Below are 55,783 nucleotides of genomic sequence, written 5' to 3'. Positions count from 1 at the left end.
ATGCAGCGAGCCGGCAGAAATACTGGCACGCAGCGATGGACGAGAGCCGCCGCTTGGGCGATGAATTTCTTGAACTGACTGCCAATGGTCGCCTCGCCGAGCGCTTGCTGACCCTTTAGTCAGCACGGTCAAACACAAGCTGATAAACTCGCCGCCTGCCCGAATCGCTGCGGCGAACGCCATCTGAACAGAGCCGAAAATACTGTGGAAATCTTCAAGGAATTTACTTTCGAATCCGCCCACCGCCTGCCGCACGTCCCGGACGGCCACAAGTGCGGGCGTCTGCACGGTCACTCGTTCAAAGTGGCGCTTCACCTCAGCGGCGACCTCGATCCGCACACCGGCTGGATCCGCGACTTCTCTGAAATCAAGGCGATCTTCAAGCCGCTGTACGAGCGTCTCGATCACAACTACCTGAACGACATTCCCGGTCTGGAAAACCCGACCAGCGAAGTACTGGCCAAATTCATCTGGAATGAAATGAAGCCGTTGCTGCCGGAACTGAGCGCGATCCGTATTCACGAGACCTGCACCAGCGGTTGCATCTATCGCGGTGAGTAACTTCTGAAACCCAGATACTCCTGTGGGAGCGAGCCTGCTTGCGAAAGCGGTGTGTCAGCCGACATTGATATCGACTGACACACCGCTTTCGCGAGCAGGCTCGCTCCCACAAGGAAACAGTGATTTGCCAGAGAACAGCCTTCACGGCTGTTTTTTTACGCCTATGCTTTTTGGCTCCCACCCGCCAAGAGGACAGGCCCATGACAGACTGGCTGCTGGATCAGGTCTTTGACTTCAACGGCCGACAGGTCCGCTATGCCGTGCGCGGCGATGGCCCGCCGCTGGTGTTCGTGCATGGCACGCCGTTTTCGTCATACGTGTGGCATCGGATCGCACCGCACTTTTTCGCCACGCATCGGGTGCATTACTTCGATCTGCTGGGCTACGGGCGCTCCGAGCAACCGGACGCCGATGTCTCCCTCGGTGTGCAAAATCACCTGCTGACGCAACTGCTCGATCACTGGAATCTGCAACGCCCTGACGTCGTCGCCCACGACTTCGGCGGCGCCACCGTGCTGCGCGCACATCTGCTCAACGGCAGGGATTACCGCAGCCTGACCCTGATTGATCCGGTCGCGCTGACACCATGGGGTTCGCCATTCGTGCAGCATGTGCGTCAGCATGAAGCGGCGTTTAGTGGCATCCCCGACTACATTCAGCGCGCCATCGTGCCGACCTATATTCGCGGGGCGATTCACCGGGATATCCCCGACGACGAACTCGCACCCTATGTGCAGCCGTGGCTTGGCGATCCGGGGCAAGCGGCGTTCTATCGGCAGATTGCGCAGATGGATGAGCGCTATACCCGAGAAGCAGAAAGCCTGTATCCAACGATCCGCTGCCCGGTACAGATTCTCTGGGGCGAGCAGGATCAGTGGATTCCCATCGAGCGTGGCCGCGCGTTACATCAAATGATCCCGGGGTCACGATTCCACCCGATTGCCAACGCCGGACACCTCGTCCAGGAAGACGCCCCCGAAGCCATCGTCGCCGCCCTGCTGCGCTTCCTCTGACCTTGATCGTTCCCACGCTCTGCGTGGGAATGCCTCAACGGACGCTCCGCGTTCGGCTTTGAAGTGGGGCGCGGAGCGTCCCGGGCAGCATTCCCACGCAGAGCTTGGGAACGATCAAAAACAAGATCAAAAGATCGCAGCCTTCGGCAGCTCCTACATTGGGGCTCCGGTGTATTCAGGTGCACTGTTTTCGCGCTTGCCGACGCGACTCGTCTATACATAACCCGCGCCATCCGGCATTTGGCACGACCACTGCAACCCTCCCCCGCGTCTCCTCCACTCCAGCAAGGACCGCCCCATGACGCAGAACGATCCCGGCAACGATTACCCCCTCAGCGAAGTCCCCATGCATGCACGCAAAGGCCTGGCCTCGACGGCGATGGTGCTGCTCGGTTTCACATTTTTCACCGCGACCATGTTTGCCGGCGGTAAGCTCGGCGTGGCGTTCAGTTTCGCCGAGATGATGGCGGTGATCGTCGTCGGCAATTTGTTACTCGGTTTGTATGCGGCGGGCCTGGGTTACATCGCCTTCAAAAGCGGCCTCAACTCAGTGCTGATGGGGCGCTTCTGCTTCGGCGAAGTTGGCAGCAAGCTCAGCGACCTGATCCTCGGTTTCACCCAGATCGGCTGGTACGCCTGGGGCACGGCGACGGCTGCCGTGGTGATCGGTAAATATTTCAATCTCGACGAAAGTACGGTGCTCGGCCTGATGGTGCTGTTCGGTCTGCTGTTCTGCGCCACGGCCTACGTCGGTTATCGCGGACTGGAGATTCTGTCTTACATCGCGGTGCCGGCGATGATGTTGCTACTGATGCTGTCGATGTGGGTGGCGACGGTGAAAGTCGGCGGTTTCGAAGGTTTGCTCAGCGTCGTCCCGACAGGTTCGCTGGACTGGTCGACGGCGATTACTCTGGTGTTCGGCACCTTCGTCAGCGGCGCCACGCAGGCGACCAACTGGACACGCTTCTCGCGCTCGGCGCGGGTGGCGGTGCTGGCCAGCCTGATCGGTTTCTTCATCGGCAATGGCCTGATGGTGCTGATCGGTGCGTATGGCGCCATCGTCTACCAACAACCCGACGTGGTTGAAGTGCTGCTGTTACAAGGTTTCGCCATGGCCGCGATGGCCATGTTGTTGCTGAACATCTGGAGCACCCAGGACAATACCATCTACAACTTCGCCGTCGCTGGTTGCAATCTGCTGCGCACCGGCCGACGTAAAACCGTGACCCTCGCCGGTGCGGTGATCGGCACTCTGCTCGCACTGCTGGGCATGTACGACATGCTGGTGCCTTACCTGATTCTGCTCGGCACGGTGATTCCACCGATTGGCGGGGTGATCATGGCGGACTTCTTCTTCCGTTGGCGCGGGTGTTATCCGCGCCTGGCCGACGCACGGTTACCGGCGTTCAACTGGCCGGGACTCGGGGCCTATGCGGTCGGCACCGTCGCCGCGTTCAGCTCGCCGTGGGTCGCGCCGCTGGTAGGGATCGCTGCTGCCGCGCTAACGTATGTCATCGTCACCGGCGTACTCGGCGCTCGCAGCGCGACCGCGCCACTACAAGACTTATAAAAAGGACTCGCCTGATGCACATCATCAACGCCCGTTTGCGCAACCAGGAAGGTTTGCACGAATTGCACCTTGAAGACGGTCTGATCCGCAGCATCGCCCGGCAGACCGAAGCGCCGACCCTTGGCCCGGATGACCTCGATGCCGGCGGCAATCTGGTGGTGCCGCCCTTCGTCGAACCGCACATTCACCTCGACGCCACGCTGACCGCTGGCGAGCCGCGCTGGAACATGAGCGGCACATTGTTCGAAGGCATCGAGTGCTGGGGCGAGCGCAAGGTCACCATCACCGAAGAAGACACCAAGACCCGCGCGAAGAAAACCATTCAGGCCCTGGCCGCCCACGGCATCCAGCACGTGCGCACCCACGTCGACGTCACCGACCCGCAACTCACCGCGCTCAAAGCCATGCTCGAAGTGCGCGAGGAGAGCCGTCACCTTATCGACCTGCAAATCGTCGCGTTCCCGCAGGAAGGCATCGAGTCGTTCCGCAATGGCCGCGAGCTGATGGAAGAGGCGATTCGCATGGGCGCCGACGTGGTCGGCGGGATTCCGCATTTCGAATACACCCGCGATCAGGGCGTGAGTTCGGTGAAGTTCCTGATGGACCTGGCCGAGCGCACCGGTTGCCTGGTCGACGTGCATTGCGACGAGACCGACGACCCGCATTCGCGCTTCCTCGAAGTGCTCGCCGAAGAAGCGCGCAGCCGCGACATGGGCGCGCTGGTCACCGCTAGCCACACCACGGCGATGGGTTCCTACGACAACGCCTACTGCGCCAAACTGTTCCGTTTACTCGGCCACTCCGGGATCAGTTTTGTCTCCTGCCCGACCGAGAGCATTCACCTGCAAGGGCGCTTCGACAACTTTCCCAAACGCCGTGGCGTGACCCGCGTGAATGAGCTGCTCGAAGCCGGCATGAACGTGTGTTTCGGTCAGGATTCCATCGTCGACCCGTGGTATCCGCTGGGCAACGGCAACATTCTGCGAGTGCTTGAGGCGGGGCTGCATATTTGCCACATGCTCGGTTACCGCAACCTGCAAAGTGCGCTGGATCTGGTCACCGACAACAGCGCCAAAGCCATGCACTTGGGTGAGCGTTACGGCCTGGAACAGGGGCGTCCGGCGAATCTGCTGATTCTGTCGGCGGACAGCGATTACGAGGTAATTCGTAGTCAGGGGCTGCCGTTGTATTCGATTCGTGGCGGCAAGGTGTTGATGAAGCGGCAGATGCCGGTGGTGGAATTCAGTACCGCGCTGAGCTGAGACTTGTGTTGAGGCCGATGGCCCCATCGCTGGCAAGCCAGACTCCCACAGGGTTTGATGCTGAACACAAAACTGAGTACAGCCACTATCCACTGTAGGAGTGAGCCTGCTCGCGATAGCGGTGTATCAGGCGATATTATGTTGAATGTATTTCCGCTATCGCGAGCAGGCTCACTCCTACAGGGTTATGTGTTTGAACATACTATTTGTGTTCACCACAAAACCCTGTGGGAGTCTGGCTTGCCAGCGATGGCGGTTTTGAATTCAGCCCATCAGCCGCGCCGTACCAAACAATCTGACCCGCACTAATTCTCCGTCCGCCTCTTCCAGCAAAATCGGCGCCGTGCCACCGGGCATGACCACTTGCACTTCTCCCGCCGCGACCCAACCCACTCGCCACGCCGCGCAAGCCACCGCACTGGCGCTGGTCCCGGATGAAGCCGTCGGCCCTTCGCCACGCTCGAACACCCGGGCGAGGATTCGCTGCGGCGACTCCAGCACCGCCCATTGCAGATTGACGCCCGCCGGGCACGGATCACCGCCACCGGTGGGCATGGCGTAGGCGATTGCAGTCAACCCTTCGCTCAGGGGGGATTCACGCATCGGCTCGTTGCTCGGCAACGCCGCTTCGTCGGCGAGCAGGGTTACGCAATGCGGGTTGCCGATGCGCACGAACTGGCTGTGCGCCCACTCGCAATCAAGTTGTGCCAAGGGCGCGACGTGGCTCACGTCCCGACCGTTGAACTGAAGGCTCTCAACCACCTGCGCGCCCACGGCATCCGGCCCGAATCGCGGTTGGCCGAGATCAAGCCAGAAACCTTCAACGCCTTCGACTTCGGCCGGTTTCACCGAGGTCTCCACGGCGTCACCCTTGTCGTGATGCACGCGCAACAACGCGCCCTCCTCCGGCATCAAGCCTCGCTCGGTCAGCGCCTGCGAGAAAATCGTCAGGCCGTTGCCACTGCGCTCGGCGAGGGTGCCGTCGGTGTTGACGATCAGCACGTCGAATGGCGGCGACGTCTGGAACGGTCCGATCAGCAGGCCGTCACTGCGGTGGGATTTGCTGTTTGCCGGGCGCTGGCCTTCGGGCCAGTCACAGCAGAGTTTGATTGCTGCTTCGCTCCAGGACTGACGCGACGAGGCGCATCCGGACGCGCTGGCAGGTAAATCAACGCCCGCCTCGCGTAATTCGGTGGGCGAGATCACGCCATAGATATTGCCGCGTGCATCGTAGAATTGCGTCATCAGTGTTTGCCCCTGTCGCCGAAGAAGGCCACTGTAAAACGCAATCCCTTGTGGGAGCGAGCCTGCTCGCGAATGCAGTGTGTCAGTCGATATATTTTTCAGCTGACACTGCGCCTGCGCGAGCAGGCTCGCTCCCACAGGGGGATGTCCATGACCGCTTATTGGTGAGTCTCTGTTCCCACAGGGTAGGATGTTGTCTGTACTTCCCCGAATGGCCGGCGATCGAACCTCGTCGCTGAATCAATGTCCTTCGGGGACGCGATGTTTTTTGCCAAGGATCGATATGACCAGCCTCAACCCCCAAGACACCTTCGTCCCCGGACGCCTGCAACAGATGTCCACGCGCATCGCCTTTTTCATCGCTGGGCTCGGCATCGCCGCGTGGGCGCCCTTGGTGCCGTACGCCAAGGCCCGCGCCGGACTGGATGAAGGCACGTTGGGGTTGTTGCTGTTGTGCCTCGGCGTCGGTTCGATTCTGGCGATGCCGCTGGCGGGGATTCTGGCCACACGGTTTGGCTGTCGGCGCGTCGCTACCGGCGGCACCTTGTTGATCTGCGCGGCGCTGCCGTTGCTGGCTACGGTGTCGTCGATACCGGCGTTGATCGCCACGCTGTTCATGTTCGGCGCCGGCCTGGGCACGGTGGATTCGACGGTGAACCTGCAAGCGGTGATCGTCGAGCGCGCCAGCGGCAAGAACATGATGTCGGGTTTCCACGGCTTGTTCAGTCTCGGCGGGATTGTCGGCGCGGCGGGTGTCAGTGCCTTGCTCGGCCTGGGTTTGACGCCACTGGCCGCCATGCTGGTGGTGGTTGTCATGCTGATCGCGGCATTGTTCAAATGCGTGCCGCACATGCTGCCCTACGGCAGTGAAAGCTCCGGACCGGCATTCGCCATCCCTCACGGCATCGTGCTGTTTATCGGCGGGATGTGCTTCATCGTGTTCCTGACTGAAGGCGCGGCGCTGGACTGGAGTGCGGTGTTTCTGGCGCAGGAACGCGGGATCGACACGGCGTACGCAGGGCTGGGTTATGCGGCGTTTGCATTGACCATGACGGCCGGACGTTTGCTGGGTGACCGGATTGTGCGGATGGTCGGTGCAACACGGATCATTTTGTTTGGTGGTCTGTTGGCAGCGGCCGGCCTGTTTCTGGCGACATTCGCGCCAAGCTGGGAAGCGGCGCTGGTCGGTTACGCGTTGGTCGGCGCTGGTTGCTCGAACATCGTGCCAGTGCTGTACACGGCAGTGGGCAAGCAAACGGTGATGCCGGAGAGCATCGCGGTGCCGGCCATTACCACGCTGGGTTATGCAGGGATTCTGGCCGGGCCGGCGGTGATCGGCTTTGTAGCGCATGCCAGCAGTTTGAGCTTTGCCTTTGGCTTGATGGCGGTGCTGTTGGTGGCAGTGGCCATCGGCGGCAAAGTCCTGAAAGTCTGAAGCAAAAGATCGCAGCCTGCGGCAGCTCCTACAGGAACGCATTCCAATGTAGGAGCTGCCGCAGGCTGCGATCTTTTGATCTTATGCTTTAGAAGCCGACACTGGCCTGCACAAAGAACGTGCGCGGCGCGCCGACATACATCCCCGAGTTGTTGTCGCTGGAACGGGTGAAGTACTGCTTGTCGAAGACGTTCTTCACCCCGGCGCCCAGTTTCAAATTCGACACCTGCGGCCCGAAGTCATAACCCCCACGCACGTTCCAGGTCACGTAACCCGGGATGTCGCCATATTGCCCATCTGCCGTGCCATCGGTGATGTAGTTGCCGTTGAAACTGCCGTCGGCGTTGACACCGGTGCCCGGCGAGCGCTGTTTCGACTGAGCGAAACCGTCGATGTTGTAGGTCCAGCGGTTGATGTCGTAACGCAACCCGACGGTCGCCACCTGCCGCGAATAGAACGGCAGATCACGGCCCTTGAAGCCCGGAATCTCACCTTCGTAGGTCGCACGGGTGTAGGTGAAACCAGCGTTGGCGGTCAAACCGTCTAGACGTGGATCGAGCGCCGCCATGTCGTAATGCACCGACGCTTCAAGGCCCTGGTGCTTGGTCGCGCCGAGATTCGTCCAGCCGACATCGTTGCTGATGTATTGCAGCTCGTCATCGAAGTCGATGTAGAACAGCGTCACTTCCCCGCCCCACACATCGTCGTTGTAGCGCGTGCCGATTTCGTAGGTCTTGGCCTTTTCCGGCTCCAGACCGTTGGCGGTCTGATCCCCCGAACCACCCTGGCCGAGCTGGAAATACTGCAGGCTGCCGAACGAAGTTTCGTAGTTGGCGAACAGTTTCCAGGCGTCCGACAGGTGATACATCACGCTCAGCGCCGGCAACGGTTCGTTGCTCTCGATGCTGCGGTTTTTCGCCTGCACCGGTTTACCGGCCGTGTCGAGCACGGCGCGGTCATGCCAGTCGGTGCTGATGTGTTCGAAGCGAATGCCCGGGGTGATGGTCCAGTTGCCGACGTCGATCTTGTTGTCGAGGTAGACCGAATTGGCCTCGGTGCCGCCCGTGCGGTCCTGGAACACATGGCCGTCGGAGGTCGGCGTGAGCACCGGCTGGTTGTTGACCAGCGCCACACGGCTCGACGATTCGTGCATCGCCTCTTTCAGGTAGCGATAACCGACGCTGACTTCCTGCGTGGTCGGGCCGACATCGAAGACCCGCGACACCCGTGGCTCGATACCCAGGGTGTAGTAGGAGCGCGGATAGGAGCTGAGGGTTTTCTGGTCGCGGGCGGCGATGGTGCTGCCACGGAAACTGTCGGTGTAATAGGTGAGGATTTCCGCTTGGGTGCGTTCGTCGATCTGGCGGATCCACTTGAACGACACGTCTTTGCGCCGACCGGTGAACTGGTCGTAATCACGCACCGAGTCGTACGGTTTGGCGTCGTACTGCTTCTGCGTCAGACCGCCGGGCATGTCGGCCGTGGCGTCGTAGTAGTGGAAGTTGAGGCTGAAATCGTCCTGATCGGTCGGCGCCCAGTGCGTCTTGAGCAACACGTCGTCGATGTCGTTGCCGTTGTTGCGCTCGCGGTAACCGTTACCGTTGACGCCGGAATACAGCAACGCCACGCCCATGCCATTGTCGGCGGTGCCGCCGAGGAACGCGGTGTCGATGTGTTTCCAGCCACCGTACTGGGTGGTTTCCAGGGTGGTGCCGATTTCGCCGGTGGCTTTTTCCGGGATCGCCCGGGTGACGAAGTTGATCACGCCGCCGACGTTTTGCGGCCCATAACGCACCGAGCCGGCGCCGCGTACCACGTCGATGCTGTCAAGATTGCCCGAGGAAATCGGCGCCATAGACAGTTGCGGCTGGCCGTATGGGGCAAACGCCGCCGGCACGCCATCGATCAGCACGGTGGAGCGCGGCGACAGACGCGAAGTCAGACCGCGCACGCCGACATTGAGGGAAATGTCACTGCCGCCGGTGCCGTTGGAGTCCTGCACCTGCACGCCCGGCACACGCTTGAGCACGTCACTGACGTTCATTGCGCCCTGTTCAACCATCGCTTCGCGGCGGATCACCGTGCGCGCGCCGGGGTGGTTCTGCACCACGGCGGCGTTGGCATCGCCTAGCCAGTCACCGACCACTTTGATGTCGGTCACGCCCAGTTCCAACGGGCCGTTGCTGGCGGTGGAGGTTGCGGCAGGCGACAGCGTCACCGAACCTTCGTTGATCTGATAATCCAGACCACTGCCCTGCAGCAATTGGCGCAGCGCCTGCTCCGGGGAGATATCACCATCGACCGCCGGGGCCTGTTTGCCGGCGACCAGATCCGGGCTGAAAAACACTTGCAGCGATGTCTGCTGGCCCAGTTCGCTCAGGGCCTGGCCCAGTGGCTGCGCACGGATATGAATGGCTTCACCGGCGAACGCCAGCGGCATGCCAGCGTTGACCGCCAGCGCAAGAGCCAGCGGCAGCCAAGGGGATTTTTTGTTGTTGGCAGGGGTGTTCTTCACGTCGTACGTAGTCCTGTGAATCGCAAGAGTGTGCGGCTGTTAATGCAAACCAGTTGCAGTTGTACAGGAAGACGCTGAACTCGAAAAAAACCTGAATTTTATTTTGAGATTATTTCCTGACTGCCATCGGCAAGGGTGCGAACGGCCACCGGCAGGATGCTCGGCAAGGCTTTGAGCAAGGCATCGGTGTTGTCGGATTTGAACACGCTGGTCAGACGCAGACTGGCCACTGCCGGGTTGGCAACAGTCAGCGGCTTCTCACGATAACGCGACACTTCGGCGGCGACTTCGCTGAGGCTGGCGTTGTTGAACACCAGTTTGCCACCGCGCCACGCCGTCAGCTCTGCCGGGTTGACCGCATAGGCGGCGGCGACCTGGCCTTGTGCATCGACATGGGTGCCGAGGCCGGCAGTCAGGCTGATGAATTGATTATCCGGCGCATCGCGCCCCTGCACTTTCACCGTGCCCTGCTCCACCGCCACGCGGGTCTGCGTAACATCGCGGCGCACATCGAAACGCGTGCCGGTGACCGTGACCTTGCCGCTGCCGGCCTCGACCACGAACGGTCGCGAGGTGTCGTGCGCGACGCTGAACATCGCCTCACCTTCGGCCAACTCGATGACGCGACGATTCTTTTCGTAACGCACCTGCAAGCGGCTGCGGCTGTTCAGATCGATCAACGAGCCGTCCGGCAGCGCCACGTGTTTGCGTTCGCCTAGCGCCGTGGCGAACTCGGCGCTGTAGCCGCCCGGATGATTCAAACCACTGAACAGTCCCAGCCCGAGCGCAACAGCCAGCACACTGGCGGCCACCGCATAACGCAACAACGGACGGCGTTGACGACGGTTCGGCGGGGTTTCAGCAAGGGTTTTTAGCCGTGGCGACGGGAGCAGATCGGCTGCCGACCACAAGCCTTGCAGCAACTGAAATTCGTCACGGTGCTGCGAATGTTGATTCAGCCAGGCATCAAAGCGCTGCTGCTCGTCAGCACTGACGGCCGGCTCCTGTAAACGCACAAACCAGCGAGCCGCATCATCGCGCACCGTTGTTTGCCCGCACGCGCAAGCACGCGTCTCCATCATGGAATGTCCTGTTGGGCTGAAGATGAAAGGGGGCAGCGGCTCATGACTGCAACCCGTCCAGTCGATCACGCAGATGGCGCAGGGTGCGGATCATATACTTTTCCACCATGTTCTTGGACAGCCCCAGGCGTTCGGCGATTTCCGCCTGAGTCAGGCCTTCGATCTTCTGCCAGACGAAAATTTTGCGGCAGTTGATCGGCAATTCAGCGAGCGCCCGTTCGATGGAATCGGCCAACTGGATCGCACGCATGTAATGCTCAGGGTCGCCGATTGACGACTCACTGTGATCGATGTCCTGCGACTCCATAGCGCCGCGCCGATCCTCACGCCGATAACCGTCGACCGCAATATTGCGCGCGGTCTGGTGCAAATACGCCCGTGGCTGCTGCACCGCCGCCGAATCGGACTCAAGCACCCGCACAAAGGTGTCGTGCGCCAGATCCTCGGCCTGCGCGCGATTGCGCAGGCGACGAGTCCAGGTGCCGATCAACTCTTCGTAGTGCTCGAAAAAGCCGGGTCTGCGGGGACGCATGGGGGTTTTGGCGGCGTGCTGAGGAAAGGGGCATGAATAGTAATGCTTCCTATTAAGGCGAAGCAATGGATTCCTCGACCGACCGTCCGGGTCACCTGTGCAGCTCAGCGTTTTATCGAAATCACCCCACTCATGTATTCATGGAGATCACGCAGATCCTTAACACTCCAGGCGTGCGGCGGTATTTTTACCCCGTTTTCCTTTAGCGTTTTCGGTATCAGGTTGCCGTTTGGGCGAAGGATGATCGACGACACAATCACGCCCGGGTATTCATTCAGGCGTTTTTTGAACGCGGAGGTTGTCAGGTCAGGTGTGGGCGGATTGCTTTTGTGCGCCAGCGGCCCGGTGCCCTTTATATCGGCGCCGTGGCACACAGCGCAGCGCTGCGAATAGAGATTTTTGCCGTTGCTGTTATCCGCGAAGGACACGGATGTTTGAGTGATCAGCAAAGTCCCGAGTAAAACGGCGGATGCTATTTTCATTGTTTGCCTCCATGGCATTTAAGAGGCGCAAGATAGTCGAGTTTTAACGCCCGGCGCAAAACCAAAGTGGGAGCGAGTCTGCTCGCGAAGGCGGTACATAAGTCACTCATTGCATTGACTGGATGGACGCTTTCGCGAGCAGGCTCGCTCCCACAGGGTTTGGTGGTGGATGCGGGTTCAAGTGCATCCATCACTGGCCAGTGAGTCAGCCTTTTTCGTCGATCCCGGCTTGCAGGGTCTGGGTGTCCAGATGCCCGCTAAGGGTAACCGGCCCGACTTTCAGGTTGCCGTTTTCCAGGGAAACCTTCGGTGCGTTTTCCTCAGCTTTATGCGGCAGATCCAGGCCTGCCTTCACGTCATAATCGCGGTTGCTCAGATCAGCACTGCTGACCTTCGAACCACCCAGATCGACCTTCCCTTGCGTCGCCGAAATCCGCGCGCCGGTCAGTTGTGTCGCGCCGCCAACTGCGAGGTTCACGCCTTGGCTGGCACTGATCCCGGACGCCTGCGCCACGCTGTTCTTGTGCGCATATTCCCCCTGCGCGTTCAGCGTCGGCTTGTAGTCGGTGCCGGCGAGCTTCTCTTTTTCGCTCGGTGGATTTTTCTTCGCGGTCAGGCCCAGATCGACATCGACCTTGGCGTGGTTGCTCGAGTCTTGACGGCTCTCGACGGTCAAATCACCCGCGACCTTGCCGCTGACAGTTTTCGCGTCGATCCGCGCACCCGCCAGCTGTGCATCAGCGGCGCTGTTCAACACCACGCGGTCAGCCTTGATCTGGCTGTTCTGCTGGGTGCTGCCTTGCAAGTAATCCACACCGACTTTCGCCCCAGCATTGAAACCGTGATCGCTGCTGGCCTTCTCATCTGCGGCGGTCGGGGTTTTGCTGCTCAGGTTGCCGCCGGCGTTGAGCGCGACATTCCAGTTATTGCGGTGGTCGGTGGACTGCGCCGATTCCTGCACATAGCCGCCCTTCTGCGCGTCGATGCTGACGGTCGGTGCGCTGACTTGCGTGCCTTGCAGGTGAATCGAATCACCGCTCAAGACGATGCCGTTCTGGCTGTTGAGTTGGCCACCGGTGAGGGTCTGCGACTGCTCGTGGACCCGACCGATATTGAAATTGCCGCTCAGATTGCCGCCCTGATCACGACTCTTCTCGCTGCTGGTTTTGCTGCCGCCGCCCTTCAAACCACCGCCGAGATTACTGCCGCTGGCGGTGTGGGTGTCGGTGGCTGCTTGCAGATCAAGTTTGCCGTCGGCGTGCAGATCGATGGCGCCAGCGCTGTCGATTTTCGTGCCTTGCTGCAGCTGATTGCCGCCGCTGCTCAACTGCACCGGACCGTTGCCGCTGATGCTCGCAACGTGAGCCTGGGTATCAGTGCTTTGCTTGCCGGTGTGATCGAGCTGGAAACCGGCGCCGAGGTCGACGTTGGTGCCATCGGTGCCCGGCAAGGTGCCGACCGTCAGCGAGCCATTGCCGCGCAGGCTGCTGTCATTGTTGCTCTGGCGGTCGTTGGCCTGATTCAGCGCCAGATCACCGCCGGTGTTGATGCTCACACCGCCCTGCCCGCCGTCGAAACGGCTGCCTTCGAACTGCGCATCACCGCCGATCTTGATGTTCACACCCTGGCTGCCGGCATAAGCGCCGACGACGGCGGTGGAACTGTCCTTGCTCGACGCACTGCTGCCACCCGCGCCGCTGCCAGCGACGTTCACGTCTTCACCGGTCTTGGTGTAGACGCGCACGTCGACCTTGGCATCCACCGCGTTAGCGCTGCTGTTGTGCGTGTTGCTCGCAGCGTCGGCAAGCAGTTTGTCAGCGCTGATGTTCACTTGGCCGGCGCTGGCGTTGTACTGGGTGCCTTGGTCGTGCAGCGTGCCGGTGGTTTTCACATCAACAGTGCCGCCGTCAAATCGGCTGACCACAGCGTTGCTGCTTTGCTCGGTTTTGCTGGCGCTGCCGTGACCCACCGCAACGTCGATACCGACGTTCGGCTGACCGAGATTGGCCAGCGAGTCCTTGTCCGGCACCTTGCCGTTGAGCACGTCTTTGACCGCGCCCGCGATCGGCCGGGCGATGTCCTTGTACTCGACGTTGGCGCCGATGTCCGCCGACCAGTTGCTCTCGCTATGCGTGCTGCTGTCAGTGTTGCTGGCCGCACGGTTGTCGATCTCGTTGGCGGCGACGTTCAGACCGTTGCCGGCCTTGAGTTGTGCACCTTCGGTAGCGAGTTTGTCGGCATTGATCGTCAGGCCGCCGCTGCTCTGCACACTGGTGGATCGCGCGGTGGTTTTGCTGGTGGAATCCTGAGCCGTGCTGTGGGCGAAATCGACGCCGCTGCCAGCACGGTCGAGGCCGCCGGTGTAGTAGAAACCACCGCCGGTGCTGGAGGTATCGGTCGAAGTTTTATGGCTGTCTGCTTCCGCGAGCAACGAGACGTTTTTGCCGCTCAGCGTGGTATCGCCAGCAGTGGATTTCACTTGCGCGCCTTTGAGCGTCACGTCACCGCCCGCCTTCACCTGCACACTGCCGCCGCTGAGGCTGGAGCCCTGATGGGTGACGTCGTTGCTAGTGACGGTTTGCTGTTTGTCTTCGTAGTGAATCCCGGCGCGATACTGCTCTGGCGTTTGCTCTTTGGCGTACGCATCGAAGCCACGGGTTTGCGTGGTGTCAGTGCTGTCGTGAGTGTTCTGTGCAGAGTGCACATTGACGTCGCCTGCCGCGTCGGCTGTCAGCGCACCGTCAGCCTTGACCGTCGAGCCAGCCACCTCGATGTCCTTGGCGCTCTTGAGCTCGAGGTTGCTGTCGGACACCAGTTCACTGCGCACGGTGCTGCTGTCCTGGCTGTTCTGCCGCGACTCGTCCTTGGTGATGCCGAAGAACTTGCTGTCCTTGTCGTGGTTGTTGCTGTGCGAGGAGTCCTGCACGCCGTCGATGATCAGCGAACCTTTATCGCTGATCACGCTGGCGTCGGTGCCGCCACGCACCTGGCTGCCGCTGATGCGCACATCGTCAGCCTTGACGATCAGTTTGCCGCTGGCGTTGATTTTGCTGCCCTGATGCTGGGTCTTGCCCTTGTCGGCATCGCCGGTCTTGCCGAAGAAACCACCGCCGACCAAATCACCCGAATAGCGATTGTCGCTGCTGCGATTAGTCCGTGTGGCGGTGGCGATTTCCACTTGTTTGCCGGCCAGTTGCAGGTCGCCGGCGCTGCTCAACTCAGCGCCTTCGGAGCGCAACAGCGCGGCGGTTTGCAGGGCGATATTGCCAGCCTTCAACTGGCTGGTGACGCTGCGCTGTTCTTCGCTGCTGCTGTTCCAGTCGGCTTTCCACAGGTGTTTGCGGTGGTTGCCTTGATCGGTCTGCGTATGGCTTTCGGTAGCGGCAGTCAGGCGCAGATCACCAGCGCTTTGCACGCTCAGATTATTCGCGGCTTCGACTTTCGCGGCTTTCAGTTCGGTGTCTTTGCCGGACGACAACTTGGCGTCGCGGCTGGCAATAATCTGGCTGCCGTGCTGACGCGATTCGCTGTCGGTCTGGGTGCGATCGTAAGTTTCCCAGGTAATGCCGATGGTGCTGTTGTTCCAATTTTCGCGTTTTTCCTGAAGCTTGCGGCTTTCGACGGTGGACAAAGTCAGGTTGCGTTTGGCGTCGAGCGTGACGTCACGACCAGCGACGTCGGTGGCGGCCAACGTCAGATCCTTGCCGCTGTGCAAGCCGACGTCGCCCTGACTACTGCGGATACCGGCGCGGGTCACGTCGAGGCTGTTGGCCACGGCCTCACCGCTGACACTGAGGTCACCGGCCGAACGAATCTGCACGCCGTCACGCCCGGCGACTTGTACCGCGCCCACCCGCACGCCCGCGCCTTCGGCGGTGCTGACAATATTGATGCGACCGGCCTGCATCGCGCCGAACAGGCTGGCGTCGATGCGTTGATCAGACGTGTTGCCCGCCGGATCCACGGTTTTCACCTGACCGCTGGCGTAATCCACCTGATTGCGTCCCACCGTGAGGTTCAATTGATCACGCGCAGTGATCGCGCCCTGACTGTCGATACGCGGCGCGATGAGGTTGATCGAGCCCTCGCCGTTGCGCAGGCCACCGCCCTGAATCTGCAACTGACCGCTGGCATCGCGGCTGTTCAGACTTTGCAGTTTGCCGTCATTCAATTCCGGGCGACCGACCACCAGATTGGCATTCGGCGTATTGATGAAACTACCGCCATTGACCGAGATGCCGTTGGGGTTGGCCAGCACATAATCGGCTGCGCGGCCGAAGATTTCCTGCGCACCGTTGATCGCGGACGGGTTGCGACTGATCACTTCGTTGAGGATCACGCTCGCCGCCTGCCCTTGCAATTGCGGGTTAGCCGCCAGTTGCCCGGCCAGTTGCGATTGCCCGGCCTGCAAGGCGTTGTTCAGCACCAGGCCTTGGCGGTCGACGTTGTAGTCGAGGAACTGGTTGTGCGACAGGCCCGAACCGTTGGGCGCGACGATGTTGACGATGGGCACACCGCCCTGGGTCTGCAATTGCGCGGTGCCGCCGGGTCCCGGTGCGACCACGACACCGCCGGCGAGCGCGCTCGGCAGGTGCACGGCGAAGAACAGGCTGGCAATCGCCCAGCGCAATTTACCCCGAGGGGAAAGATGAAATGCAAAGGTGTGTGCTGGCATAAAAACGTCTCCATGTGAGTACGGCATCACGTCGCGCGTTTAGTCTTTGGCCGTGGCTGACGCGCTCAGATCCGACGGCTGTTTATTCACTGCGTTGTTCAGATTTGCAGGCCCACCCGCATCAGCCAGGTTTCAGGCTCGTGCTGCAGACCGTTCGGGGTGTTGAGGGCGCGCTGGTAATCGACGTCCACTTGCAGGTTCTTCCAGCCCAGATTCAGGCCGACACTGGCACCACTCAGGCGTTGCCCCTGCGCGCCGTGATCGGCCTTGATCCAGCCGTGGTCGAGGCCCACACGCGGGGTGATCTGCAGCGACCATTCACTGCGCAGTGGCAGGCGCAAGGTGTTGCGCCAGATCGCGCCGCTGGCGCCGGAGGCACTGCTGACCCGATAGCCGCGCACCGCCGAGTCGTCGGTGCCGAGCAATTGTTCGATGGCTGGCAACGGGTCCGGGCTGTATTGCACGTTGAACTGGCTCTGCCACTGCCAGGCCTGCGCGCCAAGCTGACCATTGCGCCACTGACTGAGGCCGGCGCGGTATTTGCGAAACTGCGCCTTGGGCAGGTTGTTGATCTGATGTTGTGAGTCATCGTCGGCGCCAAACCAGTGCAGGCCTTGGGCGTAATTGACGTCAAGGTTCCACACCGCGCGGTCGAGCCAGAACAGATTGAGCCCGGCTTCGGCGACGGTCAGGGTCGGGCTTTGAATACCGAGGCGAACGTCTTGCAAGTAGCTGTCGACATCCTTGTGCGCCAGTTGCAGGTTGGCGCTGAGCTGACGACTCTGGTCGCGCCACAACACACGGTCGGCGCGCAGGCTGACCTGATCGGTGATGCCAGTGCTGTGAAAGGTCACGCTCGGCAGTTTGAACGGCGCACGATATTCGGCGTGGCTCGCGAACACGCTGTAGGTCCAGTAGCCGTAGGGGATCGCGTAATACAGGCTGGCATTGCGGCTGTAGCGGTCACCCTGATTGAGGGTGTCGCTGGCGCTGAGACTTAACAAGTCGTTGAGTTGCAGTGGGCTGTCGAGGCTCAGGCTGACGGTGTCGCGATCACGTCCAGTGCTGGCGCTGCCGAGGTTGTCGAACCCCGCGTTCAAGGCCCAGCGCGAATGCGCGGCGGTGCGCGACCGCAGGATGATCCGCGAGGCGCCGGGCTGGCTGCCGGGGGCGATGTCGGCGGTGAGATCGATCGAGCGCAGGCGATTGAGTTGATCGAGGCCCTGCTCCAGATCGCGCAGATTCAGCGGCTCGCCGAGCATGTTTGGAAACGCGCCCCCGAGCGACACCGGCTGGCTCTGATCGGCCAGTTCGATGGACTCGATGTAACCTTCGTCAATGCGGATATCCAGCGACTGCCCCGCTGCCGGTGCACTGACCAAATACGGGCGGCTGGCGATATAGCCCTTGTCGACGTAGATCGCGGTGATGGTCGCCAGCAGATGATTGATCTGGCCGACGCCCATGCACGGCGCCAGCAGCGGTTTGATCTGCGCGTTGAGTTTGTCGCTGTCGATCAGCGTGACGCCGCCGATGCGCGCACCGCTCAACGGCCAGCAACGTTCATCGGCGGTGACGGTTGGCGGGATGGCCGGGGTGACCGGCGCCGGGCCGAACGCGCCGCGTTCCAGTTGCCGCTTTCTTTGCTCAAGTTGCAGTTGTTGCAGATCGCGCTGCTGCTGTTGCTGCTGGCGCAGCACTTCCTGGCCCGGCGCGACAGGTTCGGCAGCTTCAATCGAGGAGGCACAGACACTCAACACAAAGGCCGACAGCAGCGGGCAAAGCGGGGAACCACGGCGAAAAACAGCGCGAAACGGAAACGGCACGCAACTTCCTTGCGATCATCAAATGGCGTAATGCCATGTCATCAATGATCGTGATAGTCGGAGCCATCCCACACAAAAGCAAGACGCTTCCTACAGCGCTTACATTTCTTAAACAATTGCTTTGCCTGGCTTTATTGTCAGCAGCAAGGCCACGGCGCTGCACGTTATCAGGGTTTCCCCGAGGGCCTGAAACCAGCCGGCGAGCATCAGCCCCGCGCCGATCAGCAGGTAATACATCAAGCCCAACAACGCCCCGGCAGTGCCCAATCGATCAGCGTAATCGGCCAGGGCCGAACCGAGAATGTTCGGGATCGCCAGGCCAAACGCCAACACCACCAGCAGCATCGGCAGCACGAACGCGACACTGCCCTGCAGCGACCACACGCCCACACCACCAAGCAAGGCGATGCCAGCCGCGAGGCGAATCAACTGCAATGCCTTGAACCCGACCGTCAATAAGCGCCGGTTCAGCCATGCGCCAAAACCTGAGCCCAGCGCGAGGATCACGCCGCTGTAACCGAAAGCGCTGGCACTGACGCCCAACCGCTGAAACATGAACGGAGCGAGGCTGTAATAACTGAACAACGCCACGTTGAACGAGGCGATCCACAGCGCCGAGCGCCAGATTCCCGCGTCGCGCAACATGCGCCCAAGCGTTTCGAACAGAGCCACATGGCCAGTGGACGCTGGGCGGGTTTCCGCCAAGCTATAGCAACTCCATAGCCACAACAGCGTGGCCAGCAACAGCAACGCGGCGAGCACACCGCGATACCCGAAGGCCTGCACCAGGCTGGCGCCACTGAACAAGCCAATCGCCGGACTGGCCGCCAGCGCGATGCCCACCAAGGAAAACACCTGCGCCAGTTCGGCGCCTTTAAAGCGGTCGCGCAACACGGTCTGCGTGACCACCGAACCCACCGCCGCACCGAAGGCCGCCAACATCTGCGCCAGTAACAAGCCGTTGAAACTGCCGACCCGCAGGCCTAAAAGCGTGGCAATCGCATAGATTGCCAGGCCTGCGAGCATCGCCGGGCGCCGACCGATGCGATCACATAAACGCCCCCACACCACCACCCCGACGGCAAACGAGAGGAAATACACCGACAACGTCTGCGCGGCGGCTTGCGGGCCAACGTTAAACACCCGCCCGATATCACCGAGCGCCGGGCTGTACAGGGTTTGCGCGATCTGCGGAAACATCAGCAACGCAATCGCCAGCCACAGAAAATGTCTGTTGTTCATTCTTCATCACTCCTCGCATAAACCGCCGAGGAGTTTAAGAATCGGTGAGTGACGTATTATCCGAACCCTGCCAACTAATCGCTAAAATCGGACAACCCATGGCCTGGCTTGATGCCCACGCAACGTTTGACGCAGATCGCTTTCAGGCACCGGTGATTGGCATAGCCTCGACTTTGAGCGATCACGACTCCGGCTTGCACCGCCATCAACGCGGGCAACTGCTGTACACGCGCCAAGGCTGCACGCGAATTACCCTGGCGCAGCAACTGTGCCTGCTGCCGCCGTCGCGGGCGGCGTGGATTCCACCGGGTGTTAGCCATCGCGCGGTGATGCAACAGAGCGTCGACTACCGCTCGATCTACTTGATCCCCGAGCTGTGCAGCGCATTGCCGCAGCAGGTCTGCGTGATTGAAGTCAGCCCGTTGTTGCGTGCGGTGCTGGAACCGATGGCGCTGGCGGATTTCGCCAGCGATTGGCAGCAGGGCAAACTCTCCCACTTGCTCGGCCTGTGTCTGAGCGAAATCGCTGAAGCGGCGCAGCAACCGATGCTGCTGCCGTTACCTCAGGACAAGCGCCTGGCACCACTGTTGAAAACGCCTGAACGTCTGCCTCCAGAGTTGCAAGTACTGGAGCAGCAGGTCGGCGCCAGCAGCCGCACCATTGGGCGAATCTTCCAGCGCGAAACCGGCATGAGTTATCAGCAATGGCGCCAGCAGTGGCGCTTGATGCGCGCGATGGAATTGCTCGCCACCGGGCGCAGCCTGAGTTACTGCGCGTTCGAATCGGGTTTTGCCAGCGACAGCGCTTTCATCGCCTTCTTCAAAACCATGACCGGCAGCACACCGGGCCACTGGCTCAAGTGAACAACTGACGATTGGCACCAGAAATAATTTGCCACTAAATATTACCTACGTCATATTACAGCCGTAATAACGATCCGCTTACGCAGGTAATCCGCCATGACCAGCATGCCCACCCTCGAACCTGTTGTGGTAAAGACCAAGCCGCCCCTGCTTAAACGCGTTTTGCTTCCGGGCGCAGGATTGCTCGCGCTGATTTTCGCCGGTATTTACGCCATGCACTGGTGGGGCGCGGGGCGTTTTCTTGAAGAAACCGACGATGCCTATATTGGTGGCGACGTCACGGTGATCGGCCCGAAAGTCGCCGGTTACATCGACGAAGTGCTGGTCAGCGACAATCAGCACGTGAAGGCCGGCGATGTGCTGATCCGCCTCGACGCCCGCGACTATCGCGCCAACCTCGCCAAGGCCGAAGGCGCCGTTGCCGCCGAAGAAGCACTGCTGGCCAACCTCGACGCCACCGAACAACTGCAACAAGCGGTGATCGGTCAGGCCCGCGCCGGCATCGACGCCGCTGGCGCAGAAACCGCACGCTCGCGGGATGACAACGCGCGCTACAAACGCCTGGTGACGACCAATGCGGTATCGGTGGAAAGCGCACAACGCGCCGACGCGACCTTCAAAACAGCGCAAGCCCTCAGTGCCCGCGCCCAGGCCGAACTGCTCGCCGCGCAACGCCAACTGGCGGTGATCGACACCCAGAAACAACAGGCCCGCGCCGCCCTTCAACAAGCCCGGGCCGAACGTGATCTGGCGCAACTGAACCTCGGCTACACCGAACTGCGCGCACCGTTCGATGGGGTGATCGGCAATCGCCGCGCACGGGTTGGCGCCTATGCGCAGGCCGGTTCACAGCAGTTGTCCGTGGTGCCGGCCAGCGGCTTGTGGGTCGATGCCAACTTCAAGGAAGACCAATTGGCGCGGATGAAACCCGGGCAGCGCGTAAGCATCCGTGCCGACGTGCTCTCCGGCCAGGAATTCCACGGTCGCCTCGACAGCCTCGCCCCCGCGACCGGCTCGCAGTTCAGCGTGCTGCCGCCGGAAAACGCCACCGGCAACTTCACCAAAATCGTCCAGCGGGTGCCGGTACGGATCCTCCTCGACCCGGCTGACGGCGTGCTCGGTCACTTGCGTCCGGGCCTCTCGGTAACGGCAGAAGTCGACACCCGTGCGCAACCGGAAACCAGCGCCGTGGCCGTCGCGCCATGAGCACCACCCTCGCCGCCCCGGCGCAGCCATTCAACGCGGCGGACATGGCGACCGCGACCAAGGTGTTCGCCTTCGCGACCATGTGCATCGGCATGTTCATTGCGCTGCTGGATATCCAGATCGTCTCGGCGTCGCTGCGCGATATCGGCGGTGGGCTGTCCGCCGGTACCGATGAAACCGCGTGGGTGCAGACCAGTTACCTGATCGCCGAGATCATCGTGATTCCGCTGTCGGGCTGGCTGTCGCGCGTGTTCTCCACGCGCTGGTTGTTCTGCGCTTCGGCGGTCGGCTTCACCCTCGCCAGCCTGCTCTGCGGCGTCGCCTGGAACATCCAGAGCATGATTGCCTTTCGGGCGCTGCAAGGTTTTCTCGGCGGCTCGATGATTCCGCTGGTGTTCACCACGGCGTTCTTTTTCTTCACCGGCAAACAGCGGGTGATCGCTGCAGCAACCATCGGCGCCGTTGCGTCATTGGCACCGACCTTGGGACCGGTAATCGGTGGCTGGATCACTGATATTTCTTCGTGGCACTGGTTGTTCTACATCAACCTGGTGCCGGGGATTTTCGTCGCTGTAGCGGTACCGATGCTGGTGAAAATCGACCAGCCGGAATTGTCCCTGCTCAAAGGCGCGGACTACCTGAGCATGGTGTTCCTCGCGCTGTTTCTCGGCTGCCTGGAATACACCCTCGAAGAAGGCCCGCGCTGGAACTGGTTCAGCGACCAGACCATTCTGACCACGGCGTGGATCAGCGGCCTCGCGGGATTGGCCTTCATCGGCCGGACCTTGCACGTGGCCAATCCGATCGTTGATCTGCGCGCCTTGAAGGATCGCAATTTCGCCCTCGGCTGCTTCTTTTCGTTTGTCACCGGCATCGGCCTGTTCGCGACGATTTACCTGACGCCGCTGTTCCTCGGCCGGGTACGCGGCTACAGCGCGCTGGACATTGGTCTGGCGGTTTTCTCCACTGGCGTGTTCCAGATCATGGCGATTCCGCTGTATGCCTTTCTGGCCAATCGCATGGACCTGCGCTGGATCATGATGATCGGTCTGGGTTTGTTCGCGGTGTCGATGTGGGAGTTCAGCCCGATCACCCACGACTGGGGTGCGGGGCAATTGATGCTGCCGCAAGCGTTGCGCGGGATTGCCCAGCAACTGGCGGTGCCGCCGGCGGTGACGTTGACTTTGGGTGGGTTGGCGCCCTCCCGTTTGAAGCATGCTTCGGGTTTGTTCAACCTGATGCGCAATCTGGGCGGGGCGATTGGTATTGCGGCGTGCGCGACCATTCTCAATGACCGCACCAACCTGCACTTCACGCGGTTGGCCGAACACTTGAACAGCAGCAATGAAGCGATGAATCAGTGGCTGTCGCAAGTCGGCGGCAACCTTGCAGCGCTGGGCCAGAGTGGCGACGTCGGTGTCACCGCCAGCCTGCGCCAGTTGTGGCTGCTGACTTACCGCGAGGCGCAAACCCAGACCTACGGCGACACCTTTTTGATGATCGGGGCATGCTTCGTCATCGCCACCGCGATGGTGCCCTTGATGCGCAAGGTGCAACCACCGGCGGCGCCGAGTGCGGATGGGCATTGATCCAGCTTTCTGAAGTTTTCCCGGCCCCTGTAGGAGCTGCCGAAGGCTGCGATCTTTTGATCTTGTCTTTTAAAAGCAAAGTCGAAAGATCGCAGCCTTCGGCAGCTCCTACAGAGGATTGTGGGCAGCTTAAGCCTGTGGGATTTTGCGGAAGCCCACCGCCAGACGATTCCAGCTGTTGATGGTGTTGATCGCCACGCTCAGGTCGACCATTTCTTTGGGCGTGAATTGCGCTGCAACCACGTCGTAATCTTCGTCCGGTGCGTGGGTCAGGCTCAGTTGGGTCAGCGATTCGGTCCACAGCAGCGCGGCACGTTCGCGGTCGCTGAAGAACGGCGCTTCACGCCAAGCGGTGACCGCGAACAAACGGCGCGGGGTTTCGCCGCCCTTGATCGCATCGGTGGTATGCATATCGATGCAGAACGCGCAGCCGTTGATTTGCGAAGCGCGCAGCTTGACCAACTCGATCAGGGTCTTTTCCAGCGGCAGTTTGGACACCGCCGTTTCCAAAGCCATCATCGCTTTCAAGGCGTCTGGGGACGCGGTGTAGAAATCGGCACGAGGTTGCATGGTAGCTCCGGGTAGCAAGTGAATGTGTGGCTACGTTAGCCCTCACACCCGGTTCGACAAATAGCCAATATTGCCGAAGATCAGGAGGCCACTAGGTTTCGCTGTTGACCACTCGTCAGCCACCCGGCACCAAGGGTTCTGCGCGTCAGACCAATATCAGGTACAGACCCTTTATGGAGACGGATCATGATCACGCGCAAACTCACTTCGTTATTACTCGCCGGGTTGCTGGCCACGGCATCGACCGCGAGCTTCGCCGTCAACGACGGCGCTGACGCTACCGGCACCAAATCCGGCGGACCGACCAGCACCACCACGCCGCCAGACAACACGCCGGGAGCGCCTTCCGGTGGTAGCGGTTCTTCGGGTATGGGATCCGGGACTGGCACCAATGGTGGCGCGAGCGGTTCGGGCTCGGGGGCTGGCGGCGGCACAGGTTCGGCCGGCGGCGGCACTGGCGGTGCGGGCGGTGGCACTGGCGGCTGAACGAACAAGAGCCATCCCAAATAAGTACGCTATCCAATGTAGGAGTGAGCCTGCTCGCGATGGCGATTTGTCAGTTATGCAACTGTTTGCTGACACACCGGCATCGCGAGCAGGCTCACTCCTACAGGGTAAAACGTGTAGTTCAGCGATCGGAGCGCATCAATTCGGCCAGGCCGCTATCCAGCGATAACACCGCTGCGCGATTGCGCCCGGCATTTTTCGCCTGATACAGCGCCGCATCGGCGCGTTGGATAAACACTTCCAGGCTGTCATTGCCGCTCGGGATAAATGAATAGCAGCCCAGACTCACCGTCAGATAACCGGTCGGCGAGCCGCTATGGGTGATGTGCTTGTCGATCACGCTGCGCCGAATCTGCCCGGCAATTGCTAGCGCGCCGTTGATGTCGGTGTCCGGCAACAGCACCGCAAACTCCTCGCCACCGTAACGTACTGCCAGATCGGATTTGCGCTGACAGCACGCCCGCAGCACCTGAGCAACCTGGGTCAGACAATGATCCCCGGCGACGTGGCCATAGGCGTCGTTGTAGCGTTTGAAGAAATCGATATCGAGCATGATCAGGCTGACCGGACTGACCTGCCGCGCGCCCCGGGCAAATTCGATCTCCAGCGAACGCTCGAACAAACGTCGATTGGCCAATCCGGTCAGGCTGTCGTGGGTCGCAATCTGCTCCAGTGCGCGCTGGGCCTTGCGCAGGTTTTTTTCGATCCGTTCGCCGTCGCGCACTTGGTGAATGAACACCCAGCCAAACAGGCCGACGCCGAGAATCACCAGCGCGACAATCACACTCGACTGGAACGCACGCTCGTACCAGCCCTTGAGAATCGTGTCGCGCGAGGTCGCAGACGACACCACCAACGGATACGCCGACAAGCGTCGATAACCGTACAAACGCACAACACCATCGACCACCGAATTGATCATCGCCGTGCCGGCCGCCGCCTCGGGCAGCAACGTGCGATAAATCCGTCCTTGCGCCAGCGACGTGCCGATCAGGCTCTCATCAAACGGACGGCGGGCAAGCAAAGTGCCGTCGCTCAAGCCAAGAAACATGATGCCTTGGTCATCGAGGCTGAAGCTTTCGAAGAAGCGGTCGAAGTACGACATCTTGATCCCGGCCAGCAACACACCCTGAAAATTGCCGGCGTGATCATTGACGCGTTTGGAAATCGGGATGATCCACTCGCCGTTCTCGCGGCTGCGAATCGCCGGGCCGATGTGCGCCAGCGTCGAAGCGTTCTGTTGGTGGAATTTGAAATACTCGCGGTCCGCCACGCCATTGCCACGGGGCAGATCAGTAAACGAGGTAATCACCCACTGCCCATCACGATCGAACAGGAACATGCCGTGCAGCTGATCGAGTTGCTGCACGCGCCGGGCGAAGGTTCTCTGCAGACGCGGCTTCTGCGCGGCGCCGTAACCGTCCTCCTGAATCCAGTCGACCAGGCTGGTCATCACCAGATCGGCAGCCAGGAAGGTGTCCTCGGCCTGCTGGGCCATCGCCCGGGTCAGGTTGCTCGACGCGACTTTTGCCACCGCCAGATCCTGGCGTCGCGACTGCTCCAGTTGCAGGTACAGCAAACCGGACAGGCACAACCCCACCGCAACGATAAACAGCACAGCCGCTTTGCGTAGCGGCAGGCGTTTAAGGGTGCCTCCGGGGGCCTGATGTGGATCGTGAATGGGGATAGGCAAAAGCAAGTCCTGGGCAGGTACGACAAGGGCGCCAGCAGGGAAACCCTTATGTTTGTGAGCGTAGCCCACCGGAATCTACGGGGCAAACGCCCCGCTCCCGCCCAGGTATATCGGCGCGCAGCGAATTTGGATGATCGCTGTTCGCAGATTTATTTTCGATGCCTCTTTAGGGTTAGTCTGTTATGAAGGGCCAGGCGCCGCATCGCACTGTGCAGATGCGCCCGCGCACTTTGCGCATCGCCCTCACGCATCTGCTCATAAGCCCGCTGTGCAATGGCGTGGGGCACCGGTTTCAGCTCCCGTTGCGTGGCCATCGCCAGCAGCTGCACCTGCGCGGCGCGCTCCAGGTAATAGAGGTCGTCCCAGGCTTCGGCGATGGTCGGCGCGGCAACGATCACACCGTGGTTTTTCAGGAACAGAATGTCAGCATCGCCCATGACACTGGCGATGCGGTCGCCTTCTGACGCGTCCAGCGCCAGACCGTTGTAATCCTCGTCTACCGCCGTGCGCCCATAGAACTTCAGCGCGGTCTGCCCCAGCCACAAAAGCGGCGGCCCTTGCAGCAGGCACAACGCCGTGGCGTGAGGCATGTGGGTGTGGAACGCGACTTTCACTCGCGGCAGTTGTTTGTGCAGGCGCGCGTGGATATAGAACGCCGTGGCTTCCGGATGGCCTTCGCCTTCAACCACATTGCCGTCGAAGTCGCAAACCAGCAGATTCTGCGCGGTGACTTCGGCGAAGGCATAGCCATAGGGATTGACCAGAAACAGATCGTCATGCCCCGGCACCATCGCCGAAAAATGATTGCAGATGCCCTCCTCCAGGCCATGCAACGCGGCCAATTGAAAGCATGCCGCCAGCTCGGTGCGTGCGGTGATGATCGCTTCTGTGTCGAGGTTCAGCGCTGTCAAACGTGCAGCCTGCGCACTGGCGGCCAGGGTGTGAGCCATGACGTTTCTCCGTTACCAACCGAGGGATTTGAACAGCGGCAACACTTGATCGAGGCGGTTGAGGATGGCGTCGGGGCGATAGTCCGGCAGCAACTGGCGACCGGTACCGCGATCGATCCATACACAACGAAAACCCATGTCCCGCGCCGCCGTGTGGTCGAGCATGGGGCTCGCGCAGATGTGCACCACCGCTGCGCGGCTGACGCCCAATTGCTCATGAGCGTAGTCGAAGAGCCGTGGCGCCGGCTTGTAGGCACCGGCCTGTTGCGCGGTGATCACCCGGTCGATGTAGCCGTCGAGTTGCGCGACGTTGCCGGCAATGATGTCGTCGTCGGTGTTGGAGACGATGCACAGTTTGAAACCCATGGTTTTCAATTCACGCAGGGTCTCGATCACCTCGGCAAACGGCGGCATTTTCGGGATCGCGGCGGCCAGACGCTGGCTGTCTTCGGGCAGGCTGGGCAGGCCCAATTCTTCCAGGGCCAATTGCAGGCCGAGGGTGCTTAGCTCGCGGAACGAACGGTGCGGCGGGGTCTGTTCGAGGCGATGTTCGTGGCGGTCATAGACGTCGATCAGCTGCCCGACATCGATCTGATGCTCGCCCTTCTCGCTGAGAATTTCCCCGACGACGGCTTTGAGGCCTTCGTCCCATTGAATCAACGTGCCGTAGCAATCGAAGGTCAGCCATTGCGGGCGCGGTGTGTGAGTCAGTGTCATTGGTCGAGTCCTCCGGGGTAAGGACTTCAGCTTAAGAGCGCTCGGTGATAGTGTGAAATTAAATAAATAGCCAATCGTCAGTTGAATAACCACTATCGAGAGCACTGCCATGCTGGATCTGGAACTGCTGAAAACCTTTGTCTGCGTGGTCGACGAAGGCAGCTTCACCCGCGCCGCCGATCGCGTGCACCGCACCCAATCGACGGTCAGCCAGCAGGTGCGCAAACTCGAAGAGCTGGTCGGCCACGCTTTGCTGCTGCGCGACCGTACCGGGCTGAATGTCGCCGTCACCGAACACGGCGAACTGCTGATCCACTATGCGCGGCGTTTGCTGGCGCTTTCGGCAGAAGCAACTGAAGCGCTGGCCAGTGACCTCGACCTGGAAATCCTCCGTATCGGCATGCCGGAAGATTTCGACGCGCGGCGCATGGCGCTGATCCTTGCCGGCTTCACCCGCAGCCATCCGCAAGCACGGCTGGAAACCCTCAGCGGCATGAGCCTCGATCTGCGCCAGCGCCTCGATGCCGGCGACATCGACATCGCCCTGATCAAACGCGAACCCGACAGCGGCCCGGCGTGGGCGACCTGGCCGGAGCGGCTGGTGTGGGTCAAAGGTGCGGAGTTTGATTCGTCCACTGGCGTGTTGCCGTTGGCGTTGTTTCCGCAGGGCTGCCTGTATCGGCAGCGCGCCATTCGTTTGCTCGATGTTGCCCAGCGACCGTGGCGTGTGGCGTTCGGCAGCCACAGCCTGACCGGGATTCAAGCGGCAGTGGCCTCAGGGTTGGGGGTGTCAGTGCTGCCAGTGTCGGCGGTGTTGCCTGAGCATCAGGTGTGTACGGATCTGCCGGAACTGGCGTCGACGGAGTTGGCGTTGGTTAGTCGGGACGGTGTGTTGAGCGGGTTGCAGCGCGGTCTGGTGGAGTTTTTGCGTGGGGAGTTGGGGGTGGGTGCGGGGGGATTTGCCTGAAATCCCCCCGTTTTTATCATTGGGGTTTGTTGATTTCCCGTAGGAGGTCCGCGACGGGAATGTTCATGGTGTTTGAGTAGTAGGGTTTGTAGCCGTAGGCGGTGACGACGACTTTGCAGGGGATTTGTTGTTTGTTGGAGAGGAGTTGGTTCAGTTCTGCCGCTGACAGATCCCTCTCCGTACTTCGGTTGCTGGAGGTTTCAGTGATAAATGTACTGGTCGAAAAGGAGAATTTGGAGTTGCCGTTTTCGCGCACATCAGAATCTACCAGCCCCACTGCAGAAAACTGAATAGCTTTGCCAACCGAAAAATCGTGGTCATCCGCTAACGCGCATCTCAATGTCCCCGAAGCCATCCCTTGCCTTTCGCCTCGGCCAAACAGGTTCAAAACATCCACATCGGATTGATATTTGATGACATATAAAAGGGGACTCGACCTATCTACGGACACATAACTCAAATTTGCCGGAGGCTGTAAATGGTCCTTTGCACATCCCGAACAGACAGCGAGAACCACGCAAAGGAAAAACCTGAACATCACGAAAACTCCTTCATGATTGAGTCAAACAGCAAGTCACTTGCAGACTTACCATCAGCGATTGGGGCGTTTAGCAATCCCAGAGCGTTAGCATGATTCGTGTCGACATTTACGTTAAGTGACGGTCCGCAGGAGATAATCCATTTTTCCCCGAAGTCCGCGACTCCGTCTGATGGGTCTCTCTTGGAAGGTGTTGCCTTGATATTGATCCAATCAACCGAAACTGGCGCGGGACGTTTGCGATAAATGTCTGAGCCCAGCCAAACCAGAGCCCCTTCACCCACAGGATCCAGGGTGATCAGCATCTGAACCCTGTAACCCCAATCCGACATTATTCTGGACAGGTGCGCACCATTCCAGCCGCCGAGGCTATGGCCCACGATATAGACGGGACAGCTTTTATACGGAATAAGGCTTAGCACGTGCCGTTGAATGTCCTGCTTTCCTCTGACTTCGTTGTAACCCAACCATTCCGATTTATATTTTCCTTCTCCCTTTAATGTCTCAGTGCGCCTATCAAATGCACGTCGTGCATCCTGGATGTTTTCATAAGGCCCAGAAAAATAATAACTCTCCTTATCTCCCGCACCTCCGATAAAAACCACAATCGCCTTGGTACTCTCCACCGGCACAGGCTTGTCACTGACATCCTTCTTGTCCGTCAGCGCATGTTCCTTGTGAAGCTTGTAATTGTTGCCCTTCGCGCACGTTATCGTTTCAGCAGCCATGCCTCACTCCTCCAAAAACAACTTGATGGTTTCAGGCAGGTGCGAGCTGACTTGGTGAGTAAATCCGTTGGCGTCAGACACCCCATGTTCCAGACGTCCGTCAGCGCGCTGAATCACGTAGGGATGATCAGGCATGGGCTCACCGGTCACGTCATTGACCAGTTTCAACCTGTCAGTGAAATGCACCGGCATCGGCAGCAAACCACTGAAGGGAGCCGACGTCACCGTGTCACCGATGATGACCGTGCCAGAACCGCCGATGACGACGTTGCCGTGCCCACCGGTGCTGTCCAGTGTCGCGGCGTTCAAACCGTTGATGAACACCGTCGACGCAACAGCACCGGTAATCGGGCTACCGCAGGCGGATTTGTCAGTCATCCGCGCAGCCGCCAAGCCGTCGAAATTCACATTCGGGGAGCCACTGACAATGGGATGGGTGCCATGTCCCGGCAATGGGCAGGCGGTTGGATCGGTGACGCGGGCGGCGGGTTTTCCGCTCATGAACAGCTCCTTGCAATGTAACGAGGTCATCCTTTCGGGGGCGCAAGCATGCGGGACTTCGCCGGGGGCTTCAAACCTTCAGACCAAAAAAGGCGCCCGATCGGGCGCCTTTTTGATACGTGGAAACCGCTCAGCTTAGCGCGCCGGCGGCACCCGAATATCCCCCGCGCGGCACTGGGTTTTCACACCCTTGCCACACGCACCGAACTGCAGATCCTTGCCCATGCACACGCGCACTTCCGACAGTTCCGGGCCGCTGCAAATGACCGCGATGCCATCCGCCGGAATCCCCGGGTTGGCCTTACGGAACAGGTCAGCGATTTCCTGCGCCTCGAAGTAATACGAGGAGCTGAACGGTTGCAGTTCCTGCGGGATTTTCACCGCGCCAACGGCTTTGTCCGATTCATCGAGATAACCCATTGCGCCGAGGCCGCTGCAAGTGCCGTGTTTGGACCATTCGTGGTCGAGCAGTTTTTTGGTCGGGAAAAGTGTCAGGCCTTTGCTGGTTTCCGCCGCATTCAAGGTGGTCAGCGGCGGGCAGGATTGCGGCCAGCCACCCTTGGCGTATTGCGGCCACAAACCGTGAAGCACGAAGCCATAGCCCTTGCCAGTGCACTGCGAGTCATCTTTGTGCGTCAAACAAAAGGTCGGCGACCAGGACAGCGCCAGCAGGTAGTAATCAAACACCCCCGCCACCGATTCTGCCTGGGCCTTGCTGGACTGTGATTGGCGCGCCGAACTCAAACCGATGCTACCGGCCGTCAGCGCAATCACCGCCAAAATTGTAAACAGCTTTTTCATATACCCACTCCTTTGGGACGCCTGCGTCCATGGTTTTCGATCCTGACCGACTTGGCCAGCGCTGATTTCGCCACGCTTGTGTTGCAAGCGCATGACGCAAGGCAAAGCCGTACGCCGTTGAAAGGTCTACGATTAACAGGCAGCCACCAAACCTAGGGAACCAAAATGAGTAAAGCAGACGAACTCGCCGCCAAACTCAAGCAAACCCGGCATACCCACGCGGATGCGGCACTGGAAATCGATTGCTGGCCTGCTCAGGTGTATGACTTGTACCACCGCATTGAGGCGTGGTTGCAGCCCGTCACCGAAGTAGGACTGAAGATTCGGCGAAATCCTACGCATGTTTGCGAAACTTCACCGGATGGTGAGGCGCATGACTACGCAATTGATCAACTGGTGATCGAGGCCAATGATCGAAGCCTGACATTCGATCCCATTGCGCGGTTTACCGAAGATGGCGCCGGGCGGGTGCAGATTACCTTGCCGGAAAGAAACACTTATCTGTTGCGAACCGTCGATGAACACCACGAAAGCCACTGGTGGTTGCAAACCGTCGAAACCGGGCAGGAATTGGATGCCATCGCCCTGACCGAAAACAACTTGCTGCAGGTCGTGCAGGAAGGGCTTGGCCTCTAGGATCGACAGCCCCGGCAGACCTTCTATTAACCTCTTAGAGTTGTACTGATGACACGACTGATTCAAAACCAGCAACAACTCGCTCAATGGGCGCGCGAAGTCAAAGGTTCATTGGACATTGCCGTCGCCTTTTGGGGCGAGCGCGCCATAACGGAACTGGGTCTGGATCAACGCCGTGGAGACGTCCGCATTCTCCTCGACTTGTCTGCAGGGGCGACCAACCCCGCAGTGGTCAGGCAACTGCTCCAACTGCATCCAGCGAACATTCGCAGCCTCCCTCGACTCCATGCCAAGGCTTACATTGGCGAAAACGAAATGATCGTGGGAAGCGCCAACGCGTCAGCCAATGGCTTGGGCATTGAAGGTCAAGCAGCCAATCACTGGATTGAACTCGGCATCCTGACGGACGATACCGTAGCGATACAGGACGCAAAACGCTGGTTCGCTGAACGCTGGTCTGAGTCGGATGCCATCGATGTCGACAGTGCCTACTTCAAACAAATCGAAGCGGCCTGGACAGCCCGGCAAAAATTCCGGCAGGCGCAAGACACACAGCCAGACTCGCTGATCGCGGCGGCCCTGAAAAACCCTGAAGCTTTCGGCTCGGAACGCTGGTTTGTCACTGTCGACATTCACGATATGTCCACCAAAGGCAAAAAGGCTCTGGCGCAGAAGTCGACGGAACAAGGGCAACCGGCATTTGGCTGGGAGAGCTGGAGCGATATCCCGCAGCATGCACACTTCATCAGCTTCTATCACGATGGCGAGCAGTTCTGCTTTGCAGAAGAGGACGGCGCCAATGAGCCAGTCTTCTACTCGGCTACCGGGCAAGCCGAGTTCATGCAGTATGTGAGCGCCAGTCATATCCCAGGCTACAAAAACAATCTGGGAGCGCTGCACGAATGGCTACCGCTGTTACACAAAGCCAAAGCGAGCACTGCCAACTGGAAGTCCGAGGGTGGAATGTGCATAGATCTCGGGACGTTTGCCGCGTTAAACCTGTCAAAACTGTAATCCCCGCCTCAGCCAACTGAAAGCTGGCGCTGGTTAGCCTCCCCGTCATGAGTTAAACGGGGATTTCCAGCGCATGCCTTCCAACCCATCACGACGCACCTTCGTCAAAGGCCTCGCCGCCAGCAGCCTGCTCGGTGGCCTGGGCCTGTGGCGCACGCCGGTCTGGGCGCTCAATGCGCCCGGTCAACTGCATGAACTGAGCGGCAGCAACTTCGAGCTGTTCATCGGCGAAACCCCGGTCAACTTCACTGGCAGCCCACGCACGGCGATGACCATCAACGGCAGCCTGCCCGGCCCTTTGCTGCGCTGGCGCGAAGGCGACACCGTGACGCTGCGGGTGCGCAACCGGCTCAGCGCCAGCACCTCGATTCACTGGCACGGCATTCTGCTGCCGGCGAACATGGACGGCGTGCCGGGCCTGAGCTTTCACGGCATCGAACCGGGTGGCGTGTACGTCTATCAATTCAAGGTGCGGCAGAACGGCACCTACTGGTATCACAGCCATTCCGGGTTGCAGGAACAGGCCGGCGTCTACGGCCCGCTGGTGATCGACGCCAAAGACCCTGAGCCGTTCCACTACGACCGCGAGTTCGTGCTGATGCTTAGCGACTGGACCGACGAAGATCCGGCCAGTCTGCTGAAAACCCTGAAAAAACAATCCGACTACTACAACTTCCACAAGCGCACCGTCGGCGATTTCATCGAGGACGTCAGCGAAAAAGGCTGGGGCGCCACCGTGGCCGATCGCAAGATGTGGGCAGAAATGAACATGAATCCCACCGACATTGCCGACGTCAGTGGCGCCACCTACACCTTCCTCATGAATGGCCACGCGCCAGATAACAACTGGACCGGCCTGTTTCGCCCCGGGGAAAAACTGCGTCTGCGCCTGATCAATGGCTCGGCCATGACCTACTTTGACGTGCGCATTCCCGGACTGAAAATGACCGTAGTCGCGGCGGACGGCTTGCACGTCAAACCGATCAGCGTCGATGAACTGCGCATCGCCGTGGCCGAGACTTACGACGTCATCGTCGAGCCGGACGCCGAGGCATACACCCTGTTTGCCCAGGCCATGGATCGCAGCGGTTATGCCCGTGGCACGCTCGCCACTCGCGCCGGGTTATCTGCGCCCGTACCGGGTCTGGACCCGCGCCCACTGGTGACCATGGACGACATGGGCATGGGCGGCATGGATCACGGCTCGATGGACATGAGCACCATGGATCACTCGGCGATGGGCCCGATGCAATCCCATCCTGACAGCGAAAAAAACAATCCTCTGGTCGACATGCAAGCCATGACCACCGCGCCCAAACTCAACGACCCCGGCCTCGGCCTGCGCAACAACGGCCGTCGCGTGCTGACCTACGCCGACCTGCGCAGCACCTTCGAAGACCCGGATGGCCGCGACCCGAGCCGCACAATCGAACTGCACCTGACCGGGCACATGGAGAAATTCGCCTGGTCGTTCAACGGCATCAAGTTCTCCGACGCCAAGCCCTTGCGGCTGAAGTACGGCGAGCGCATCCGCCTGGTGCTGGTCAACGACACGATGATGACCCACCCGATTCACCTGCACGGCATGTGGAGCGATCTGGAAGACGAAAACGGCGACTTCCAGGTGCGCAAACACACCATCGACATGCCGCCCGGCACGCGCCGCACCTACCGCGTCACCGCCGAAGCACTCGGTCGCTGGGCCTATCACTGCCATCTCCTGTACCACATGGAAACGGGCATGTTCCGCGAAGTGCGGGTGGAAGCATGAAGGGGCCGCTGATGACTCGACTCACCGCGTTTTCTTTGCTGCTGGTCGGCAGCTCGGCGATGGCCGCCGGCGACACGCCGGGCATGGATCACAGCCAGATGTCCGGCATGGATCATTCCGCGATGCAAAGCATGGACGACGGCAGGATGCAGCCCGCCGCCCCGACGGAAAGTCGCACGCCGATCCCGCAGTTGACCGACGCCGACCGCGCCGCCGTATTTACCAGCCCCGGCGGCCATAAAGTCCACGACAGCGCGATCAACACGTACTTCCTCGCCGACAAACTCGAATGGCAGGACGCCGATGACGGCAGCGCGTTGGCCTGGGATCTGTCCGGCTGGATCGGTGGCGACATCAATCGTCTGTGGCTGCGCTCCGAAGGCGAGCGCAGCAACGGCAAGACCGAAGACGCAGAGATTCAAGCACTCTGGGGCCATGCGATTTCGCCGTGGTGGGACGTGGTCAGCGGCGTGCGTCAGGACTTCAAACCCGGCGCGCCGCAGACTTGGGCTGCATTCGGTGTGCAGGGCATGGCGCTGTACAACTTCGAAGCCGAGGCCACCGCGTTTGTCGGTGAAGGTGGCCAGAGCGCGCTGCGGTTCGAGGGTGATTACGACATCTTGCTGACAAATCGTCTGATCCTGCAGCCCACCGCCGAAGTCAACGTCTACGGCAAGAACGATGCGCAACGGGGTATCGGTTCCGGGCTTGCCAACACCGAGGCGGGCCTGCGTCTGCGCTATGAAATACGCCGCGAATTTGCGCCGTACATCGGCGTGACGTGGAACCGCACCTACGGCAACACCGCCGATTACGCCCGCGAAGAAGGCGAGAAGCGCAGCGAAGCGCGGCTCGTGCTTGGCGTGCGGATGTGGTTCTGAATTCCCATTAAAAAACACTCCAGAGGTCTTGCATGCGCACCTTGAAAATCACCCTTGTACTCGCCAGCGGCTTGCTCCTCAGCAGCCTCGCTCAAGCCCACCCGAAACTGCTCTAGTCGACTCCCGCCGAAGGTGCCGACGGCGCCGCGCCCGGCAAGATCGAACTGCATTTTTCCGAGAACCTGCTGACAAAATTCTCCGGCGCCAAACTGGTCATGACCGAAATGCCCGGCATGGCCCATTCGCCGATGCCAATGAAAGCCAAAGTCAGCGCCGGCAGCGATCCGAAAAGCATGCTGATCACCCCGCTCGCGCCGCTGCCCGCCGGCACCTACCAAGTCCAATGGCGCGCAGTGTCTTCCGACACGCACCCGATCACCGGCAACGTCACGTTCAAAGTGAAGTGAGCAATGGCTGAACTGATCAACATCGTGCTGCGGTTTGCGTTGTATGTGGATTTGCTGCTGTTGTTCGGGCTGGCGTTGTTTGCGCTGTACAGCGCTGGGACGCTGCTGCGGTTTCGGCCGATGCTGCGCGGGATGGCATTGATCGGGGCGTTGTTGTCAGTGGCAGGATTGATGCTGATGACCCGCGCCATGAGTGGCGAAACAGCGCTCGCGGCGCTGTGGCCACATCTGCAAATGATGCTGCTGGAAACCGATGTCGGGCTGGCGTGGGCAGTGCGGATTATCGCGCTGATCGTGGTGTTGATCAGGCCGGGCGCGTGGCTCGCATCGATGGCTGGCGCCATCGCCCTCGCCTCTTTGGCCTGGAGCGGACACGGGGCGATGGACGAAGGAATACTGCGGTTCTGGCATTTTCTCAGCGACATTCTGCACCTGCTCGCGGCGGGCGCGTGGCTGGGTGCGATGCTGGCGCTGGTGTTGATGGCGCGGGGGTCGGTCGATGAAGCTCGCATTCGTTCGCTGGCGTTTGCGGTTCGGCGTTTTGAGTGGATCGGTGCAGTGATTGTGCTGACGCTGTCGATTACCGGCGTGGTGAATTACCTGTTCATCGTCGGTGCGAGACTGGACGAAATCTTGCTCGGCACTTACGGGATGCTGCTCGCGATCAAGGTTTTACTGTTTGCCGGGATGTTGGTGTTGGCGGCGTTGAACCGCTTTCATCTTGGTCCGGCGTTGGCGCAAGCGTTGCGCAATGGACAATATGTCATCGCGGCAAATGCGCTAAAACGCAGCGTTGTCGTTGAACTGGCAATCGCATTGCTGATCGTGGCGCTGGTGGCGTGGCTAGGCACGTTAAGCCCGGAAGCAGGGTGACACCCGGGAAAGCCTTTCACTACACTGGGCCACCGTCCTTCTCAGAAGCCCCGATCGCAATGACAACCCTAAAAAGCACTATGATCCTCTGCGGCCTGCTGACCGTGGCCGCCGGCGCCCACGCCGAACCAAGCGCTTCGCACCTCGACAGCATCCAGCAACAACGCCAGTTGCGCGTCTGCACCACCGGCGACTACAAGCCCTACACTTTCAAACGCCCCGACGGCGATTTCGAAGGCATCGACATCGCCATGGCCCGCTCGCTGGCCGACAGCCTCGGCGTCAAAGTTCAATGGGTGCAAACCACCTGGAAAACCCTGATGCCGGACATGCAGGCCGGTAAATGCGACATCGGCATGGGCGGCATCTCGGTGACGCTCGAACGGCAGAAAAAAGCCTACTTCAGCAACACCCTCGACACCGACGGCAAGATCCCGCTGGTGCGCTGCGCCGATGTCAGCAAGTATCAGACGATCGAGCAGATCAACCAGCCCAATGTGCGTCTGGTCGAACCTGCCGGCGGCACCAACGAAGCCTTCGTCCATGCCTTCCTGCCCAAAGCGCAACTGGCCCTGCACGACAACGTGACGATCTTCCAGCAACTGCTCGACAACCAGGCCGACGTAATGATCACCGACGCCTCGGAAGCGCTGTATCAGCAGAAACTCAAACCGGGGTTGTGCGCGGTGAATCCGCATCAGTACATGCAATATGGCGAGAAGGCCTATCTGCTGCCGCGCGATGACATCAGCTGGAAACTGTATGTCGATCAGTGGCTGCACTTGAGCAAAGTCACCGGCAAATATCAGCAAACGCTAAGCGAATGGATTGCCGTACCGGCCGCGCAGTAATCCTTAATCGTCATGCAGCATGCCGGAGCTGTACTGATTGAGACTGCTGCCGATACTGTTGCCACCGAACTTCAACGTATTGGCGTTGCGCCCCTCCGGCGACTGACAGTCGCTGGAGAAACAACGGGTGGTGGTCAAACCACCCGCGCCGGAACAGGCACTCAACACCGATACTGCAGCAGCAATCAACAGCACTTTGACGACATTCTGGCGCATGGCACGATTCCCCTCGGGATGAACAGCGACGATCTTGTCTCAGCAGACTAGGCCTGCTTCGCACGCGGCAAGATGAAACTTTGCTGATCGACAGCGCGCGTTCAGAATCGACTAACCACCAGACAAGAACCGCCACGTGCAATCGGATCAGCGCAATTCAACGCCAGGAGGCCCATGCTTGAGACGAGAACTGAGCCACGCCGATCTATACAAAATCCGCGCAGCCCTCTCCGATATTTTCGTCGACACCGGCGTCGATTACCCCTACATCGCCCGGCAAATCGAAGGCTATGATCCGGAACAGGTTAAAGACATTCTGTATGCCGAAGTTGCCGTCGTCTGCGCCTGGAACCTGGAATGTGTACTCCCGCCGGTCTGGACAGGTTTCGAACCCGATGTGTTGAACAGGGACATCGAGCAAATGCTGCTCGCAAACACGAACAGCTGGATTCGGCGGCAACTGCACAAGCTGCACACCGCGTGGTTGCGATTCAGCTATCGGGAAGTCTGGGCAGAGATTACCGCTCACTGCAAAGGCTGGAATTAATACAGCCCTGCGTGGCAATGGCGCATCAACGACATACAACGCGTTGAAACTGAAAAGATGATTGCCCCTCTGCCCGCTCAGTCCTTCCCCGGCTTGGGAATCGCAATCCGGCTCCCAGTCTTGACCTCGCGCAACGCCAGACTCGACTGAATCGAGGCAATCCCCACCTGACGCCGGAGCACCTGCTCGATGAAATCGCTGTAGCTATCAAGATCCTCCGCCAACACCTGCAACACATAATCGGCATCGCCGGTGATCTTGTGGCAGGCCACCACCTGCGGCAATTGCGCAATCACCGCCTCGAAAGCGTCCGGCGCGTGGTCGGCGTGGGTGGAAAAACGAATGTGCACGAACGCCATGATATCCAGCCCGAGCATTCGCCGATCAAGGTTGGCCTGATAGCCCTTGATGACCCCGGCCTCCTCCATGCGCTTGCGCCGTCGCCAGCACGGCGTAAGGCTCAGCGACAGCCGCTCGCTAAGTTCAGCGTTGGAAATACTGGCGTCCTCCTGCAATAACTCAAGAATCGCCAGGTCGGTCTCGTCGAGGCTGATACGTTTGGATATTTTTTTCTGCATGACGCCATTCCTGAGTAAAAATGCCCGAATAATCGACTTAATAACGAACACAAAGCAAAGAAAGCGCAGCCAAGCCGGAACAGAATATTTGCACTGGCTAACAATAACGGATGCGCAGAATGTTTACAGTTTTCAGTGATTCCCACCGTTTGCACCACGGCACCGAATTGAAAGACGGCGTGCTCAAACCGTCGTTCGAGCAACCGAGTCGCGCCGACACCGTGCATAACCGCGTCAAACAGGTCGGCCTCGGGCAGATCGTCGAGCCGCGCGCGTTTGATCGCTCGTGCTACGTCAACGCGCACAGCGAGCGCTACGTCAGTTTTCTGGAAAATGCCTGGAGCGAATGGCGCGCAACCGGTCGCACTCACGATGCCTTGCCGCTGGTATGGCCGGTGCGCGATCTGGCCGGCGAAGAGGTGCCGACGTTCATCGATGGCAAGCTAGGTTTCTATGCCATGGATGCCGGCTCACCGATTACCGCGACGACCTGGCAAGCGGTGAAAACCAGCGCCGATATTGCCCTCACCGGCCTGGCCCTGATCGATGAAGGCCACGACAGCGCCTTCGCCCTGTGCCGTCCGCCCGGCCATCACGCCGCGCGCGAATACATGGGCGGTTATTGCTACCTCAACAACGCCGCCATTGCCGCGCAACAAGCCATCACCCAAGGCGCCAAACGCGTCGCGGTGCTGGATGTCGACTTCCATCACGGCAACGGCACGCAGAACATTTTTTACCAGCGCAGCGACGTCATGTTCGTCTCGTTGCATGGTGAACCGGCGGTGTCCTATCCGTACTTCTCGGGCTACAGCCACGAAGTCGGCGCGGGTGTCGGCGAGGGTTACAACCTCAACTATCCCCTGCCGAAAAACACCACCTGGGAGAGCTATCGCAACGCCCTGCTCCACGCCTGCAAAAAGCTCCAGCAGTTCGCCCCTGAAGTGCTGGTGATTTCCCTCGGTGTCGACACGTTCAAGGACGACCCCATCAGCCACTTCCTGCTGGAAAGTGATGATTTCATTGGCATCGGTGAACTGATCGCCAGCGTCGGCTGCCCGACCCTGTTCGTCATGGAGGGCGGCTACATGGTCGATGAGATCGGCATCAATGCCGTCAACGTGCTGCACGGTTTCGAGAGCAAACGCAGCTGAGCCAGCCCGCGCTCTACAGCCTTTCAATGTCTGGATCGGAGAATAAAAACATGACGCTTTTTATAGATGTCGATGATGCTGCACGCCTGTTAACTCAAGTCGGTATTCGCCGCGCCATCCGCGAAATGGCCGGCTACATCGAAGCGGACTACGCACGCTGGGCACAGTTTGATAAATCGCCGCGCACGGCCAATCACTCGGCAGACGGCGTGATCGAGTTGATGCCCACCGACGACGGCCAGCAGTACTCGTTCAAATACGTCAACGGTCACCCGAACAACGGCCAGCAGAACTTGCTCACGGTCATGGCCTTCGGGCTTCTGGCCGATGTGCAGAGTGGCTATCCGACGCTGTTCAGCGAACTGACACTGACCACCGCCGTGCGCACCGCCGCAACCTCGGCGCTGGTGGCGAAATCGCTGGCTCGTCCGGGTGCGACTTCGATGGCCCTGATCGGCAACGGTGCGCAAAGTGAATTTCAGGCACTCGCCTTTCATGAAATGTTGGGCATCAGTGAAATCCGCCTCTTCGATATCGATCACGATGCGTCCCTCAAGTTGAAGCACAACCTCGCAGCGTTTCCGGACATCGACGTGATTCTGGCCAGCTCGGTGAAGGACGCGGTCAAGGGCGCGGACATCATTACCACGGTCACCGCCGACAAAGCCTACGCGACCATTCTGACGCCGGAGATGATCGAGCCCGGCATGCACATCAACGCGGTCGGCGGTGACTGCCCGGGTAAAACCGAACTGCACGCCGACATCCTGCGCAATGCCCGGGTCATCGTCGAATTCGAGCCGCAAACCCGTATTGAAGGCGACATTCAGCAACTGGCAGCCGATTCCCCGGTGATCGAATTTTTCCGCATTGTGCAGGGCGAAGTCGCCGGACGCGAAAACGATGCGCAGGTGACGGTGTTCGATTCGGTGGGTTTTGCCCTGGAAGACTTTTCCTCACTGCGCTACCTCAACGACCTGGCTCACGCGCAGCAAATCGGCCAGCGCATCCACCTCGTGCCGACACCGGCCAACATCAAAAACCTCTTCCAACTGCTCGATCCGCAACCGGCCAAAACCTCGCGTCTGCGCACCGTCAGTTGATCGCAATCGCCGCCCCCACCACAGGGGGCGATTCACCTTGTGATTAGCCGCTGCACCTCTAACAAGAACGCTCGACACCTACTTTCTGCCAAAACTCAAAAACATAAAATCAAGAGGTTTTGCAATGAAATCGACCCCTTCCGGGCTGCCTGAACAGCCCGCGCTGCAGCGCACGCTCAGCAATCGTCACATCCAGTTAATGGCCATGGGCGGTGCCATCGGCACCGGCCTGTTTATGGGCTCCGGGAAGATCATCGCCCTCTCCGGGACGTCGATTATCCTCATCTACATGATCATCGGCCTGTTCGTGTTTTTCGTCATGCGCGCCATGGGTGAAATGCTCCTGTCCAACCTCAATTTCAAAACCTTCGCCGACTTCGCCGGTGCCTACCTCGGCCCGCGCGCGGCGTTCTTTCTCGGCTGGTCGTACTGGCTGAGCTGGAGCGTGGCGGTGATCGGCGACGCCGTCGTGGTCGGCGGATTCTTCCAGTACTGGTTCCCCGACGTCCCGGCGTGGATACCCGCCGTCGGCATGCTGGCAACCCTGTTCGCCCTCAACGTGCTGACGGTCAGGCTGTTCGGTGAAGTCGAATTCTGGTTCGCGATCATCAAGATCATTGCCGTCGTGACCCTGATCGGCGTCAGCACCGTGCTGATCGCCAGCTCGTTCGTCTCGCCCAGCGGCGTCACCGCGTCCCTGAGTCATTTGGTGGACAAACAGGCGGCGTTCCCTAACGGTTTGTTCGGCTTCTTCGCCGGATTTCAAATGGCGATCTTCTCCTTCGCCGGCACCGAGCTGATCGGCACGGCTGCCGCCGAAACCCGCTCGCCGGAGAGGACTCTGCCCAAGGCAATCAACTCGATTCCGCTGCGGATCATCCTGTTCTACGTCCTCGCGCTGACCTGCATTATTGCCGTGACCTCGTGGCAACAGGTTTCCCCGGTCAAGAGCCCTTTTGTCGAACTGTTCCTCGTCGCCGGATTTCCCGCAGCGGCCGGTATCGTCAACTTCGTGGTCCTGACCTCAGCGGCCTCCTCGGCCAACAGCGGCGTGTTTTCATCGAGCCGCATGCTGTTCGGACTGGCCAATCAGGACAACGCCCCCGGCCTATTCCGCCGACTGTCGAGCAACAGCGTGCCGCTGCTGAGTCTGGCGTTTACCACGCTATTGATGCTGGTCGGCGTGCTGGTGCTGTTCATCGTGCCGGAAGTCATGACCGCGTTCACCATCGTCTCTACCGTGTCGGCGATTCTGGTGATCTTCACCTGGTCGACCATCCTCGCGTCTTACATCGCCTACCGGAAAAAACGTCCGGATCTGCATGCGAAGTCGGCTTACAAGATGCCCGGCGGTGTGCCGATGGCTTGGTTCTCGCTGGCATTTCTGGGGTTTGTGCTGTGTCTGCTGGCGTTGAGGCCTGATACGCGGATTGCGCTGATGGTCATGCCGGGGTGGTTTGTCTGGTTGGCGATTGCTTATCAGTTGACGCGGTTGAGGAAGCCGAAATCTGCGGTTGAGTCGGCGGGGCAGTTTGGCTAGATCTGCAAGTGAAAGCCGTCACCTTAAAGTGACGGCTTTTGGTCTCACTGGAAGGCTGTGCCAATCCTCGAGCGATCCTCTGAAAACCAGATTCCGGTGACTTTACCGGTAATGTCTTCGAGTGCGACCTGGCCCATAAAGCGGCTGTCGTTACTGACATCGCGGTTATCACCGAGCAGATAAACATGGTCCTTCTCGACCACCGTCGGCGGCGTTTGCAGATAACGAGGATCCTTCACGCGATCTGGCGGTGCAAAGAACAGCCCCATGTTTTCGCCGTTGCGAATGACCTTACCGTCAACAATCGACAAGGTATCGCCACCCACCGCCGCCACACGTTTGACCGCCTCCGTGCCGTTGTAGCGATAAGTCACAATGTCGCCCACCTGCGGCGCGTCGATGCGCATTTTGGTGACGATATAGTCACCGATCGAAAGGGTCGGAACCATCGAGCCAGAGGGGATGAAGTAAGTCTTGAACCCCAGCGTCGGGCCTCGCAATGGCCCCAAAAGCACCAGAGTGAGAATGACCAGCGCCACCACGTAAAGCACATGGATACGGGTGCTGGGGCTGTTCACCGGATGGTCGTTTCTGCGCACCGATATCGCAGCTGCCGTGGCCGAGCCGAGCTTCACCAGGACGATAAACGTAGCGAAGACATACAGGCCCACCGGCGTGGCAGGCACCCCGCAGACACCAAGTAAAATCACACCCAGATAGAGCAAAGCGGCAACACGCACCGCCCACTTCACCTGACCGGCATACACCAGACCCCAGCCGGCCACCAGGCACGACATCACGAATGCTTGCAACGGCAGCTTTGGCTTATCAGGAGCAGACATAAATTCCCTTCACGTAAATAGCTGAAAATCAAGCGCCCGGCCTATTTAGCCAATAGGGCGCTACGGGCAATGCATAGGGGGTTATTTAGCGGAAAAATAACCGGTCGTGCGCAATTGCAGGCTGTACACCCAGATACCAAACACCAGTGCATATTCCTTGAACATCGGCAGGGTGAGCAGATGCACAACCGAACCGCTGTTCATCTGCGACAGAGAAAAGGCAATCCCCAGAATCAACGCGAGCATAAAGCACAGCGAACTGATCTTCTTTCTCGCCAGCAACAGCAAGCCGCCGACAAACATCAACAACGCCACCACGCAGACGTTCAACAACATCAGGAACGAAATATCCCCTTCCCGCGCTTGTTGAATCCCGTCATGAGCCACCCACAGGCCGGCCTGAATCAATACGACAAAGCAATAAAAAACGGCCATGAAGACAACGGCGGGACGTGTGTTGTACCAAGCTCGGGACGATGTAGCTTCCATGGTGCGGCGACTCCTGAGTAAAGGCGCGGAATGCTACTAAATGGCCATCACCCTGTCCATTTCCCCGCCCTCATCCCGGCTGCTTTGCCCAGTGCGAACAGCCCCTCCGTGGCAACGGCTGAGCCGTTCACCACAAAGGGAACTGATTTACGCCTTCACCTCAACGTTATCCAACGCCTGATTCACCGCCAACTCGCCCAGCATCACCACCTGCGCAATGCCCAGCGCGGTTTTGCGGTGCGAGGGGTCGAGTGCTGCGGCGAAGTTGTTGAGCATTTCCGAGGCGGAACTGAGAGTTTCACTGGCATTGGCCAGCAGGGATTCCGAGTCGTACTTTGGGTTGGCGAGGTACATGCGCTCGGGCTCGTTGACGCTGGCCATGATGTGGCCGGCGGGAAGGAGGTAGTGATCGAGCGCGCGCTCGGCGGCTTCGTGGAGCTTTTTGGAGTTGAGGGATTCGTAGGGGGATGCGGGATCGGTTTCTGGCGGGTTGGGCGTTACTTTGAACATAGATGGAACTCCAGCACTAAAAAAATGGGAGCCATCCACTCTCGCTACCAAACGAAGGGTGGTGACCATACACAGGTTGGTAGACCGGAGCACTGGAACCGGCGCTTCCGAAGAAGCCCTGAGCATGGCCACCATAATCCAGGCGCAAAAATGCGACTGCATGAGGTGACGCAATGCATCAGTGCTGCGGGTCTACCAAACCCGATCACTGGTTTTCAGTGACCCAGGAACGATAGAACCCGCTAGCTAGACGCACAAGCCGGCGGATTCTGTCTTAGGTGTAGGGGGAGGCGCAAGCGGTTGTAGGCAACAGCTTTCAACCGCAGACACCGATTAAACAAAAGCAAAAATCACCACTTAAATCGGCCAAATTTTCCTCATGCCCTTCGCAGAAGAGGAGAGAAATTACATATCCAGCCTGCGGAGGAAGGTCGTCAGGAACCTCAAGTCATCCAAAATCCCCCGGGCATCACGGCAGGAAAAAAAGAAGGCTGGGGGCTCTTAGTCACAACGGATGGATTGTGCTTATTCACAAATCCTGGCTAATATTGGCGACCATATCTAGGGATGGAAAAAATGCACCTCGTAACGAGATCTTACTTTGATACTTTCTGCAAAGATTTTGGTGCTCCGTATGAGGAGTCGAAAAATTTTGAGGCTTTTGTCAGCTATTGCGCCTTTTCCAATTACTCTGGAGATAGAGTTGAAGTAGCTGATTTGGTCTATGAAGGCGCAGATCCAGGAATAGATGGCGCTCTGTTATTCCTTGATGATCGCGCAGTCTTCTCATTAGAAGAACTGGAAGAAATATTTGAAACGAGCCGGCGCGAATACAAAGTCACAATAGTATTAATCCAAGCCAAGAGATCTGTGACTTGGTCAAAACAGGAGATTGATTCATTCGTTGCGGCAATCGTCGATTACCTGTCAGAAGAACCAGCACAACCTCATAGCCCCTACTTGGCTACCTTCAAAGAAATGTTCAAAAAAGTATTCGAGAATATCGGGAGAATTCGAGGCGGACTGCCGGATCTTCATGCGTACTTTTTTCCGCAGCTCCAGACACGGATGCGGTAGAAATCAATGCCGCATTTCAAGTCGGCGAAACCGCACTGAAGAGAATGGGGTATTCGAGCGAAACACGTCTCATCAAAGCTCATCGCGACCTAATCCATGAATTGTGGTTAACGGCCGACGGACCAATGGAAGCAAAACTACCAACGGTTGGCTATGCCCCCTTCCCTTTTGCACCCGACATAAATAATGCCTATGTAGCCACCGTAACTGCTCGAAATTTTATCGACACTGTCCTCAAAGACGAAAACGGAAGTCCTCGAAAGAAACTATTCGAAGAAAACGTTCGCGACTTCCTTGGGGTAGATGTCGAAGTAAACTCTGAGATTGCTGAAACATTAAGCAGCCCAGATAAAAAGCAACGTTTTGGCCTCATGAATAACGGCATTACGATTGTAGCATCCAGCATTAGACCAGCAGGACAAGAAATATACATCCGCGATTTCCAAATCGTGAACGGATGTCAAACATCAAACATACTTATATCTTTAGACTCACAGGTTGACAACACAGTTAGCCTAATGATCAAGCTTATTGAGGCCGACAAACCTTCGGTAATTGACGATATTGTTCGAGCAACAAATCGACAGTCAAAGGTAGAGGATGCACAGTTCATATCTACATTAGACGCTTTGAGAGTTTTGGAGCAGTACTTTAACGCAAGGGGAGCAACAGAGGCCAACAGAATTTACTTTGAGCGCCGCAAAGGCCAATATAGAGCGGAAAACGTTGCTCCAGCTCGTATATTCGACGCTAGGGAAGTAGCGCGCTGTTACGCCGCAGTGGCAATGATGCGACCTGATTTATCAAGTAGATATCCGAACAGATTAACAGGCGACTTATTAAATGATGTTTTTTCTCAGGGACGGCATGAGGAAGACTATTATACTTCCTGCTATATCTACTATCGACTTAGACTCCTCACAGGCAATAAGAGATTCGACGGTCGGTACTCCAAGCTACGCTGGCACATCATGACAGCAGCATCCAAGTTTTGCGGCGCAATGTTTAAAGAATTTGGTTGTAAAAATAAAAACGAGGCCCTGTACAACTTATTCTCCGCTAATGACGGTGCTTGGTTTGACAGATTGGATCTTTTGATTAGAACCGCTTTACCTGATCCAGATATTTCGCGGGACTTGCTGAAATCGCCTCCCCTCACCGCGACAGTGTTGGGGAATGTGGACGCTATAATCAAATAACTTACTGGCAACCAAATCATGCTGCAAGCGTGTAAACGCTTGCAGCGTTAGCTAGGATGATCACCAAGGGCTCATCTTAAAAAAGGGATTTATTCGCTTCAGCGCCTGAAGCCCAACACATCTATTATCCAAAATCGCCCTGCGTTCTCGGTCAGTTTTCTAGAACAACCGCTCATAAGAGTCGCCCCAGCCCCGATAGCTCAATCCTGATAAACTCCCCACTCCCAGCCCCACCCAATCCAGAACCGCCAATGTCCCCTATCACCGCCACACCCGCCCCACTCTCCCGCCGCTTCTCCGTCGCCCCGATGATGGATCGGACTGACCCTTCTTTTACCTCCCGCAAATAAAGGCCCGAACACCTCCCCGCCAACCCGCGTACCAGTTGCGTACCAGTTCTGTTTTCCTCCCTCCTCCTCCCATCCCTTTTGCTGACTGCTTTAGCAAATTTTAAGCAGCGGTTCTCAGCTCCAATCCTGGCACTGTCTATAGTCGGCTGAGCCGAGCTTTTGTGAGAGTTAAACCCGCGTGCATGGAAGGCCAGTAAGCCTACCCGTCCGTGCTTCAACCCGTTTTCAGGTTGACCCCTGGGAAAAAGGTAATTTTGGTAATTTCCTTTTTTATTGTTGAAAAAACACAATAAAATCAACAGGTTAAAGGTGTCTTGCAAAGGTAATAAAAGGGTAATAGAGAGGTTAGAAAATTACCCTTAGTCGTAGTAATTTCAGAACCATAAAAAATCCTTTAGAATCAAACACTTGGTGAAATATTACCTCCTGCCTTACCAAATATTACCTTCAAAGGTAATACGTTAAAGCCACGTCCTATAAGGGCTGTAGCCATTTTTTCGCATCGGCTTACCAAAATTACCTTTTCCCCAGCCTCGAACTGAAATCAGCTCCCTCAAGTGCCCTGCTATCCTTCCTGCTTTCTGAATGGAGTCGAATGCATGGCCAGCGAATATTCCCTTCCCATAGTCCTTGAAAAGATCTATGAAAATCAGCTTGCGCTCGAAGCCGCGCTCATGGAGTTGGTGCTTTTGACGGAGCAGCAGGGACACGAGGCTGTAGGCGAAAACGCGCGTGTCGCACTTGAGCGAATTGGGGAGAATGCAGGATTTATCAAGCAAGGTTTGGCGCGCCTTATCTCCAAGGAAAAGGACTAGATCTCGATTAGACGTAATCACTTCCAGCTCCAGCCTTCAACCGTAGGAAAGCATGGGTGAAAAATATTTTCGCTCTGAGCGAAAATATTTTTTGACCGGCCCATTGTGATCTGCCATGATGATTTTGCGGTCGATGATTTCTCGATTGCTTGTAGGTGCTAAGGCACTGCGGAGGTTGATTGTGAACCTCTAAATTTTGGGCCGGGCGTGTGCGGTCGTCACTGTGCGCGTATGTAGTGCGGTCTTGTAGGCTTCGTCGAGACTCGAAGCCTGGTGATTTCAGCGAGGGGGAAAAATACAGTTCAAACATCGGTCATTTGGCTTGTGAAGGGTTGCATCGAGAGGTCGGTTCTACATTTCGTGGACTGACGCAAACCCTTACAGGAGCATTCAATATGCAACCACGTGACGAGAAAGCCGAAGAACTGTACCTGGCGAAAGAGAAGACGAAGCAGCGTTTGAAATTATTCAAAGTCTGCTTTGGTGTGATCAAAGTTCTTGTGCCGTTACTGTCGATAATTGACAGGCACTGGACGAAGATCATCGCATTCTTCCATGAGTAACCTACCCCGCTGGTGTCACATTCATCAGAGGTGTACAAAATGTTAGGCAAAGCCCTTAAATTAATCCGCTCTTATCACGATCTATCTCAAACAGAGTTATGCTCTAGACTAGGGATATCAAACTCCCATTTATCTGAGATTGAGTCTGGAAAGAAGCAACCGTCTATCGAGTTGCTGCGAAAATACAGCGACTGCTTTGAAATACCGCTGTCATCGATTCTGTTCTTCTCTGAAACTATCGATTCACCTCGCCCGACTAACAACCTGCGTTTCGGATTGGCTAAAACAATTATTTCGTTACTTGAATGGAATGAAAATCGAAATGCAGCCAAAGAAAAATATAAGGAAAAAACGAAAGCCTGACAACGAACTACCAATTCATCAGTGCGCCTTATATAAATTAGGCTCGCCGAAACGATTGGCTGATCTTCTCAATATTAGCACTGTTGAACTGGAAGCCATTCTAAAATCAGAACGCAATTACAAACTTTTCAACAAGGCTGTTGCTCCTAACCCCTTCACAGGGAAGTCCCGAAAACTTCGGGCAGTTCAGGAGCCTAAATCTCGCCTTCGACAATTACACGAAAGAATTTTGTCTCTACTGCGTCGTGTCCAGTATCCAGCCTACGTACAAGGTGGAGTGAAACACCGTTCGTATCAAACGAATGCGGCTATTCATCTTGGTGCTCGCCAAACAGCAACGTATGATCTAAAAAACTTTTATGGATCTACGCGCTACTGCCTTGTACATGATTTTTTTCATAATTCAATGTGCTGCCCAACAGACATCGCAGGTCGACTTGCCTCGCTGACGACTTGGAACGGTGTGATGCCTACTGGAAGCCCACTTAGCCCGCTACTCTCGTTTTGGGCAGCTAAGGGCCTATTTGATAGATGCGATACTTTGGCAAAAAAATACGGCCTAAACTTCACATGCTATATAGATGACTTAACCTTCTCGGGAGATCAAATCTCGGGGAAATTTAAATCAGAACTTAAAATACTGGTTGGTCGCTTCGGGTATGAATTAGCTAAAGACAAAACAAAAATATTCCGTTTTGGTGTACCCGCACACATAACCGGCGTTATCTCACACAACGCGAAACTCTTTGTTCCTCACACGAGATTGAAAGGCATACGTAAAATTCAAGATGCTATCGATGGAAAGGGAGATACTTATGGCTTCACCGCTGCGCAGCTCAAGCATAAGTTAGCTGGAACAATAAACGAAGCCGCCTCGATTGATGCTGTCAAATACGAAAAATGGGCTGTTTACAGCCGCCTGGATGCTGATGACAACATTAATCAGTGACCTTTACTGATCTCTTTATAAATCTGCATTCAACGTTCTGATACACGATCTATCCTTGTCACAGGCTCGCTACTCGCAATTGAGCTGTTGCGGCTTCTGCATTTTTAGCTGCTGATATTTTGTGAAATGCTTTGCGCCCCCCAGACCCCCTGCATCTCGGCGCTTAGACGCAAATTCACGTTCCATCATGAGAGACATTTCTCGCCTTCGGGATATGCGAGCGAATTTCAAAAAACTGGAGAAAATCCAATTTTTCAATCGCCGAACGCCCACAGAATGGCTCTTTAAAGGAAAAGCCACCCCAACGAACTCAGGTGCATTTGCAGCCGAGCAATTGCATTTTCTTTCAATACATTGCATTCAGTGTAAGCGCTGAGGCGACCAATGCCCCTATGCCTGGCTCAGGCGCGCGCTAGGTTTCACCACTCCCACCTTTTCAAAAATCAGAGACGTGAACCCCGTTGGCGGGAGGGGGATAAGTGCTTTTTCCCATGCTTTTTTATGAGCGGTGGGATTTTCCAGAGTTAACCGGCCGGCCTGCGCGGTGACACCAATGCCGTCAGTCGCAGAGTAGATGTAGCGCCAACCGCCTACCGATATACTGTTTGCATATACAGTATTTATAAAGGGTAGGCATGTCCGATGAATAGAGAATCTGCGGTAGCCATAACCCCGGACTCGTCCGGGATTGCGCAATGGCGGGTCATGCTGCGCGATGAGGTGGCATTGCTCGCAATGCCTGGTGCCCATCACAAAGCGTTGCTCAGGCAAGCCCATGCTATGCACCAGGGACATATGATCGATGCTGACGAACTCGGCGATCTGCTGGAATTAGCGGACGCGGCGCTGGCTTACGCGGTCGAATCGCTACTCGACCTCGACGCTGACGAGTAGGAGAAGCCATGCACTTACTGGTTACGCCTATGCGCTTACGTGGTATCGCGTTGGATCCGAAAGAGCGGCGCCGCTATCCGGCGATCCGAGGCAACGTTATGGTCAACTCTACTAACTGTCATGAGTTGGGCCGGGCCGCGAACGTTGCCCGGGTCGAGGTGGGTATGCCGCTTGATCCAGATCCGCTGCCGCCTCTGCTTGACGCGACGCTGGCAGGAATGGCTGTAACGGGTTTTGTGTTGAGTGGAATTGAATTTATCGACGGCTGTGCTTTCGCACAATCGTGGTGGTGCCGCCTGGAATAGATTCCTGGTGTGCAATACCGTAAATTCCTCTAAAAATTAGTGAGGCAATAGGTCATGTCTTGGGAAGAAGATTTTTCAGTACTCACGCAACTTTGCTTTCGTTTGATCGAATCAGAAAACGGGAAACTAATTCCATCGGGTGGCGAGTGGAAAAACGATGCTCAAGTCATTGCCACAAAGATATTTTGGCATCTCGCATCGGCCCGACACTTGAGTAATGGAGAAATATTTGAGTTTGAAGGTGTGCGGCCATTTCCACACGTCGATCATTCTTCCGTCGCAATAGTTATGCGTGCGGCAGTAGAGGCATATCTAACATTTCATTACGTATTTATTAACCAGGACGAAAGCGTCTCGGTATATCGACACAAAATATGGAAGCTTGGAGGATTGGTTGATCGGAGTAAATTTTTCGCGAACACGCCAGAGAGCGTGCAAAAGCTTGCAGTTGAGAGTTTGGCAATAGACCAGCTCCGTATTGATATTCAAAGCGACACAAACTTCAATATTAAAAAATCAAAAAATTTGCTGCAAGGCAAGTGGCGGGAGGATATAGGGTGGACAAGTCTGGCTAGCTTGGCAGGCTTTCATGAGGTCTATTTTAAAGATATATACAACCATTTGTGCGGTCATGCTCACGCGAGCTTCATAAGCGCCCTACAAATTAGAGACGCTTATGATATCGAAAGCCAACGAATGTTAGCCGGTTCCATTCGACAAATTGGTTGTCTCCTTATGGCTCATTTCGCTTTTTCGTATGTTCAACTCTTTCCAGGCGCACAGAAAGCTCTGCATGAAGACAAAGTGGCTTTCGAAACAGCAAGTACGTGGAATATTCAGAAAGAGGATAGTGAGTTTATATATGGAAAAACCGTTCCTAAGTAGGTCTACTACTCGTGATAAATCTTACTTTTTCCCACGGCCCCGTGTACCCCTGAGCGGGATACTGAAACTCAGGATGTGTTGCGATGTATTCGAGTGTGAGACTGGAGGCCTTATCAGCATTTTTAAGCAGCTGGTTTGCTATAAATTCCGCCCCAGCGTCGGCACTTGCGTAAATAAGGGTAAATTGACGGGGTAAATAAAAATCTTCGTAAAGCGGAATGATTCTACTGTTGAATTTAGGAAGGTCTTCTAAGTAAGAATCTACAATTAGCGCAATCTTGGCAGACGACTTTATCAAGCCTAGAGTATTGAGGTGCTGAAGTGCAATGCACCATCCTATTATTTCTCGCGGACTGAGGAGCGATAAATATTCTATGCAGAACGGAGTTTCATAAGAGTAGGTATGTTTAGGATCCATTTTGTCTGAGAGCCATTCAGCGAAAATAATACCTGTAGCCGAATGGTTCTCCCCGTTTATGATTTTGTCATTGGTGTCAATTGCAATCATTGTGTCAAAGCAGCGTAAAGCGCTATTCGCGTCTAAGTGGAGCTGACCGCCGCTTAGCGGAGTAATGCTTAGCGTTTTCGGCGGCTTGCTGTCTCGATCATATGTAACCTGATGATAACTATTTACGATTGGCATTGTAGTGCTGAATGATTGATCAGCGGGGTTGTAAGAAATATCAATCGCTGTTACTTCTTCTTTCGAAGTGAAGTATGTGTAAGCAGTGCGGGGCTTCACCGCTGATTTAGATTTCTTCGATTTTTTACCTTTTTTTTTGTTCATGTAATGCCCCTTAGTTAGAGAGTGATAGAGGTCAATAACCCCTCTAACTTCTTGATTTTTGTTGCTGCCGCACCAAATGACGACGCATTACTTGGAACTGGCGAATTCCCGTGGACGTGGGAAGCGATCGCAACGTTCATTTCTGCGACGACATCCAGAAACTCACCCAATATTTTTAGCACGTTCACGCTCTCCGAACCTACCCAAGTTTTCGGTGCTAAAAACTGCTGAGACGCGCTTACAACGCTTCGGCGCAAACCTTCAATCCGTTCCTGCATATCGCCACCAATTGTGGCGCTGTGCTTCTGCCCTACAACCACGTTCAGATCCCGGCCGGTCGCCTGGTGCAGATCGTCCACCGCCGCCAGGCTCGCGGATCCTCCTGACATCAGCTTGAGCGCGCCAAGCGCTTCGATCTTTTTCACACCACCCACGGTCTCGGTAGAGTGGTCATCGACCGTCTGCGTGTGGCTCTGGAACTGCTCGCGGTTATCCAGGGCTTGCACTTCGCGCTCAATCGCCTGATCACGGATCTTTCCGTCGGTCTGGCGCAACCAGTTGCCGTCGGCGTCGACGCGCTGCTGGGCAGCGGCGCTGTGCTGCCAAACCTGATCGCCTTTAGGCACCTTCGGCATGCTCAGGCCGTGCGGCAAGATCGATTGGATGTACGGCTTGTTCGGCAGGCCGTAGGCGAAGCACACCACCACCCGCGTGCCTTCCTCCGGAAAGGCATAAATGCCCATTTCCTCCCCACCGGTGGGCAGCGGTAAAGGAACGCCAGTGAGCGGCGGCATGGCCGGGTCTGCTTCATCGTCGGCGCCGAGTACTTCGATGTCCACGGCGTAGCGCGGACGGAAGTCGTCGCACAGTCCTGCGTCCGCCGGCGCGTCGGCCACGGCGACCACCCGGGCAAATCGCGGAAGGTGATAACCACCGGTGAGTTCGGGGAATTGGCGCTCTACAGCGCGGCGGATTGCGTCTTCCATCGGATGGCCATCTGGTCATTGGAGAGCGTCACCGTGGTGATGCGCTCGCCGTTGTTGATCGTTGCACCTGGTCGCAACCCGGGAAGGGCCGCGACCATCGCGCTTTGGTTGCCCTGGTAGCTGTCAAACAGCTCCGTTGGGATTTGCAACGGCGCACGGGCGCCGAAAAAACTGTCGGCCCAACTGCCGGCGAACACTTCACCGTTGCCCAGCTGGTGCCAGGTGAAGTCGGGAATGCTGAACACTCGAGCCAAACTGTCCATCGCCTGGTAACCGGCAGCAAGGCTGTAGAAATACGGCGCCTTCACGCTGGCATAAGGCCGATCCGGTATACGAAAGCGCAGCCCGGTCTGTTCGCTGACCTGGGTCAACACTGCGCGCAGATCCACATGACGCAGGTTCAACGGCAACGGGTTGGCCAGCACGGCGGCCAGCTCACGGCAAAACAACACCTGTTCGACCGCGTTGGCGGCCGTGCAGCGCTCGACGTAGCCGATAAAGTGCCGTTGCAGCGTGCCCTCGTTGTAGCCGATATCCAGCGTCACCAGCCCTTTCAGCGGCACAGGGGATTGAACGGTGAAGTTCGCCCGGCCGGGGCTGGTAGCGTCCAGCCTGACGTCCTCCTTGATGAGAGCGATCGGGGCGCCGTTGATGGAAAGTATCTTGTGCAGCTTCACGTCTGCTCACTCCCGAGCCACTTATCCACACGTCCCAACACCTTTTCAAAGCCGCTCAGCGCGGGGTTGTCGTTGGTTGCGTCACCGGCGCCGCCTTCGCCGACCGTACTGCCCGGGGCGCCCTGAGCGTCTACCTTGTTGCCAGCGCGCCGGCCTTCGACTTTCTCCGGGTTCGATTCGCGTTCGCTCAGGGTGAATTGCACAAGCCAGGCTTTCAGGGTGTCAGCTTCCCGCGCACTGACGCCGTCGGAAAATTCCACCTGACGCACACCGAAGGTTTCGGCCGTGTCGTTCACGATCCGATACAGATGCAACTGACCGCCGCCGGCGGTGGCTTCAGCCATGCGCAACAGTTCCGTCAGCTGGGTTTTATCCACAAAGGGAATCATCAGCGAGACGGCCAGCGTCTTAGGCTTGAAGCCTTTGTGAGCCTTGTCAGTGTTGCTGGTCTGGCCGGACATATCGCCGCTTTCGATTCGCAGGTTGGCCGTGACTTTGAGGTTCTTGCCCTGGACTTTTTGCCCGTCGAGTAACAGCGTCATAGGCCCACCAGTTCACGCACAAAGCTCAGTCCTTCTTTGCTGCCGACCAACAGAACCCCGGCGCATTGAATCCATTCGTGGCCGGGGGCATCGCCGGCCAACAGTTCGCGGCGTAGTTCGCCGGCAGTGCCCGGGCCGATCAGCCGCGCGCGCACGCTGACGTCAGGGTTTCCCCCAGCCAGTAGCTCTTTCAGGTCAGCCAATTGCTTATCTCGCCCCTGCTGCTGGGCGCTCTTGCGAGCTGCCAGCGCTGCCAGATCGGCCAACGGCGAGCTGTCAGCGGCGTAGCCTTCCAGCACGGCTATCTGCCCCGCCATCGACTGTTTGGCAGCTTTGACCACCGTGCAACGCTCCAGCGGCAAACCCTGCCAGCGCGGTAGAGTTCCGGCGCCGGGGATCTCCCACTTTTCACTCTCCAGTTTCACCAGGTGTTGCGCCCGGCGCTCGGTGCGCACCAGGTCAGGGATCGGCAGCAGTGCATTGAAGCGCGCCAAGCTGCTGGCCAACTGTTCCAGGCGCGTGCCCAGGAACAGGATCGACAACGCGTATTGCGGCCCAGTCGGGCGCCCACTGTCGCTGGCGTCTTCCAGTTTCTTGGCGAGATGTTCCAGCGCGTTGGGCGCGGACAGAAAGCGCTGATAGCCCGCGCCCTGGCCAACGCCGCTTTGAAATGGCGTCACGACCAGGCACGCCGGAACCTGCCCCATCTGCTCGGCCAGCGCTGCACGTCCGGCCGCGATCGCGCCTTTTGCTGCACCACCGACCGGCCCCGGGTTGGTGTTGGCCAGTCCACTCAGGCCAGCCAGGCGCTGGGCGGTGCTGGCCAGTTCGCCACCGGCCAGATCCTTGGCCGCTGACAGCCCGGCCATCCACTGCGTGGCCTGCTCCGGCCAGCGCATTGTCACCGGT

56 protein-coding genes and 2 pseudogenes (2 of these 58 only partly in view) are annotated in these 55,783 nt (G+C 58.1%); 32 read left to right on the top strand and 26 right to left on the bottom strand.

The genetic code is table 11. The features are described 5' to 3' along the window. The 5 genes from CKW26_RS25205 to codA form a co-directional block, all read left to right on the top strand. A protein-coding gene (locus CKW26_RS25205; RefSeq protein WP_095050575.1) for a hypothetical protein crosses the window boundary here: on the top strand, positions 1–119 show its final stretch. It extends 961 nt beyond the left edge of the window; the window shows 119 of its 1,080 coding nt (coding positions 962–1,080); the start codon falls outside the window, past its left edge; the stop codon is at positions 117–119. An 85-nt stretch (positions 120–204) separates the two neighbouring features. Beyond that, positions 205–561: a 6-carboxytetrahydropterin synthase QueD gene (gene queD, locus CKW26_RS25200; protein WP_007915588.1), complete on the top strand. Its 357-nt coding sequence runs from the start codon at positions 205–207 to the stop codon at positions 559–561. A gap of 200 nt (positions 562–761) precedes the next feature. Then, complete coding sequence (locus tag CKW26_RS25195) at positions 762–1,574, top strand: alpha/beta fold hydrolase (RefSeq protein ID WP_095050574.1); 813 nt, start codon at positions 762–764, stop codon at positions 1,572–1,574. A 298-nt stretch (positions 1,575–1,872) separates the two neighbouring features. Further along, the gene (gene codB, locus CKW26_RS25190; protein WP_095050573.1) at positions 1,873–3,144 is read left to right on the top strand and encodes a cytosine permease; all 1,272 of its coding nucleotides are present in this window, start codon (positions 1,873–1,875) and stop codon (positions 3,142–3,144) included. Between the two features lie 14 nt (positions 3,145–3,158). After that, positions 3,159–4,406 (top strand): cytosine deaminase, encoded by a 1,248-nt coding sequence (gene codA / locus CKW26_RS25185; protein ID WP_095050572.1) that lies wholly within the window; start codon positions 3,159–3,161, stop codon positions 4,404–4,406. 264 nt (positions 4,407–4,670) lie between these two features. Here codA and CKW26_RS25180 read toward each other — a convergent pair whose 3' ends face one another. Continuing rightward, on the bottom strand, positions 4,671–5,651 hold the full coding sequence (locus tag CKW26_RS25180; protein ID WP_095050571.1) for a diaminopimelate epimerase: 981 nt from the start codon (positions 5,649–5,651) through the stop codon (positions 4,671–4,673). A 283-nt stretch (positions 5,652–5,934) separates the two neighbouring features. On the opposite strand from CKW26_RS25180, the gene CKW26_RS25175 reads away from it, so the two are divergent. Then, positions 5,935–7,086, top strand: coding sequence for an MFS transporter (locus CKW26_RS25175; RefSeq protein ID WP_095050570.1), 1,152 nt, complete (start codon positions 5,935–5,937; stop codon positions 7,084–7,086). An 88-nt stretch (positions 7,087–7,174) separates the two neighbouring features. Here CKW26_RS25175 and CKW26_RS25170 read toward each other — a convergent pair whose 3' ends face one another. From CKW26_RS25170 to CKW26_RS25140, 7 genes are all read right to left on the bottom strand, one after another. Further along, positions 7,175–9,601 carry a TonB-dependent receptor gene (locus CKW26_RS25170; RefSeq protein WP_095050569.1) on the bottom strand — a complete coding sequence of 809 codons (2,427 nt, stop codon included), beginning with the start codon at positions 9,599–9,601 and terminating at the stop codon, positions 7,175–7,177. 98 nt (positions 9,602–9,699) lie between these two features. Beyond that, on the bottom strand, positions 9,700–10,683 hold the full coding sequence (locus CKW26_RS25165; protein ID WP_095050568.1) for a FecR family protein: 984 nt from the start codon (positions 10,681–10,683) through the stop codon (positions 9,700–9,702). Between the two features lie 40 nt (positions 10,684–10,723). After that, positions 10,724–11,215, bottom strand: a complete 492-nt coding sequence (locus CKW26_RS25160) for a sigma-70 family RNA polymerase sigma factor (RefSeq protein ID WP_095050567.1) — start codon at positions 11,213–11,215, stop codon at positions 10,724–10,726. A 104-nt stretch (positions 11,216–11,319) separates the two neighbouring features. Further along, positions 11,320–11,697, bottom strand: coding sequence for a cytochrome c (locus CKW26_RS25155; protein ID WP_095050566.1), 378 nt, complete (start codon positions 11,695–11,697; stop codon positions 11,320–11,322). Between the two features lie 205 nt (positions 11,698–11,902). Further along, entirely contained in the window at positions 11,903–16,372 is a 4,470-nt protein-coding gene (locus CKW26_RS25150; protein ID WP_095050565.1) for a hemagglutinin repeat-containing protein, read from the bottom strand. Between the two features lie 98 nt (positions 16,373–16,470). Further along, the gene (locus CKW26_RS25145) at positions 16,471–18,198 is read right to left on the bottom strand and encodes a ShlB/FhaC/HecB family hemolysin secretion/activation protein (RefSeq protein ID WP_095050564.1); all 1,728 of its coding nucleotides are present in this window, start codon (positions 18,196–18,198) and stop codon (positions 16,471–16,473) included. A gap of 108 nt (positions 18,199–18,306) precedes the next feature. After that, positions 18,307–19,440 (bottom strand): MFS transporter, encoded by a 1,134-nt coding sequence (locus CKW26_RS25140; protein WP_095050563.1) that lies wholly within the window; start codon positions 19,438–19,440, stop codon positions 18,307–18,309. 98 nt (positions 19,441–19,538) lie between these two features. Here CKW26_RS25140 and CKW26_RS25135 point away from each other — a divergent pair, with 98 nt between their 5' ends. The 3 genes from CKW26_RS25135 (at position 19,539) to CKW26_RS25125 (ending at position 23,098) form a co-directional block, all read left to right on the top strand. After that, the gene (locus CKW26_RS25135; protein WP_095050562.1) at positions 19,539–20,303 is read left to right on the top strand and encodes a helix-turn-helix transcriptional regulator; all 765 of its coding nucleotides are present in this window, start codon (positions 19,539–19,541) and stop codon (positions 20,301–20,303) included. Positions 20,304–20,399: 96 nt separating this feature from the next. Further along, positions 20,400–21,509 (top strand): HlyD family secretion protein, encoded by a 1,110-nt coding sequence (locus CKW26_RS25130; RefSeq protein WP_095050561.1) that lies wholly within the window; start codon positions 20,400–20,402, stop codon positions 21,507–21,509. Further along, entirely contained in the window at positions 21,506–23,098 is a 1,593-nt protein-coding gene (locus CKW26_RS25125; protein WP_095050560.1) for a DHA2 family efflux MFS transporter permease subunit, read from the top strand. Before CKW26_RS25130 ends, CKW26_RS25125 begins: the two co-directional genes overlap by 4 nt. A gap of 129 nt (positions 23,099–23,227) precedes the next feature. Here CKW26_RS25125 and CKW26_RS25120 read toward each other — a convergent pair whose 3' ends face one another. Then, positions 23,228–23,668: a carboxymuconolactone decarboxylase family protein gene (locus CKW26_RS25120; protein ID WP_095050559.1), complete on the bottom strand. Its 441-nt coding sequence runs from the start codon at positions 23,666–23,668 to the stop codon at positions 23,228–23,230. Between the two features lie 186 nt (positions 23,669–23,854). Here CKW26_RS25120 and CKW26_RS25115 point away from each other — a divergent pair, with 186 nt between their 5' ends. Beyond that, positions 23,855–24,154, top strand: coding sequence for a hypothetical protein (locus CKW26_RS25115; RefSeq protein ID WP_093433811.1), 300 nt, complete (start codon positions 23,855–23,857; stop codon positions 24,152–24,154). Positions 24,155–24,296: 142 nt separating this feature from the next. On the opposite strand, the gene CKW26_RS25110 is transcribed toward CKW26_RS25115, so the two are convergent. The 3 genes from CKW26_RS25110 to CKW26_RS25100 form a co-directional block, all read right to left on the bottom strand. Continuing rightward, complete coding sequence (locus tag CKW26_RS25110) at positions 24,297–25,868, bottom strand: diguanylate cyclase (protein ID WP_093433809.1); 1,572 nt, start codon at positions 25,866–25,868, stop codon at positions 24,297–24,299. A gap of 149 nt (positions 25,869–26,017) precedes the next feature. Then, positions 26,018–26,818 (bottom strand): aldolase, encoded by an 801-nt coding sequence (locus CKW26_RS25105; protein ID WP_095050558.1) that lies wholly within the window; start codon positions 26,816–26,818, stop codon positions 26,018–26,020. Between the two features lie 12 nt (positions 26,819–26,830). Then, positions 26,831–27,535 (bottom strand): haloacid dehalogenase type II, encoded by a 705-nt coding sequence (locus CKW26_RS25100; RefSeq protein ID WP_095050557.1) that lies wholly within the window; start codon positions 27,533–27,535, stop codon positions 26,831–26,833. Positions 27,536–27,644: 109 nt separating this feature from the next. On the opposite strand from CKW26_RS25100, the gene CKW26_RS25095 reads away from it, so the two are divergent. Further along, entirely contained in the window at positions 27,645–28,502 is an 858-nt protein-coding gene (locus CKW26_RS25095; RefSeq protein WP_095050556.1) for a LysR substrate-binding domain-containing protein, read from the top strand. 16 nt (positions 28,503–28,518) lie between these two features. Here CKW26_RS25095 and CKW26_RS25090 read toward each other — a convergent pair whose 3' ends face one another. The 4 genes from CKW26_RS25090 to CKW26_RS25075 form a co-directional block, all read right to left on the bottom strand. Beyond that, positions 28,519–29,040: a hypothetical protein gene (locus CKW26_RS25090; RefSeq protein WP_095050555.1), complete on the bottom strand. Its 522-nt coding sequence runs from the start codon at positions 29,038–29,040 to the stop codon at positions 28,519–28,521. After that, positions 29,040–29,768 (bottom strand): alpha/beta hydrolase, encoded by a 729-nt coding sequence (locus CKW26_RS25085; protein WP_095050554.1) that lies wholly within the window; start codon positions 29,766–29,768, stop codon positions 29,040–29,042. Before CKW26_RS25085 ends, CKW26_RS25090 begins: the two co-directional genes overlap by 1 nt. A gap of 3 nt (positions 29,769–29,771) precedes the next feature. Continuing rightward, positions 29,772–30,269 carry a PAAR domain-containing protein gene (locus CKW26_RS25080; RefSeq protein WP_095050553.1) on the bottom strand — a complete coding sequence of 166 codons (498 nt, stop codon included), beginning with the start codon at positions 30,267–30,269 and terminating at the stop codon, positions 29,772–29,774. A gap of 135 nt (positions 30,270–30,404) precedes the next feature. After that, positions 30,405–31,070 carry a ribonuclease T2 gene (locus CKW26_RS25075; protein WP_095050552.1) on the bottom strand — a complete coding sequence of 222 codons (666 nt, stop codon included), beginning with the start codon at positions 31,068–31,070 and terminating at the stop codon, positions 30,405–30,407. A gap of 165 nt (positions 31,071–31,235) precedes the next feature. Here CKW26_RS25075 and CKW26_RS25070 point away from each other — a divergent pair, with 165 nt between their 5' ends. The 7 genes and pseudogenes from CKW26_RS25070 to CKW26_RS25040 all read left to right on the top strand — a co-directional run bounded on the left by CKW26_RS25070 (position 31,236) and on the right by CKW26_RS25040 (position 37,503). Then, positions 31,236–31,706 carry a hypothetical protein gene (locus tag CKW26_RS25070; protein WP_095050551.1) on the top strand — a complete coding sequence of 157 codons (471 nt, stop codon included), beginning with the start codon at positions 31,236–31,238 and terminating at the stop codon, positions 31,704–31,706. A 48-nt stretch (positions 31,707–31,754) separates the two neighbouring features. Then, positions 31,755–32,720, top strand: coding sequence for a phospholipase D family protein (locus CKW26_RS25065; RefSeq protein ID WP_095050550.1), 966 nt, complete (start codon positions 31,755–31,757; stop codon positions 32,718–32,720). A gap of 73 nt (positions 32,721–32,793) precedes the next feature. Next, a complete protein-coding gene (locus CKW26_RS25060) occupies positions 32,794–34,491 on the top strand; it encodes a copper resistance system multicopper oxidase (RefSeq protein ID WP_095050549.1) in 1,698 nt (565 codons plus the stop codon). Between the two features lie 11 nt (positions 34,492–34,502). Beyond that, on the top strand, positions 34,503–35,372 hold the full coding sequence (locus CKW26_RS25055) for a copper resistance protein B (RefSeq protein ID WP_095050582.1): 870 nt from the start codon (positions 34,503–34,505) through the stop codon (positions 35,370–35,372). 32 nt (positions 35,373–35,404) lie between these two features. Continuing rightward, positions 35,405–35,779 (top strand): annotated as a pseudogene (copC, locus tag CKW26_RS25050) (copper homeostasis periplasmic binding protein CopC). A gap of 3 nt (positions 35,780–35,782) precedes the next feature. Then, positions 35,783–36,652: a copper homeostasis membrane protein CopD gene (copD, locus tag CKW26_RS25045; protein ID WP_095050548.1), complete on the top strand. Its 870-nt coding sequence runs from the start codon at positions 35,783–35,785 to the stop codon at positions 36,650–36,652. A 59-nt stretch (positions 36,653–36,711) separates the two neighbouring features. Next, positions 36,712–37,503, top strand: coding sequence for a transporter substrate-binding domain-containing protein (locus CKW26_RS25040; protein ID WP_177409284.1), 792 nt, complete (start codon positions 36,712–36,714; stop codon positions 37,501–37,503). A gap of 3 nt (positions 37,504–37,506) precedes the next feature. Here CKW26_RS25040 and CKW26_RS25035 read toward each other — a convergent pair whose 3' ends face one another. Beyond that, complete coding sequence (locus tag CKW26_RS25035) at positions 37,507–37,719, bottom strand: hypothetical protein (protein ID WP_095050546.1); 213 nt, start codon at positions 37,717–37,719, stop codon at positions 37,507–37,509. 178 nt (positions 37,720–37,897) lie between these two features. On the opposite strand from CKW26_RS25035, the gene CKW26_RS25030 reads away from it, so the two are divergent. Beyond that, the gene (locus CKW26_RS25030; protein ID WP_256579964.1) at positions 37,898–38,266 is read left to right on the top strand and encodes a hypothetical protein; all 369 of its coding nucleotides are present in this window, start codon (positions 37,898–37,900) and stop codon (positions 38,264–38,266) included. A gap of 77 nt (positions 38,267–38,343) precedes the next feature. Here the strand turns inward: CKW26_RS25030 and CKW26_RS25025 are convergent, their stop codons facing one another. Then, positions 38,344–38,844, bottom strand: a complete 501-nt coding sequence (locus CKW26_RS25025) for an Lrp/AsnC family transcriptional regulator (RefSeq protein WP_093433799.1) — start codon at positions 38,842–38,844, stop codon at positions 38,344–38,346. A gap of 119 nt (positions 38,845–38,963) precedes the next feature. On the opposite strand from CKW26_RS25025, the gene CKW26_RS25020 reads away from it, so the two are divergent. The 3 genes from CKW26_RS25020 to CKW26_RS25010 all read left to right on the top strand — a co-directional run bounded on the left by CKW26_RS25020 (position 38,964) and on the right by CKW26_RS25010 (position 42,641). Continuing rightward, positions 38,964–39,998, top strand: a complete 1,035-nt coding sequence (locus CKW26_RS25020; RefSeq protein WP_095050545.1) for a histone deacetylase family protein — start codon at positions 38,964–38,966, stop codon at positions 39,996–39,998. A 50-nt stretch (positions 39,999–40,048) separates the two neighbouring features. Then, on the top strand, positions 40,049–41,101 hold the full coding sequence (locus CKW26_RS25015) for an ornithine cyclodeaminase (protein ID WP_095050544.1): 1,053 nt from the start codon (positions 40,049–40,051) through the stop codon (positions 41,099–41,101). Positions 41,102–41,225: 124 nt separating this feature from the next. Further along, positions 41,226–42,641, top strand: coding sequence for an amino acid permease (locus CKW26_RS25010; RefSeq protein ID WP_095050543.1), 1,416 nt, complete (start codon positions 41,226–41,228; stop codon positions 42,639–42,641). Positions 42,642–42,685: 44 nt separating this feature from the next. Here the strand turns inward: CKW26_RS25010 and lepB are convergent, their stop codons facing one another. The 3 genes from lepB to CKW26_RS24995 all read right to left on the bottom strand — a co-directional run bounded on the left by lepB (position 42,686) and on the right by CKW26_RS24995 (position 44,482). Next, the gene (gene lepB / locus CKW26_RS25005; protein WP_095050542.1) at positions 42,686–43,483 is read right to left on the bottom strand and encodes a signal peptidase I; all 798 of its coding nucleotides are present in this window, start codon (positions 43,481–43,483) and stop codon (positions 42,686–42,688) included. Positions 43,484–43,564: 81 nt separating this feature from the next. Further along, on the bottom strand, positions 43,565–43,972 hold the full coding sequence (locus tag CKW26_RS25000) for a hypothetical protein (protein ID WP_095050541.1): 408 nt from the start codon (positions 43,970–43,972) through the stop codon (positions 43,565–43,567). Between the two features lie 147 nt (positions 43,973–44,119). Beyond that, a complete protein-coding gene (locus CKW26_RS24995) occupies positions 44,120–44,482 on the bottom strand; it encodes a DUF6124 family protein (protein ID WP_095050540.1) in 363 nt (120 codons plus the stop codon). 576 nt (positions 44,483–45,058) lie between these two features. Here CKW26_RS24995 and CKW26_RS30165 point away from each other — a divergent pair. The 10 genes and pseudogenes from CKW26_RS30165 (at position 45,059) to CKW26_RS24955 (ending at position 51,882) form a co-directional block, all read left to right on the top strand. Continuing rightward, positions 45,059–45,559: a hypothetical protein gene (locus CKW26_RS30165; RefSeq protein ID WP_218251798.1), complete on the top strand. Its 501-nt coding sequence runs from the start codon at positions 45,059–45,061 to the stop codon at positions 45,557–45,559. Positions 45,560–45,684: 125 nt separating this feature from the next. Then, a complete protein-coding gene (locus tag CKW26_RS30160; RefSeq protein ID WP_218251797.1) occupies positions 45,685–46,758 on the top strand; it encodes an AIPR family protein in 1,074 nt (357 codons plus the stop codon). Positions 46,759–47,009: 251 nt separating this feature from the next. Then, a pseudogene (locus CKW26_RS30560) lies at positions 47,010–47,084 on the top strand (hypothetical protein); the annotation flags it as partial. Between the two features lie 623 nt (positions 47,085–47,707). Then, positions 47,708–47,923 carry a hypothetical protein gene (locus tag CKW26_RS24980; RefSeq protein ID WP_095050538.1) on the top strand — a complete coding sequence of 72 codons (216 nt, stop codon included), beginning with the start codon at positions 47,708–47,710 and terminating at the stop codon, positions 47,921–47,923. Between the two features lie 395 nt (positions 47,924–48,318). Beyond that, positions 48,319–48,486, top strand: a complete 168-nt coding sequence (locus CKW26_RS29990; RefSeq protein ID WP_156685513.1) for a hypothetical protein — start codon at positions 48,319–48,321, stop codon at positions 48,484–48,486. Between the two features lie 39 nt (positions 48,487–48,525). After that, a complete protein-coding gene (locus tag CKW26_RS24975) occupies positions 48,526–48,849 on the top strand; it encodes a helix-turn-helix transcriptional regulator (RefSeq protein ID WP_095050537.1) in 324 nt (107 codons plus the stop codon). Beyond that, the gene (locus CKW26_RS24970) at positions 48,809–49,798 is read left to right on the top strand and encodes a reverse transcriptase family protein (RefSeq protein ID WP_177409283.1); all 990 of its coding nucleotides are present in this window, start codon (positions 48,809–48,811) and stop codon (positions 49,796–49,798) included. Before CKW26_RS24975 ends, CKW26_RS24970 begins: the two co-directional genes overlap by 41 nt. A 642-nt stretch (positions 49,799–50,440) precedes the next feature. Then, a complete protein-coding gene (locus CKW26_RS24965) occupies positions 50,441–50,692 on the top strand; it encodes a hypothetical protein (RefSeq protein ID WP_256579963.1) in 252 nt (83 codons plus the stop codon). Positions 50,693–50,700: 8 nt separating this feature from the next. Continuing rightward, the gene (locus tag CKW26_RS24960) at positions 50,701–50,997 is read left to right on the top strand and encodes a hypothetical protein (RefSeq protein ID WP_095050535.1); all 297 of its coding nucleotides are present in this window, start codon (positions 50,701–50,703) and stop codon (positions 50,995–50,997) included. Positions 50,998–51,051: 54 nt separating this feature from the next. Further along, positions 51,052–51,882, top strand: coding sequence for a DUF5677 domain-containing protein (locus CKW26_RS24955; RefSeq protein WP_095050534.1), 831 nt, complete (start codon positions 51,052–51,054; stop codon positions 51,880–51,882). Here the strand turns inward: CKW26_RS24955 and CKW26_RS24950 are convergent. The 5 genes in view from CKW26_RS24950 to CKW26_RS24930 are tightly spaced (at most 14 nt apart) and all read right to left on the bottom strand, a layout consistent with a single transcriptional unit that may run on beyond the window. Beyond that, positions 51,875–52,669 (bottom strand): hypothetical protein, encoded by a 795-nt coding sequence (locus CKW26_RS24950; protein WP_095050533.1) that lies wholly within the window; start codon positions 52,667–52,669, stop codon positions 51,875–51,877. The genes CKW26_RS24955 and CKW26_RS24950 overlap by 8 nt on opposite strands. A 14-nt stretch (positions 52,670–52,683) precedes the next feature. Then, positions 52,684–53,655: a hypothetical protein gene (locus CKW26_RS24945; RefSeq protein ID WP_095050532.1), complete on the bottom strand. Its 972-nt coding sequence runs from the start codon at positions 53,653–53,655 to the stop codon at positions 52,684–52,686. Beyond that, on the bottom strand, positions 53,628–54,332 hold the full coding sequence (locus tag CKW26_RS24940) for a hypothetical protein (protein WP_095050531.1): 705 nt from the start codon (positions 54,330–54,332) through the stop codon (positions 53,628–53,630). Before CKW26_RS24940 ends, CKW26_RS24945 begins: the two co-directional genes overlap by 28 nt. Further along, positions 54,329–54,874 (bottom strand): DNA-binding protein, encoded by a 546-nt coding sequence (locus CKW26_RS24935; protein ID WP_095050530.1) that lies wholly within the window; start codon positions 54,872–54,874, stop codon positions 54,329–54,331. Before CKW26_RS24935 ends, CKW26_RS24940 begins: the two co-directional genes overlap by 4 nt. Further along, positions 54,871–55,783, bottom strand: the 3' portion of a protein-coding gene (locus CKW26_RS24930; RefSeq protein ID WP_065615933.1) for a hypothetical protein. 11 nt of this gene lie beyond the right edge of the window; the window shows 913 of its 924 coding nt (coding positions 12–924); its start codon lies off the right edge, out of view — the gene reads right to left on this strand; it ends in the stop codon at positions 54,871–54,873. The genes CKW26_RS24935 and CKW26_RS24930 overlap by 4 nt, the downstream gene beginning before the upstream one ends.

Origin of the sequence: Pseudomonas sp. Irchel s3h9, assembly GCF_900187475.1 — a bacterium.
Classification (GTDB): Bacteria; Pseudomonadota; Gammaproteobacteria; order Pseudomonadales; family Pseudomonadaceae; genus Aquipseudomonas; species Aquipseudomonas neuropathica.
The sequence above is the reverse complement of the archived record's forward strand: the minus strand, read 5'-3'. Positions and strand labels throughout refer to the sequence as shown.

Bases quoted from the DNA above. Each gene is read 5' to 3' on its own strand.
- CKW26_RS25195 (WP_095050574.1), top strand. From the start codon at position 762: ATGACAGACTGGCTGCTGGATCAGGTCTTTGACTTCAACGGCCGACAG.
- codB (WP_095050573.1), top strand. From the start codon at position 1,873: ATGACGCAGAACGATCCCGGCAACGATTACCCCCTCAGCGAAGTCCCC.
- codA (WP_095050572.1), top strand. From the start codon at position 3,159: ATGCACATCATCAACGCCCGTTTGCGCAACCAGGAAGGTTTGCACGAA.
- CKW26_RS25180 (WP_095050571.1), bottom strand. From the start codon at position 5,651: ATGACGCAATTCTACGATGCACGCGGCAATATCTATGGCGTGATCTCG.
- CKW26_RS25175 (WP_095050570.1), top strand. From the start codon at position 5,935: ATGACCAGCCTCAACCCCCAAGACACCTTCGTCCCCGGACGCCTGCAA.
- CKW26_RS25165 (WP_095050568.1), bottom strand. From the start codon at position 10,683: ATGATGGAGACGCGTGCTTGCGCGTGCGGGCAAACAACGGTGCGCGAT.
- CKW26_RS25160 (WP_095050567.1), bottom strand. From the start codon at position 11,215: ATGCGTCCCCGCAGACCCGGCTTTTTCGAGCACTACGAAGAGTTGATC.
- CKW26_RS25155 (WP_095050566.1), bottom strand. From the start codon at position 11,697: ATGAAAATAGCATCCGCCGTTTTACTCGGGACTTTGCTGATCACTCAA.
- CKW26_RS25150 (WP_095050565.1), bottom strand. From the start codon at position 16,372: ATGCCAGCACACACCTTTGCATTTCATCTTTCCCCTCGGGGTAAATTG.
- CKW26_RS25140 (WP_095050563.1), bottom strand. From the start codon at position 19,440: ATGAACAACAGACATTTTCTGTGGCTGGCGATTGCGTTGCTGATGTTT.
- CKW26_RS25135 (WP_095050562.1), top strand. From the start codon at position 19,539: ATGGCCTGGCTTGATGCCCACGCAACGTTTGACGCAGATCGCTTTCAG.
- CKW26_RS25130 (WP_095050561.1), top strand. From the start codon at position 20,400: ATGACCAGCATGCCCACCCTCGAACCTGTTGTGGTAAAGACCAAGCCG.
- CKW26_RS25125 (WP_095050560.1), top strand. From the start codon at position 21,506: ATGAGCACCACCCTCGCCGCCCCGGCGCAGCCATTCAACGCGGCGGAC.
- CKW26_RS25120 (WP_095050559.1), bottom strand. From the start codon at position 23,668: ATGCAACCTCGTGCCGATTTCTACACCGCGTCCCCAGACGCCTTGAAA.
- CKW26_RS25115 (WP_093433811.1), top strand. From the start codon at position 23,855: ATGATCACGCGCAAACTCACTTCGTTATTACTCGCCGGGTTGCTGGCC.
- CKW26_RS25105 (WP_095050558.1), bottom strand. From the start codon at position 26,818: ATGGCTCACACCCTGGCCGCCAGTGCGCAGGCTGCACGTTTGACAGCG.
- CKW26_RS25100 (WP_095050557.1), bottom strand. From the start codon at position 27,535: ATGACACTGACTCACACACCGCGCCCGCAATGGCTGACCTTCGATTGC.
- CKW26_RS25095 (WP_095050556.1), top strand. From the start codon at position 27,645: ATGCTGGATCTGGAACTGCTGAAAACCTTTGTCTGCGTGGTCGACGAA.
- CKW26_RS25090 (WP_095050555.1), bottom strand. From the start codon at position 29,040: ATGTTCAGGTTTTTCCTTTGCGTGGTTCTCGCTGTCTGTTCGGGATGT.
- CKW26_RS25085 (WP_095050554.1), bottom strand. From the start codon at position 29,768: ATGGCTGCTGAAACGATAACGTGCGCGAAGGGCAACAATTACAAGCTT.
- CKW26_RS25080 (WP_095050553.1), bottom strand. From the start codon at position 30,269: ATGAGCGGAAAACCCGCCGCCCGCGTCACCGATCCAACCGCCTGCCCA.
- CKW26_RS25075 (WP_095050552.1), bottom strand. From the start codon at position 31,070: ATGAAAAAGCTGTTTACAATTTTGGCGGTGATTGCGCTGACGGCCGGT.
- CKW26_RS25070 (WP_095050551.1), top strand. From the start codon at position 31,236: ATGAGTAAAGCAGACGAACTCGCCGCCAAACTCAAGCAAACCCGGCAT.
- CKW26_RS25065 (WP_095050550.1), top strand. From the start codon at position 31,755: ATGACACGACTGATTCAAAACCAGCAACAACTCGCTCAATGGGCGCGC.
- CKW26_RS25060 (WP_095050549.1), top strand. From the start codon at position 32,794: ATGCCTTCCAACCCATCACGACGCACCTTCGTCAAAGGCCTCGCCGCC.
- CKW26_RS25055 (WP_095050582.1), top strand. From the start codon at position 34,503: ATGACTCGACTCACCGCGTTTTCTTTGCTGCTGGTCGGCAGCTCGGCG.
- copD (WP_095050548.1), top strand. From the start codon at position 35,783: ATGGCTGAACTGATCAACATCGTGCTGCGGTTTGCGTTGTATGTGGAT.
- CKW26_RS25040 (WP_177409284.1), top strand. From the start codon at position 36,712: ATGACAACCCTAAAAAGCACTATGATCCTCTGCGGCCTGCTGACCGTG.
- CKW26_RS25035 (WP_095050546.1), bottom strand. From the start codon at position 37,719: ATGCGCCAGAATGTCGTCAAAGTGCTGTTGATTGCTGCTGCAGTATCG.
- CKW26_RS25025 (WP_093433799.1), bottom strand. From the start codon at position 38,844: ATGCAGAAAAAAATATCCAAACGTATCAGCCTCGACGAGACCGACCTG.
- CKW26_RS25020 (WP_095050545.1), top strand. From the start codon at position 38,964: ATGTTTACAGTTTTCAGTGATTCCCACCGTTTGCACCACGGCACCGAA.
- CKW26_RS25015 (WP_095050544.1), top strand. From the start codon at position 40,049: ATGACGCTTTTTATAGATGTCGATGATGCTGCACGCCTGTTAACTCAA.
- CKW26_RS25010 (WP_095050543.1), top strand. From the start codon at position 41,226: ATGAAATCGACCCCTTCCGGGCTGCCTGAACAGCCCGCGCTGCAGCGC.
- lepB (WP_095050542.1), bottom strand. From the start codon at position 43,483: ATGTCTGCTCCTGATAAGCCAAAGCTGCCGTTGCAAGCATTCGTGATG.
- CKW26_RS25000 (WP_095050541.1), bottom strand. From the start codon at position 43,972: ATGGAAGCTACATCGTCCCGAGCTTGGTACAACACACGTCCCGCCGTT.
- CKW26_RS24995 (WP_095050540.1), bottom strand. From the start codon at position 44,482: ATGTTCAAAGTAACGCCCAACCCGCCAGAAACCGATCCCGCATCCCCC.
- CKW26_RS30165 (WP_218251798.1), top strand. From the start codon at position 45,059: ATGCACCTCGTAACGAGATCTTACTTTGATACTTTCTGCAAAGATTTT.
- CKW26_RS30160 (WP_218251797.1), top strand. From the start codon at position 45,685: ATGGAAGCAAAACTACCAACGGTTGGCTATGCCCCCTTCCCTTTTGCA.
- CKW26_RS24980 (WP_095050538.1), top strand. From the start codon at position 47,708: ATGGCCAGCGAATATTCCCTTCCCATAGTCCTTGAAAAGATCTATGAA.
- CKW26_RS29990 (WP_156685513.1), top strand. From the start codon at position 48,319: ATGCAACCACGTGACGAGAAAGCCGAAGAACTGTACCTGGCGAAAGAG.
- CKW26_RS24975 (WP_095050537.1), top strand. From the start codon at position 48,526: ATGTTAGGCAAAGCCCTTAAATTAATCCGCTCTTATCACGATCTATCT.
- CKW26_RS24970 (WP_177409283.1), top strand. From the start codon at position 48,809: ATGCAGCCAAAGAAAAATATAAGGAAAAAACGAAAGCCTGACAACGAA.
- CKW26_RS24965 (WP_256579963.1), top strand. From the start codon at position 50,441: ATGAATAGAGAATCTGCGGTAGCCATAACCCCGGACTCGTCCGGGATT.
- CKW26_RS24960 (WP_095050535.1), top strand. From the start codon at position 50,701: ATGCACTTACTGGTTACGCCTATGCGCTTACGTGGTATCGCGTTGGAT.
- CKW26_RS24955 (WP_095050534.1), top strand. From the start codon at position 51,052: ATGTCTTGGGAAGAAGATTTTTCAGTACTCACGCAACTTTGCTTTCGT.
- CKW26_RS24950 (WP_095050533.1), bottom strand. From the start codon at position 52,669: ATGAACAAAAAAAAAGGTAAAAAATCGAAGAAATCTAAATCAGCGGTG.
- CKW26_RS24945 (WP_095050532.1), bottom strand. From the start codon at position 53,655: ATGGAAGACGCAATCCGCCGCGCTGTAGAGCGCCAATTCCCCGAACTC.
- CKW26_RS24935 (WP_095050530.1), bottom strand. From the start codon at position 54,874: ATGACGCTGTTACTCGACGGGCAAAAAGTCCAGGGCAAGAACCTCAAA.